Source organism: Terrilactibacillus laevilacticus, from assembly GCF_006517395.1.
GTDB lineage: Bacteria > Bacillota > Bacilli > Bacillales > Sporolactobacillaceae > Terrilactibacillus > Terrilactibacillus laevilacticus.
In genome coordinates, this window is record NZ_VDCY01000001.1 from 115,344 (window position 1) to 173,014 (window position 57,671).

The window sequence follows — 57,671 nt, forward strand, 5'->3', positions numbered from 1 at the left end:
TAGGCGAGTGTTTGATTAAGAAAATGGTCTTTGCGGGCTCGTCTGATTAATCCCGCATTAACGGCTAGTCTAGACCCCACCTCAAGGTAATAAATGTAAACGAGCATTCCTAGGTAGGGGATAACTGCCCGTAAAAGCCCGATTGGTTCTTGCTTACAATAGTGGGGGATGAAGCAGGCTAAAAACCAGGCGGACTGTCACAACGCCTGCACTAGCACTCCTGTGCGTCGAAAAGCCGCCACTGATTGAAGTTTCACTTTATACTAAGATCCGTTCAAGATAGGCGGCAATGCCATCGTCTTCGTTTGATAAAGTAACGTCATCCGCGATCGACTTAATTTTAACATTTGCATTCCCCATGGCAACCCCTCTTCCCGCATACTTAAGCATTTCAATGTCATTTTCTTCGTCACCAAAGGCAATAATGTCTTCCGGGGCGGCACCGACATCTTGTGCAATCATTTGGAGGCCATAAGCTTTATTTACAATAGGATTATAAACTTCAATAATATTCCATGGTTCTCCCCAGGTACAATGATGAATTTGATCAGAATGCGTATTAAACAAATCTTGAGTCAAAGAAACAATATCTTTCGGTCTTGGTTGAATTAAAAGGCACGTTGGATTAATGGTCAATTCTTCTTTTAAATTTTCATTTTTATAAATTTTGGGATCTCCAACATTAAAAAAAGAGACCGTGTCAGGTTCGTCGTTTCTGATATACACATCATCAAGATGTTCGGCAATAATATTTTGTAGATCATAAGCTGAACATGTTTGAAAAATGGTTTTAATTGTCTCGTTGTCAAGAGGAGTATGTTTCGCATCCCAATGAGGATTTAAAGGGTGATGTATAAAAGCACCATTATAATTTACTATTGGTGTATTTAAACCTAATTCATGATAATACATTTTACTAGCACGATAAGGTCTGCCAGTTGAAATAACAACAATGTGACCATCATTCAAGGCTTGTTGCAACACCGTCTTTGTTCTTTTTGAAATGGTTTTTTCTTCGGTCAAGAGTGTTCCATCTAAATCTACAGCTATCAAATATTTTCGCAACTAACATTCACTCCCCTTTAGGATGCAATGGGTAAGACTATATAGATTCTTTCTTATTGGATATAATAACATTATAACAAAACATCCCTATCTTAATATACTAGAGATAGGATCTATTATACTTGGACCTATATAGAACGGATTTCCGAAAGAAATCTCTCATCCATAAGGGATGTGAAGGCGCAGCCCAAGAAGTAAGTGGGAGATGAATCTCGAGTGACTGAAGGTCACAAATATATGAGGATAGGATACACGAGACTGTCACATTCATTGCATACATAGGTGGAAAAGTTGTACTATACTATTAGCAAAGGATAGAAAGGAGATGCTATATGTCTCAGAATTTAGAAGATAAAGTAATGGAAGCTTTGGAAGAAGTCATAGATCCAGAGTTAGGTATTGATATTGTTAATCTAGGTCTCGTTTATGGGGTTGATATACAAGACAACGGAGATACCGTTGTAACAATGACACTTACGGCCATGGGTTGCCCGCTTGCCGCAACGATTCAATATGAAGTGAAGCGAGCCCTTTCAGTCATTGAGGAAGTAAATGATGTAGAGGTCAATATTGTATGGAATCCGCCATGGACCAAGGATAGAATGTCACGTTATGCAAAAATTGCTTTAGGTATTTCATAATAGTGCGTGTTCAAAAAGGTGACAAATTAGAAGCAAGAAGATCAAGGCGGCGCAGTTTTGAGGACCGGCATTCCACAGGATGTGGTAGCTTCAGGCGCCCGCCACAGGACGTGAGCGGTTTTAGCCAGCGATCCTCTCGTATCCACTACATGAGGACCGGAAAAACAAGAGGGCGCCGAGATTCGCAGCTTATCATTTGGTGGCTTTTTGAACAACCTCTAATATTAAAAAAACGGTAAGCTGCCTTTAAATAGGGCAGCTTTTTCTATTACTTTTTATTCATTTAATCATAAGTAATTGCATACACTTCAAGATGAGTGTTTCTAGAAAGTAGGTGCAGGCGAGTGCTAAATGAAGAATACGAGGAATTAATCGCTTTATTAGAACAAGAATTGAGTAATTTGACTTCTTTAGGTTTAGAACGCCTATCTGAACTTCAAGACAAATATCAAAACTTTGACGAAAAATTGAATCATTAAAGATCGCTGGAGAAGGAACCTATTCATTTTGATCAGTATGAAAAGGGAGGGATGACGCATGACAAAAAATTGTTCAATTGTTTATGGTGGTTTAACTCCCTTAGGATTGAACCTATGTGAATCATTGTTAGAAGATGATATGTATATTCTTTCAGTTTCATCAGCCTCTACCGAAGAGGAACGCGAGCAAGAAGAAGAAAATGAATTGTTTATAGGAAGGCATGCTTTATTTAAACATGTTGATAAACTAGAAAAGGTTGATCAATCGATATCAACTGTTTTTTTATTAACACATCAAAATCTAAATAAAAAACAACACATCTATATAGATTCCATTTACAATAAAATTATCGAACAATCACAGCCTATTTTATTTATTGTAGTGTCCCTGTCTAATTCATCTGAGTTAGATGAGAACAATAGTCATCGTCCTGTTCAACTCAAAAATAAAGTAGAAAAACAGATGGTAACCAAGTTAAACCAAAATGATTTAATCAGACATCATGATAAAATGGCCATTATCAGATCAAATAACATAACAGAATCAATATTTGATGAACTTGTCCAAATCATAAAGACAACGGTTCATGCATCGATTCATCGTTTAGAAATTATCCAAACATCGTTGGACGACAGGGATTGTTCAAAAGTTAAAACATTGTTCTCATGCGATGATATGAAAGAAGTTCAACAAATAATAACAGTCGATATATCAGACTAGTAGATGCAGTTAAACGATATAAAAATAAGTAACAAGAAAAAGAGTCAATTAAATGGCTCTTTTCTTGTGGCTTGTTTTAAAATTCATTTCATAAGTGTTAGAACTTATTTATTTTTATTGAACATACTCAAAAATGGTGTAATTTGTTTAATCATTGGACCTGTTTTATCAATTACGTTAAATATTGTATCTGTTCCATGTTTGATTTTTTTAAAGTCGAATTGGCCTTCATCATTAAAGAAAATCTTCATAAATTGAGCCAGTTCTTTTGGTTGTTGTTGAACGTTATTTGGTGATTCTTGATTTGAATATGGACCATGATATGGTTGGCCAAACATCATTTGCGTGAAGGGATCAACTGGTCTATTTTGTGGATGGTGGTCTTGGTGTGGCATGGCTTATCTCCTCCTTTACGATGTGGTGTTCATGCATGCGTTATTCATCATGATAAACACCTTTTTGAATACAACATCTATAATACAAAATATGATTATAGGTTTAGTTGTGTTATAGGTATGCTTACCTTATTTATAGATCCAAAAAATGAATCCAAATAAAGAAAGGTAGCTTTGATAAAATCTAGAATCTATGTAGCTTAAAGAAATAATTATGTAATTCTTAAAGGGTGATAATTCTAAAAAAATAGTGTATGATTATTCTGAGTGAGTATTGGACAAATTTATAAATTCATATTAATATTAGTACCAAGTCATAATGTTTACTGTTAAGTTTGAGAGGAGCAAGATTAATGGGTGCTGGAATACTAGGAATTGGCAAATATATTCCTGAACGCGTATTAACTAATTTTGATTTAGAAAAAATGATGGATACATCTGACGAATGGATCAAAACTAGAACTGGTATAGAAGAACGGCGAATTGCTGATGATAACACAGATACATCAGATATGGCCTATTATGCGGCTAAAGAAGCCATTAAAAATGCCGGGATAACAGCAAAAGATATAGATTTAATTTTGGTTGCCACTGTGACACCGGATCAGCCATTTCCGTCTGTTTCATGTATGTTACAAGATAGACTAGGTGCAAACCACGTGCCAGCAATGGATATTAGTGCAGCTTGTTCTGGATTTATGTATGGTATGATTACTGCAAAACAGTTTATTGATACAAAAACATATACAAATATTCTCATTGTTGGTGTGGAGAAATTATCTAAAATTACGGACTGGAAAGATAGGAGTACTGCGGTTCTCTTTGGTGATGCAGCAGCAGCAGCTGTAATGGGGCCCGTCGGTGATGATAAAGGAATCCTTTCTTTTGAACTTGGTTCAGACGGAAGTGGAGGGAAGTATCTCTATCAAGAAGGATCGAAGCTTGTCATGAACGGAAGAGAAGTATTCAAATTCGCTGTAAGACAAATGGGAGAATCAGCGGTTCGAGTTGTTGAAAAAGCTGGATTAGAGAAGGAGGATATTGATTACTTAATTCCTCACCAAGCCAATATCCGAATTATGGAAGCCTCCAGACAACGATTGGATATTCCAGAAGAAAAATTAGTAAAAACAGTCCATAAATATGGAAACACATCTGCCTCATCAATTCCTTTAGCGTTAGCCGATAACGTAGAAAATGGAAAAATAAAAGATGGCGATGTACTTGTTTTAGTTGGCTTCGGCGGTGGACTCACCTGGGGAGCCGTAGCACTTCGATGGGGAAAATAAAAAAGGAGAGTTGAAACGCATGAATAGACGAGTCGTCGTGACAGGATTGGGTGCCGTTACGCCCCTCGGGAATGACGTGACGGAAACGTGGAAAAATGCCATTGAGGGTAAGAATGGTATTGGACTTGTAACAAGAATGAACATGGACGAATTCCAAACAAAAGTAGCAGGTGAAGTGAAAGAATTTGATCCACTTCTATATATGGATAAAAAAGATTCGAAACGCATGGATCGCTTTACACAATATGCTGTAGCTGCTTCAAAAATGGCGGTTAGAGATGCCAACCTAACCATTGATTCAGATAATACGGAACGTGTGGGTGTATGGATTGGTTCAGGTATTGGCGGTATGGAAACATATGAAAATGAATTAAAAAAAGGTCTTGAAAAAGGTTTTCGCCGTGTAAGCCCATTTTTTGTTCCTATGATGATTCCAGATATGGCGTCTGGACAAGTATCAATCCAACTTGGAACAAAAGGGATTAACTCTTGCACTGTAACAGCCTGTGCAACAGGCACAAATTCGATTGGTGATGCTTTTAAAGCTATCCAGCGTGGTGTCAACGACATTATTATCACTGGTGGAGCAGAAGCGCCATTAACGAATATGGCATTTGCAGGATTTGGATCAGCTAAAGCCTTATCAACAAATCCGGACCCAGAAAAAGCATGTCGTCCGTTTGATAAGAATAGAGATGGTTTTGTTATGGGTGAAGGAGCAGGTGTCGTTGTACTTGAATCTCTTGATTCAGCGCTTGCTCGTGGAGCCAAGATCTATGCTGAAATCGTGGGATACGGGTCAACAAGTGATGCCTACCATGTAACAGCCGTTGCACCAGGCGGGGCAGGTGCTGTTCGGTCCATGAAACAGGCTCTTGAAGACGCCAATTTAAGTACGGAAGCTGTTGATTACATTAATGCCCATGGAACAAGTACCGCTTTAAATGATTCTAACGAAACGGCTGCGGTTAAAACTCTTTTTGGAGATTATGCTTATAAACTAGCAATAAGCTCAACAAAATCTATGACAGGTCATCTTCTTGGGGCTTCTGGTGGGGTCGAAGCGATTCTATCCATCAAAGCAATCGAAAATGGTATAATTCCACCAACCATTAACTATGAAACTCCAGATGAGGAGTGCGACTTAGATTATGTACCAAATCAATCACGAAAGGCAGACGTTAATGTTGCAATGTCTAACTCTTTTGGGTTTGGTGGGCACAATGCTACACTTATCTTCAAAAAATACGAGGCATAATACAAAAATAAATAATTTAAGGAATGAGCGCTGACATGAAACTCAGCGCTTTTTTTGTGCTCTATGTGGATATGTTCGACCCCGCCTATATGTCAATGCCAACGCACGACTGACGAGCATGCGTTAAGTAGTTTCTTTAGACAAATGAACCTAAAACCAACAAAGTTATTTAAATATAAAGGATATTGGACGATCAAAACTCAAACTTTAACCGTTGTTTTGGTTCGATGTTTAAGTGCGTGTTCAAAAAGGTGACAAATTAGAAGCAAGAAGATCAAGGCGGCGCTGTTTTGAGGACCGGAATGTAGTTTTTTGCTACATGAGGACCGGAAAAACAAGCGGGCGCCGAGATTCGTAGCTTATCATTTGTTGATTTTTGAACAACCTCTTTAAGTCATTAAGAGATTTAACAAGGCATATGTTAATAGAGACAAGCTGCAATCAAGATATGAAAATGGTGATTGACATGTTAATACGACTTTTCTTTCTCATGATTGGATTTGGTCTCGCCGTTTCTGGTGGAGTGACCATCATTATTTTTATGAATATGCTGGAAACTGGGCATAATATCGTTCACTATACACAATATATTTTCACTGAAGGATCCTTTTACCTTTTCATCATAGGTATAACATCCATTTGGTTAAGTATTTATTTTCCTACTCATAAAAGAAAATAAGAGCGTCGGCACGATTAATTGGAATAATTTTTCTATAGACTGTCCATACTGTTTTCAAATAGTTAAAAGTGAGGGACGATAATCATGGAGCTAATCGGAGATGTTTGGGTTAATTGGTTTGAAGGTGAAGAGAATGGATATAACGTATGCGAATTCCATGAATGGCGTAGACATGATTTTATCGAACTTTTAGATCAAGTACCTTTAGTTAAAGTAGACACGACTTTTTTTCATTACATTGAAAATGATTTACGAGATCTTCCACATGAATTGTTAGATACTATCCGGAACAAAAGCTACATAAGAAAAAACAATCAAAGAGAAGTGATCGAGTATTGCTTTCTAGTCACCGATGGAGAACAGCATCTCGTTGTTGACACTTTAGGTTACACGATTCCTATTCGGAAAAGTCGGCTAGTGCCTAGACAGGAACAAATGGTAATTGATAAAGCTAAAAAATGTGAAACCATGCGTTACCCTCTTCCAAAAAATTATAGAGGGAGAGAATATCATATTTTGTCTCCAAATCCTGAGGTGATGTTTGGTTTAACACGAAAAGAACGCCAACTTAAACAATTATTATTTATGTCACTTGACCAACTACATACCACAGGTCATATCGAAGAGATTCGATATTGGTACACGGAATGGTTTCCTAAACAGTACCAAGAAAGCCGTCATTTAACCAAAGATGAGGCATGGAGCCACCTTTATGATGCCATCAAAGTTGGTTGGTCAGAAAAACATCTCAATATTTGTGAACGGCTGATCAAAGGTCAAACGTATTTTGAAAAAATATGGGAACTTGAACACGGAACAACCGTTAATTAATTCTTATAGTGAGTGTTCAAACTTTTTGAACAACCTTTTAAAGGGCATCCCTCAAGAGATGCCCGTTTGTATCCACTCATTAATATAAGTAAGTATAATAATAAGCATAAGGCAGATCGTGATCCCTGCCTTATGCTCTTTTTTTAGGGCTATGATTCGTTATATAAGATATTAAGAATGTCTTCCTAATCCGATTGCTTTTTCAACCCGTGCTAAGGTTTTCACTGCGACGGATTGAGCTTTACTTGCGCCATCATCTAGAATTTCATCTAATTGATTTGTTTCAATAAGATTGTAATATTTTTCTTGAATGGGTTTTAGTGTATTTACAACAGCCTCTGCGACATCTGTTTTGAAGGATCCATATCCCTGATCACGGTACTCATTTTCAAGATCTTTAATAGATTTTCCAGAGCATAATGAATAAATATCCAGTAAATTCGAGATGCCAGGTTTTTGTTCTTTATCATAATAGATGGATTGATCAGAATCAGTGGTTGCACTTTTGATTTTCTTTGTTATATCTTTTTCGGAATCTAAAATAAAAATTGTTGCTTTTTGATTATCATCAGATTTACTCATTTTCTTAGTAGGTTCAACAAGAGACATAATACGGGCACCTACAGGTGGAATAAAAACTTCAGGAACCGTAAAAAGTTCACCATATTTATTATTTAGACGCTCAGCAACGTTGCGTGTTAATTCTAGGTGTTGTTTTTGATCTGCACCTACAGGAACAAGATTCGTATTATAAAGGAGAATATCGGCTGCCATAAGAGGCGGATATGTCAATAATCCGGTGGATACCGCGTCTTTTCCCTTTGATTTATCCTTAAACTGTGTCATCCGTTCAAGTTCTCCAATATAACAATAACATTGCAAAATCCACCCAAGCTGAGCATGTGCAGGAACTTCAGATTGAATAAATAGCGTGGATTGATTCGGGTCAATACCAACCGCAAGATAGATGGCAGCAAGTTTTCTGATTCGTTCGTGAAGCAGTTGACTGTCTTGTGGAACTGTAATGGCATGCTGATCGACGATACAGTAATAACATTCGTTTCCTTCTTGAAGTTCTGGAAAGTTACGAATCGCACCAAGATAATTTCCCAGCGTTGGAGTAGATGTAGGCTGAACTCCAGAAAAAATAATAGACATATTAAGTCACCAACCTTAATTTTTATTTATTAAATTAAAAAAGGTCTAACCACCCAAAAAGGGACGATTAGACCGCGGTACCACCCTAATAATTCTTATAGTAAGAATCACTTAAGTCTAGTTATTAAATAACTAGAGCCAATATAACGTATGGCTTACGTCTTTCCCTAATAATGTAAAACATGTTCAGGGAGATGCTCGAAAGCCCATTCAACAACGATCCACTACCCAATTCACACCATCCACGGGTTCTCTTCAAGTTTCTCATTTGTTTACTCTTCTTTCTCATTGCATTGTCACTATATGATTGTGGTATAGTATAGCGAATTAAATTCCAATTTGCAACCTTTTTAGCAGAAATCAATAGGGTAAAAGGAAAAAATATCATTAAAATTCCACAACATTGAAATAATGGTATATAAAACTGGAAAATTATTCTGAACATTTATATAATGGGGAATAGTTATTAAATAATATAATTACATCAGGGGGAAATATTATGAAAAAAGTTTACAGTCTGTTTATTTTTGGACTAGTATTGATTCTAATCCTTTCAGGTTGCTCTTCAGGAAAGAAGAACAGTAGTCAAACGGATTCCAATTCACTTGCATCTAAACAAATTTTAAATCAATCCCAAACTGCTGATATTCCTACTCTTGATTCTACTCAAGCTACAGACACACTTTCCAATAATGTATTAGAAATGGTGAATGCAGGTTTAACACGAATGCATAAAGGTAAAGTGGAGTGGGATCTAGCAGCTGGTGCTCCCCAGATTAGTAGTGATAAGAAAACCTATACATTTACACTCCGGAAAGGAATAAAGTGGTCTGACGGTAAGCCAATTACTGCTCAAAATTTTGTATATGGATGGCAACATGAAAATGATCCTGCAGCAAAACCGCAATATAATTTCCTATATACTTCTGCTTATATCAAAAATGCCTCTAAAATTCAGAATCCGAAAGATCCCATGTTTGGTAAATATCAGAATCTTGGAATAAAGGCGATTGGCGATGATAAGGTTCAAATCTTTTTTGACAAAGCTGCTCCACCATTTTTTTATAGCCTAATTTCTCAACCTTTGTTTTTCCCTCAAAGAGAGGATATTATTAAAAAAGCAGGTAAAAATTATGGACAGGAGGCATCTACTATTCTAAGCAATGGTCCATTTAAATTAAAGAGTTGGGATCATGGCAAAGGATGGATCTATGTTAAAAATACGGGATATTGGAATGCTAAAAATATACACCTGAAAACAATAAATGTGAAAGTCGTTAAAGAAGAGGGCACCCGAATTAATCTATATAAAACGAATAAAACCGATACAGTTGGTTTAACGGGTGACTATATAGATCAAATGAAGCAAAGTAATCCAAAAGAAATTCATAAAGGGTTAACTTCGACAACGCGTTTTCTCTTTTTAAATGAAAAGAATAAATACTTAAAAAATATAAATCTAAGAAAAGCTATTAACTATTCATTTGATCGTAATGATTTTGTGAATATTCTTATGAAAGATGGGTCCCTGGGTTCTCATTTTGTCGTACCAAAAGATTTTGTTATGGGACCTGATGGGAAAGACTTCCGATCAGTAGCACCAGATGGTTACCTCATCGGAGGAAAAGCTGAGGCACAAAAATACTGGAACAAAGCAAAAAAAGAATTAGGTGTCACATCACTTAATTTAACCTTATTGACTCAAGACGGGGATCAGTTAAAAAAATGGGATGAATACCTTGCAAATCAAATAGAAACAAATTTAAAAGGGATTAAAATTACGATAAATCAGCAACCATTTGGAAACTTCTTAAAGCTTCAAACTGATTTTAAATTTGATATTTCGTATGGCGGCTGGGCTCCAGATTATCGCGATCCAATGACATACCTTGATATGTTTACGACAGGCCATCCACAAAATTCTTCGGCATGGAGCAATAAAACATTTGATCAGTTAATCATGTCTGCCCAAAATGAAGTGGATCAAACCAAACGCTGGAACGATTTACAACAAGCTGAAAAGATATTAATGAATGATGCTGCCATTGCACCTTTGGATCAAGATGGACAAACTTGGGCAAGTAAACAGTATGTAAAAGGTTTAGACTATCCCTTATATGGACCTGAAATAGACTATACAGGGGCGTATATCACTAAACATTAACTATTAATAAAGGGAACAACATGATTGGATTATACCCACTAATCACAGTAGAAAAAGCAGAGACAAAAAAGCAGAGACAATTAAAAATTGTCCTGCTTTTTTGATATATAGGGAACATATTTTCCTTGGTTTTATTGAGATTAAAAAAATACTACTGATAGTATGAGAGAGATTAGAAAGAGGAGAAGACTAATAAGGATTAAAGGTAGAGTTATACCTTTTGATCCTTTTTTTTGAAGACGAGGAGTAAAATTATCAGGACCATCATCTTCATAATCAATTAATTGTTTTTTTCTATTTGCTCTAAAGAAACGTTTAAAACTATAGACAATAGCATCAAAAAAACCAGATTGTACAATAAAAATGATTAGACCTAAGGCTAAAAAAGTAAGACCTGTCATCGATAATGCATTTAGTAGATAAAGAAATGTGTAATGGTGATATACATACTTAAGTCCAACTAGGCAGGCTATACTCTCAATTAAAAAAATGACACCAAATGTTATAAGTATCTTCATATGATTTGACATAAACAAATTTATCCTCCAAACTTTATCATAGCGAAAATATAACCTATATTCAATGTCTAGGAAAAGTAGTTAAGACTATTTTACATAATTCCTTATAAAATTGCTTTTTTCGTCAAATGATGTTAAATAAATCAAATAAATGTAAAAAAAAAGATGCAAATGTTATTTATTAATTGTATAATAGTTTTTGTGGATGGCTTCTATTTAAATAATCAGAAAATACAAAACATCCATTCAAAGTCTATTTTTTAAAATTAAAGGGAGGTCATTACTTCATGAGAAGTAAAGCAAAGTGGTCACTATTGCTCTCAATCGTGTTAGTGCTGAGTTTAGTTCTTTCTGCTTGTTCAGGAAGCAAAAATAGTGACAGTAAAAAAAGTGGAGATAGTAACGCATTAGCTAAAGATCAAGTACTTAACGCAGCAATTGGACAAGACATACCTACATTAGACCCAACACAACAAACGGATACAACATCTGGTAACGTTTTGCAAATGGTTAATGCAGGATTAACTCGCATGCATAATGACAAATATGAATTTGACATGGCTGCAGGCGAACCAAAAGCTAACGCGGACAAAACAGAATTTACTTTTACTCTTCGTGATGGTATCAAATGGTCTGACGGTAAACCTGTTACTGCACAGGATTTTGTTTACGGTTGGCAACATGAAAATGATCCAGCTTCAAAACCGGCATATAACTTCCTTTATGCTTCTGTAGGAATTAAAAATGCATCAAAAATTCAAAATCCTAAAGATCCAATGTACGGAAAAGTTCAAAATCTTGGTATTAAAGCAACTGATGACAAAACTGTAGTTGTCACTTTAGATAAACCAGCTCCACCATTTTTCTTGAGTATTCTTTCTCAACCGCAATTCTATCCATTAAGAGAAGACTTTATTAAAGCTCAAGGTAAAAACTATGCCCAGGATGCTGATAAAGTACTTTACAATGGCCCATTTGTATTACAATCTTGGGATCATGGTAAAGGTTGGACTTATGCAAAAAACAAAAATTACTGGAATGCTAAAAACATTAAATTATCGAAAATCAACGTCAAAGTTGTAAAAGAACTTGCCACTCGCGTAAACCTTTATAAAACAGGTAAAATCGATACAGTTTTCTTAAGTGGTGATTTCATTGATTCGATGAAAGCAAGTAATCCTAAAGAGTTCCATACTGGTATGACTTCAGGAACGTTCTTCTTGTATATCAACCAAAAAACGAACAAAAATTTCAAAAACTTGAACTTGCGTAAAGCTGTGAACTTAGCAATCAATAAAAAAGACTTTGTTGATGTTCTTATGAAAGACGGTTCAAATGCTTCAAATTATGTGGTTCCTAAAGGCTTTGTGAAAGGTCCAGACGGACAAGATTTCCGTGCTACAGCTGACAATGACGAACTTAAAGGTTCAGCTACCGATGCTAAAGCTTATTGGGAAAAAGCTAAAAAAGAACTTGGCATTAAAACACTTAACATTAATTTCCTAACGCCTGATGGAGATAGCTACAAAAAATGGGATGAGTACATTGCCGATCAACTTCAAACTAATCTTAAAGGCGTTAAAGTTACAATTAACCAACAACCTTGGGGTAACTACCTCAAACTAAATCAAGATTTTAAATTCGATCTTGCCTTTAGCGGATGGTTCCCAGATTATCAAGATCCTATGACATATCTTGATATGTGGACAACTGATCAACCACAAAATACTACAGGCTGGTCTAACAAGAAATTTGATTCACTTATCAAATCTGCATATAACGAAAAAGACCCAGCAAAACGTTGGAAATATTTACAAGATGCTGAATCAGTTATGTTGAAAGATGCACCAATCGTTCCAATGATTCAAGGTGGAGAAGCTTGGGTTCAAAAAACATATGTTAAAGGTATTGACTATCCATTATATGGACCTCAAGTTGACTACACTGGCGTAACTATTACAAAACATTAATTGTACAATAAAATGTTTGTAAAAGGCTTAAAGAACAGGGGAGTATATGTTGTCCTGGCATATACTCTCTTTTTCAATGTAAAGAATTGGCATCAAATGACTTGACTTAAATCACTCAACGTATGAAAATAAAATAGTATGTTGAAATTTGTAGAAATATAGGAGGTGCTGGACAATGGTTCGATATGTTTTGAAACGTATAGGATACATGATCATTACTTTTTTTGTTATTGTCACTCTTACCTTCATTGCGATGAAGTTATTGCCTGGTACACCATTTAAGACACAAAGTAGACTATCACCTGAACAATTGGCACAATTAAGACATTATTATGGTTTGGATCAGCCAATACCCGTTCAGTATGTTCAATATTTATGGCACGCTTTGCATGGTGACTTAGGCGGATCATTTCAATATGGTATGCGCCCAATCACGACTATGCTTGCTGAAAAATTCCCTGTATCACTTGACTTAGGTTTAGAAGCAATCATATTAGGAGCCATTATAGGTATTCTATTAGGTATTGTTGCTGGGATAAAACGAGGAACATTTATTGATTATGGTTCGATGATTATTTCAGTATTAGGAATTTCAATTCCATCATTTATATTTGCAGTATTCTTGCAGTATTATTTTGCTGTTAAAAATCAATGGTTACCAGTAGCTGAATGGAATGGCGGTATTAGTTATCACATACTACCTGTTGTTGCCTTATCAGTTGCAGTAATTGCCAATGTTGCTCGTTTTATGCGGACCGAAATGGTAGAAGTTTTGGGTCAAGATTATATAATTACGGCTAAGGCTAAAGGAATTAGTTCAACTGCTGTTGTATTTAAACATGCTGTTAGAAACGCCATGATTCCTGTTATTACCATTCTTGGACCTCTAACAGCAGCTATTATCACTGGGTCACTCGTAATAGAAAATATTTTTGCAATACCTGGAATTGGTAACCAGTTTGTAGAATCTATACTTACAAATGATTACCCGATGATTATGGGTACAACGGAATTGTACGCAGCTCTATTTATCATAACCGTATTTATTGTAGATATCTTGTACGTTATTATTGATCCGAGAATTCGTTTGACTGGAGGAGATGCATGATGAAAATGCCGAATAATGACATTACAAACGATATGTTTCTTCCTGCAGACATTGACACAACTCAATCAGAGAAGATATCAAGACAAAGTTTGAGTTTCTGGAAAGATGCACGAAAACGATTGGCTAAAAATAAAGGTGCGATGATATCTCTTGTCATCATTATCTTTATTGTTATTATCTCTTTGATTGGTCCACATATGAATAATTATGGAGCATATAAACAGAATCTTCATCTCGTAAATTTGCCAGCTAAAATCCCAGTTCTAGAAAAAATCTCATTCCTACCTTTTAATGGCACTGAACATGGCGTGGATATTTATGAACAGAGGCATATTAAACAAAATTTTTGGTTTGGTACTGATGATTTAGGTAGAGATTTATGGACAAGAACGTGGAAAGGTACTCAAATCTCTCTTCTTATTGCGGTCATAGCCGCACTAGCAGACCTTGTCATTGGTGTTGCATACGGCGGGATTTCTGCTTACTACGGAAAACATGTCGATAATGTTATGCAAAGAATAGTTGAAGTATTATCTGGTATTCCTAACTTAGTTCTAATTATTCTATTGATATTAGTTCTACAGCCGGGACTATTGACCATTACTATAGCGATCGTGTCAACTGGTTGGATATCCATGTCTCGAATTGTTCGTGGACAAATGCTTAGATTAAAATCAGAAGAATATGTATACGCCTCACAAACACTAGGAGCAAGTAATAGTAGAATTATATTTAAACACTTAGTACCGAATACATCAGGTCAAATCATTATTAATACGATGTTCTCTGTACCTTCTGCTATTTTCTTTGAAGCGTTCTTGAGTTTCATCGGATTAGGAATTAGAGATCCACAAGCATCTCTTGGATCATTAATTAACCGAGCTTACGGTGTTTTTCAAATTCACCCATCACAAGTATTATTCCCATCAATAGTCATTTGTTTACTATTAATTTGCTTTAATATTTTGGGAGATGGATTACGTGATGCATTTGATCCCAAATTAAGAAAATAGGAGGTGCCCAAGTTGGATAACATTTTAGAATTAAAAGATCTTCATGTATCATTTGATACATTTAGTGGCGAAGTTCAAGCTGTTCGTGGAGTAAATTTAGAATTAAAAAAAGGTGAAACGCTTGCGATCGTCGGTGAATCGGGTTCAGGAAAATCTGTTACTTCGAAAACCATTATGGGTCTTATTCCAAAACCTCCAGGTAAAATTAAAAATGGAGAAATTTTATTTGAAGGCAAAGATCTATTAAAGTTTTCAAATAAAGAAATGCAACGTGTGAGAGGTAAAGAAATATCCATGATTTTTCAAGATCCGATGACGGCTTTGAACCCAACAATGAAAGTTGGGAAGCAAATCATGGAAGGGCTCATCAAACATCAAAATATGAGCAAATCGGATGCAAAGAAAAGAGCCATTGAATTACTCGAATTGGTAGGTATTCCTAACCCCGATGCGCGAGTGGATCAATATCCTCATGAATTTTCAGGTGGGATGAGACAGAGGGTAGTCATTGCTATCGCTTTAGCCTGTAATCCAAAAGTATTAATTGCTGATGAGCCGACTACAGCCCTTGATGTCACGATCCAAGCACAAATTCTTGACTTAATGAAAGATTTACAAGATAAGACAGGTACTGCGATTGTTTTGATTACTCATGATCTTGGTGTTGTTGCCAACTTAGCCCAAAAAGTTGCAGTTATGTATGGCGGGAAAGTTGTTGAAACTGGAACAGTAGATGAGATTTTCTATAATCCGAAACATCCATATACATGGGGATTACTCTCTTCGATGCCTAAATTACATGATCATTCAAATAAATTACTTGCGATTCCTGGATCGCCTCCGGATCTTTCGGATCCACCAAAAGGCTGTCCATTTGCAGCTAGGTGTCCACATGCTATGAAAGTATGTGTCGATCATATGCCAGGTTATTTTGAATTATCTGAAACACAGAAATCGGCATGTTGGTTAGTTGATGAACGTGCACCAAAAGTGAATCCACCCGAAACAATAGGGGTAAGGGGGGAATAAGATGTCAAATAAAGAAAAATTATTAGAGGTAAAAAATCTTAAAAAACATTTTCCGGTTGGTCGTAATCTTTCATTAAAAGCCGTTGATGGAGTTGACTTTGACATTTATAAAGGGGAAATTCTAGGACTCGTTGGTGAATCAGGCTGTGGAAAATCAACGACTGGGCGTACCATTATTCGTTTGTATAATGCTACTGATGGTTCGGTTAAATTCGCCAATAAAGAAATTACAGGTAAAAAATCCAAAAAAGAGTTAAAAGAGCTTAATCGCCGCATGCAAATGATTTTTCAAGACCCTTATGCTTCCTTAAATCCACGTATGACGGTTAAAGATATTATTGCTGAAGGTATAGACATTCACGGTTTAGCCAAAAGCTCCAAGGAACGAAATGAACGTGTCTATGAGTTGCTTGAAACAGTTGGATTAAACCGGGAACATGCAAACCGTTATCCACATGAGTTTAGCGGAGGTCAGCGTCAGAGGATTGGTATCGCTAGGGCTCTAGCAGTAGAACCTGATTTTATTATAGCGGATGAGCCAATCTCAGCACTTGACGTATCTATTCAGGCTCAAGTGGTGAATTTGCTTCAAGAACTTCAACAAGAACATGGCTTAACCTATTTATTTATCGCCCATGACTTGTCCATGGTCAAACACATTAGTGACCGTGTTGGCGTAATGTATTTAGGTAATATGGCAGAACTTGCACCAAGTGATGAATTATATGATAATCCACTTCATCCATATACTCAAGCCTTATTATCCGCGATACCTGTTCCTGATCCTGAGATTGAACGTACTCGTGAACGAATTATTCTAGAAGGCGACGTGCCAAGTCCAATTGATCCACCTTCAGGCTGTCGTTTTCGTACACGTTGTCCCATGGCGATGGAAATATGCGCAATAGTACGACCAAAGTGGCATGAAGCAAGAGAAGGTCACTGGGTGGCTTGTCACCTTCATAATGAAGAAGCTAATGAAACAAAAGAAGATTAATTTTTTTAAAAAAAGATGTCGAATTTTATTTCGACATCTTTTTTAAATATGTATTTTTTGAGGATTTAATTGGTTAGTTCCTTTGTTTGTTTTTCTTTTGTATAAGATAAACAATATAAAGAATAATGGTGATGATTAATGAACTTTTTAAGAAAATTGGAAATTCCAAATTAAAAAAGTATTGAAGAAAGATCAATAGAATCAATAATACGACAGAAAATATGAGAAATAATCTAATCAATAATGCACATCCTTTCTGTTCTATAAGCATAGACATTTTTTTAGCATAAATCAACAATAAATACATAAAATAAAACAGGAAACCAATATAAGGAGCTCATAGGGAGCAAAGGAATGAAGATCAAAAAAATAGCCATTAGATCAATTATATTTTTGTTTGTCATGATTATTGGTTTCTATACCATCTCTGAATCAAAAAGTGAACTAAATGGACAAGTTGTGGACGCGACATCGATTGTTCATCATTCATTTAAAGATGCAAAACCATTTTCATTGAAAGATCGGTATGGGAATACGGTCCGTTTAAGTGATTTTAGAGGAAGAACAGTGTTGATGACAGTATGGACAACGTGGTGTGGGGAGTGTAGAGAGGAATTAGAAACCCTCCATCATATTCAACATCATTATCCAGAAAATAAGTTAAAGGTACTGGCTGTTAATTTAACAACCGAAGAGACATCTTTAGAGGATGTGAAACATTTTTTAGGAAGTGAGCCCTTGAAAGCCACTGTTCTCTTTGATACAAAAGGGATCGTAAAAAAAAGATATGGAATTTATGGTATACCCATATCTTTTCTAATTGACCCATATGGAAAAATTATTCGCACATTTCCTGGTGTTATCAACCAGAAAGATCTTGACCAATGGTTACCAAATTAAGTGCCCTCATTTAGCACATCAAATGTTTAACTGCGTAATTTATTATGGAGAGGCTTAATAAAAAATTTAAGCTTATTGAGAATAGGTTTATCTTTTTGAAAGTGATGAGGATATGGGGTTGACAGGCTCCGTTAAAAGGGTTGACAATAGAATTAAAGAGAAAAGGCTATTTCGTCCGAAAAGGAGGCGAATCCAAATGAAACATAAAACAGCTATTCGTAAAAGAAAAAACGCATTAAAAAAATGGCTTAGAGAGCAATTAGGGCATTGGCAACCAAAAACTAAAGAAACACCTGCATCTAGCAGTAAATTACCCGCTTAAGAGACTGATAAGGTCTTTTTTTTTATCTTTAATATTTTTTTTGCTTAAAATTTCCGATTTTATATTTAAAATTCCTTACTAAAGAGCTTTTATAATAGCCATATTTATATTTATTTAAACATTTAACGATTTATTCAGAAAAAAAGTATATTAAGAGTTTATTCTTAAGGAAGAAGGGGTATTAGTTAATCAATTATAACAAGGTCACATAAAAAATAAATTTTTAAGAAAAATATAGACTAGCCAAATTAGAAATATTATAATATAATAATATTAAAAGGTAGTCTAGAGAGTAAGTGATAAATCCTTTAAGGAGGGTGAACAATGGTCACTTTATATACGTCACCAAGTTGCACGTCTTGTAGAAAGGCTAAAGCATGGCTCAAGGAACACAACATCTCTTTTCAAGAAAGAAATATCTTTTCGGAACCTTTATCAATCGAAGAAATAAAAGAAATCCTTCGTATGACAGAAGATGGAACAGATGAAATTATTTCAACACGTTCGAAAGCATTTCAAGAATTAAATATACAATTAGATGCCATGTCAATTCAAGATTTATATGAATTGATAAGCGAAAATCCTGGTTTGCTTAGAAGACCGATCATGCTTGATGATAAACGACTTCAAGTGGGCTATAATGATGATGAGATTCGTCGTTTCTTACCAAGAAAAGTTCGTACATTCCAGTTAATGGAAGCACAACGTCTTGTCAATTAATTAAAAAATAGCAGGCATTCTCAAATGAATGTCCTGCTATTTTAGTATATATATGAGTAACTGAACTATTATGTGTGCCCTTCTTGTCCTCTATTTTTTATAGTATTTACAGTCCAACCGAAGATCAAAATGCTAACAATAATGCTAATCATGATTATATGTTGTAAGTGCGGATTATTTTCAAAAATAAACTGGATTTTTGGTTCTTCAGTAATCATCTCAGAAGCTGTATATCCAAGAACACCTCCTCCTATATAGATTAATCCCGGAACTTTTTCCATGGAGAGAAGAATTAATTTACTTCCCCATACAATGATAGGAACAGAGAAGACTAGACCGATCGCAACCAAACCGATGTGGCCTTTGGAAGCTCCAGCAATAGCCAAAATATTATCAAGTCCCATGACAAGATCTGCAAATACAATAGTTCGCACTGCACTAAATAGAGATTGACCTGCGCGTACATTTACACCTTCGTCATGATTAATTAATAACTTTATTGCAATAATAATTAACAAGATGCCTCCAATAAACAAAAGAAACGGGACATTTAGCAATGAAACTAACACAGCTGTAAGGAGGATTCTTAAAATAACAGCAAGACCTGTGCCTAAAATGATGGCTTTATTTCGTTTAGTTTCAGGTAATCGTCGACAAGCTAAAGCAATGACGACTGCATTGTCACCGCCAAGGATAATATCTATAAATATTATATTTAAAATGGAGAGGAGATCGACAGACATATCATAAAGCTCCTTTCTTATGTATGTTTTAGCATATGCTGACTTGTCCTTATTCATGTCAATGATTATTAGGATTACCTTCGCATTATTATAAATAAGATATTTTTAATTATTCAGGATGATACATGCATAATCCCAGTATTGGATAAGTACTATGAAGAAAGGTGCTTTATCCCTATATATTACAAGTGGTGTAAACGAAAAAAAAGGCGGTGAAAATAGCGTAGGTGATAGAAACACAACTTTTCATTTGGCCTCCACTACGTAATAAGGGGCAAACGCGGATTATCAGAAATTACAATCTTTTTTATTTCATTTGGGGAAGATTTATCATACAATAGAAGTACAAGATGACGATGTTGTCCCTTTATGGAATCGTTGCTCCCCACAATACATTGAAGAAGGGAGAGTTATTATGAAAATTGAAAGAATTAATGAGAATACATTGAAATTTTATATTAGTTATCTAGATATAGAGACAAGAGGGTTTGACAGAGAAGAAATCTGGTACAACCGAGAAAGAAGCGAAGAATTATTTTGGCAAATGATGGATGAAGCGCATAATCAAGAATCGTTTCCTCTTGAGGGTCCATTATGGATTCAAGTTCAAGCCTTAGAGAAGGGTATGGAGATCATTGTTACAAGAGCCAAGGTATCCCAAGATGGTACTAACCTTGAATTGCCTATCTCTCCTGAAAAACATCTGGATATACCTGTTAAAGATGGGCTTGAACAATTGATTAATGAACAATTAACAATAGATAGCAAAGATGAACAAGAAGATTCTGCAAATGAAGCTGAATCATTATCGTTCATGATCTGTTTTAAAAATTTCGAAGACCTGATTTCTTTAAGTCAAATTTTCGTAGAGAATAACTTATTTAACACGTCACTCTATGCATTTGACAATCAATACTTCTTAAACGTTGAATTTAATGACTTCTTAGAAGAAATCGATCAAGATAATTGTTTAAGTATTATTTTAGAATATGGTTTTGAATCAAATCGTACATTAGCATATTTGCAAGAATACGGGAAACCCGTCTTTGAAAAAGAAGTTTTATCAAACATCAGAAAAAAGTTTACAAAATGATCATAACAGAATTTGTATTTAATCATGGTGGCCTAAACTTTATCGTTAAGGTCGCCTATTTTTTATAGCAAAAGTTCTGATGTTAACGCCTACATCTTTGATAATGCAATCAGATTTCCTTCTAAGATTTATTAGGGTACAATATGTTATGTATGCAGAGTCTTGTTATTGAGTAGAAGGAGATCCACCATGAAGCGTAAATTACAATTATTAGCTTTAGTTATCGTTATTTTTATTTTTTTACTTTTCGTCCAAGATTGGCAAAGATGGTTATTAGAATCTTTAAATATTGGGATTACATTAACTGTTTATTTCATTGCTATTGTGATCTTCTTAGAAAATAGACAGCCCTCACGAACGATTACTTGGCTTCTTGTCTTAGTTGTTTTCCCTGTTATTGGCTTTATTTTTTATATAGTCTTTGGGCAGAGTGCAAGGAAGAAACGTTTGTTTCAAAAGCACGCTTTTATAGAGGATATTGAACAATTCCACGAAGAGCCCTCGATGACTGTTGAGAGAAGTAAACTTGATAATTTTGACTATCATCATCGGGCATTAATGAATCTTGCTCAAAAACTTGGAGCGTATCCGGTTTCATTTGCGACAGATACCAAAATATTAACGAATGGAGAGCAAACTTTTTCAGCCATATTGAAAGCCATAAGGAATGCTAAACATCATATTCATATTGAATATTACATCGTGAGAAACGACCATATTGGTAATAGGATTAAAAATGCATTGATCGATAAGGCACAGGAAGGCGTCATGGTTCGCTTTATGTTTGATGCTGTTGGCAGCTGGCGTTTATCTAAAAGTTTTATTCGTGAGTTAACCGATGCTGGCGTTGACATTATTCCTTTTTTTCCTGTAAAACTTCCTGTATTAAATAATAAAATTAATTTTAGAAATCATAGGAAAATCATAGTCATTGATAATGAGATTGGTTTTATTGGGGGATTGAACATAGGGGATGAGTACCTAGGAAGAAATAAAGCGTATGGTTTTTGGCGAGATACCCACTTGAAAGTAAAAGGAGAAGGGGTACAAAGTCTTCAATTGGTTTTCTTGCAAGATTGGTATTACATGACTGGTCATGCCATCGTTGATGATGTTTATCTAAAACCCAAACGGACAGGTTCAATTCACCGAGGGGCTGTCCAGATGATCGCTTCATCACCATATGCTCGTTGGGAAGAAATCAAAAATATCTTCTTCTCAATGATTACCTCGGCTAAACAATCCATTTGGATAGCTTCTCCCTATTTAATTCCAGATGAAGATATCCTAAGTGCATTAAAGGTGGCAGCTCTTTCAGATATTGATGTACGTATTCTCGTACCAGGGCATCCAGATAAGAAAATCGTTTATTATGCCAGTAGATCCTATTTTCCTGATTTATTAGAAGCGGGTGTTCGAATTTTTGCTTATAAAGAAGGTTTTATGCATAGTAAATTAATCGTTGTAGATCATGAATTAGCTTCCATTGGAACAGCAAATATGGACATGAGAAGTTTTCATTTGAATTTTGAAGTGAATGCCTTTCTTTATAAAACAGAGAGCATTTTAGACATTGTGACTGATTTCATTGATGACTTCGAGAATTCAAATGAAATAGTTCAAGAAGATTTTAATAAGCGCTCCATACTTTTCAGAGTGATAGAATCGACTTCTAGATTACTCTCTCCATTGCTTTAAGTGCGTGTTCAAAAAGGCGATAAATTAGAAGCAAGAAGATCAAGGCGGCGCTGTTTTGAGGACCGGAATGTAGGTTTTTACTACATGAGGACCGGAAAAACGAGCGGGCGCCAAGATTCGTAGCTTATCATTTGGTGACTTTTTGAACAACCTCTTTAAGTCTTTTTTGACAAAAACCCTAATTTTAAAACTAGGGTTTTTTTAGATTTAGCTATGTCCGTTATCGCACCTTTATCGAAATATAGATTTAATTTCTTACTCCATAGCCATTAACTAAAATATTCATCAATATGTCAAGTAATTAATAAAAAAATCGATCATATTTAGCAGGGGTTCAGCTTTTTTTGAAGAATATAAGAATATAATGTAGGTAAGATATTTAATCTTTTCCTCGAATAACTACATTATACCTCTGTTAGGATGTGATCAGATGCTCGTTGCCCTAACGAGTAAGGGTCAAGTTATTTCATTAGTCATGCCGTTATATACTCCTGAATTTCTCCACTCCCTAAGAAAATTGACCGAGTTCTATTGTCCAGTCTGTAAACAAAAAGTCATTCTCAAATTAGGACAAAAAAAGATTTGGCATTTTGCCCATCATTATCATTTTCCATGTACTTTGACTCAATATGAGGCAGAATCAGAGAGGCATCTCAAAGGAAAAAAAGAACTTTTTACTTGGTTTGAGACTTATCATCAAGCTCCCATTTTGGAGCATTATTTACCTGAGTTACATCAAAGGCCAGATCTTTATTTACCTCAGAAACGTGTAGCGATTGAATATCAATGTAGTAATATGCCTTTGGAGGTCATAAAGAGAAGAATAAGAGGTTATCATCAAGAAAAACTAGCCAATGTTTGGATACTTGGGGAGAACCGACTAAAGCGGAAAGGATTAAAAACGAAGTTATCACAGATGGATCTGATGATGATGCATGACCAATCAATTTTTCGAAACTTGAATCAATCTCCATTTGTTTCACCTTATAAGCTCCTATTTTTCAATCCTTCGTCAAAAATCTTCACCTATATCCATCATATTATCCCTTTGACGCCAACACAATTTATTTCAGAACGTAAAGACATTAAGATGAGTCATATTAATCCAAACCATCTTTTTACAATGCCTTTGAGCCATTCACCAAAACCGCTAGCGAACGAATGGAACAAACACAAACAGCGTGAACGTCTCATTCCCCATAAATATACAAGCCAGACTGAACATTATCTCCGTACCCTCTGTTATAAGAAGAACAGGGTATATTACCAATTTCCAAGTTTCATCGGCTTACCGCATTATTCGTATATTCGTTTAGAAACATCCCCCGTACATTGGCAATATTGGATATTTCTCCGTTATATCAACAATGCGAAACCCTACGCACGCCTATCAATAAAAAGAATGATTAAAGAAATAAAATACTATATTCAAAAAGGGATCCTTCGGGAACGTAAAAATATCTTTGCCCCGAGTCTCGAGTTCGCCATAAAGATATATTTAAATCAACTCTGTTATTTGAGAGTTTTATACAAAATCGACAAGGATTTTTTTATTCATCCGGATTGGCTCAATTATGACGGGTCATCAATTGAAACTCTCATACAAAAAGATCATGAAATCCTTCATAAACTTCATACTATTTATAAACACAAATAACATTAATTCTTTGTGTATATAATAAAAATGAAGTAGTATAAAAATAAGGAATATTTTAGTTCATTTTTATGTATGTGGTACAAGTCCATGTATATTCCTAATTGTTGTGGAGGTGCTTTTATGAGCGAGGAATCTAAAAAATCATTACCAACAAGAGATCAAATACCTGAAAATGAAAAATGGGATTTGGAAGCGATCTATCCATCAGTCGATGAATGGGAAAGTGATTTTGAGAAAGTGAAGTCACTTATTCCGGAGCTTGAATCTTTCAAAGGAAAACTTGGAGAAAGCTCGAATACACTTTTTAGCATGTTAAAAAAACAAGATGAACTTGATCTTATTCTTAACAAGCTATTTGCGTATTCGCACATGAAAGCAGATGGTGACACTGCAAATTCAACCTATCAAGCATTGAATGATCGCGTCAGAAATTTGGCGACGATGGTGGGAAGTAAATTAGCCTACGTTGTTCCTGAAATCCTTGATATTGATGAAAAAAAATTAGCTGGATTTTTAGATGAAAATAAAGATTTGCAATTATATCGACATGGATTAGATGATATCACAAGGATGCGACCTCATGTATTAGACGAAGAAAAAGAGGCCCTACTTGCTCAAGTAAGTGAAGTGACAAGTAATCCGTCAAATACTTTTGGTATGCTGAACAATGCGGATCTAAAATTTCCTGAAATTAAAGATGAAAACGGTGAAGAAATAGAAGTTACTCATGGCCGGTATTCAAAATTCATGGAAAGTGAAGATCGTAGAGTCCGAAAAGATGCGTTCGACGCAGTATATTCCACTTATGGTTCTTTTAAAAACACGTTTGCAAGCACGCTAAGTGGTCAAGTTAAACGCAATAACTTTTATGCTAATGTACGAAATCATCCATCAGCTCGTGCCGCAGCTCTTTCAGGAAATAATATCCCTGAATCTGTTTATGAAAATCTTGTAAAAACAGTCAACGATAATTTACATTTGCTACATCGCTATGTTAGTTTGCGTAAAAGAGCATTAGAGCTGGATGAACTTCACATCTATGACTTATATGCGCCATTAGTTAAAAATGTAAAAATGGAAATACCTTATAAAGAAGCAAAAGAAATGGTATTAAAAGGTCTCGCCCCTCTAGGTGAGGATTACACGAATATCATTAAAAAGGGTTATGAAAGTCGTTGGATTGATGTAAGAGAAACAAAAAATAAGCGAAGTGGTGCATATTCTTCTGGTACATATGGTACAATGCCATATATCTTGTTGAATTGGCAAGATAACGTCAACAATGTATTTACACTAGCCCATGAGCTTGGACATTCCATGCATAGTTACTATACAAGAGAAAATCAACCATATCCGTATGCAAATTACTCGATTTTTGTAGCTGAAGTGGCATCAACGTGTAATGAAGCCCTACTTAATCATTACTTATTAAATGAAACAGATGACAAAAAGAAAAAATTATATTTACTTAATAATCAGCTTGAAGGTTTTAAAGGTACGGTCTTCCGTCAAACGATGTTCGCCGAGTTTGAACAGTCAATTCATGAAAAAGCGGCTGCTGGAGAAGCTTTAACGCCAGAACTATTAACATCCGTTTATTATGAACTTAATGAACGTTATTTTGGAAAAGATATTGTTGTGGATAAAGAAATTGGACTTGAGTGGTCAAGAATTCCGCATTTCTACTACAATTTTTATGTTTATCAATATGCTACAGGTTACAGTGCCGCTGCAGCGCTATCAAAACAAATCTTAGAAGAAGGTGCACCTGCTGTTGAACGCTATAAAAACTATCTGAAAGCCGGTAGTTCAGATTATCCAATTGAAGTGTTAAAAGGGGCAGGAGTGGATATGACAACTTCTAAACCAATCGAAGAAGCTATGCAAGTCTTCGAATCAGTCCTAGATGAAACGGAAAAATTATTATTTGGTTAAAAATAAAGTTAAAGGACACCCATGCTTGAATAATGGGTGTCCTTTTTTATAACCTCGTAAATAAATATAAGAATTTTAATGAACTTTTCTCTTTATCAATCTAATATTGACTCAAATATGAAGACGATCAATCACGATTGTTTTTCATGCCATGTTACTTTTTGTTAAATTTTATGACCGATTAGTATGTTTTATCGGAAGGTTTAATGAGTTTGTCATTAGTGTATTTAGGGTGATGTGTCCAAAGATAAATAGTGATTAATAATGAAGTGAAAAAGAGAAGCCCAACAAAGAAAAGAGGTTTTAAATGCATTAAGCCTAAAAAATAGAACCCAAATGTTAATAATGTTAAAAAAGTAAAGAGAAGTTGAAGCAGTCGTCTCACGTTATATCACATCACTTTTCCTCTATGTTTTTTAGAATCAGAAACAAGCAAGGCGAATAGCCTAACAATATTTCTATATTTCTGTATGCCCAAATTTATGCAAAGAGATTAGTTAATATAACGCCAAAAACTTCCGAATTTTAAAGGGACCTCTTCAACAATCTGTTTTAACTTTAGTTTTTTCATTTTACAGCGAATACTTTGCTCACTCAGATTATAAATAGTAGCCAATTCTTTTGTAGCAACAAATGGATGTTTTTTCAAATATTTTTCAAGAGAAGGAGGAGATTGTGGTATAGGAGTTTCACCTAGCATCTCCGTTAACACTTGTACATAAATATCGTAATTATATCGGCCAGGTATTTTGATTCCTTCTTCATCTGTGTCTGTATTAAAAAATACTAAAGTAGGAAAATCATCAATTTCCATTTCATATGAAAAACGTTTATCGCAAAGAAGGGCTTTTTCAGGTCGTTTTGAAATCATATCACTAACAAATTCTTCAATATTTAACTTAGCCATCTTGGCAACATCAATAAATTCGTCATAACGATGGAAACTTTTCTTGCATACAAAGATTTGTTCACGTATCCGTCTTAGAAAGCGAAATCCAGCAGCTCGGCCTTGAAATTCTGCTGCTTTAATAGCTAAAGCAATATTTGAAGCACATGGAGGACTTTCGAACCATATATTACTATCTGAAAACATCCCCGTTAATTGAGCAATCTTATTCCAATGCTCGGCCATTTTATATAATTGCTTTGGGTTGTCTAAATCACGTTTCTTTAAAGTTATTAAATATCTAAAGGTAAAATATTGTCCATATTCTATCTGCAGTCTTTTTATGATGGGTTCAAGACCCCAACAATCAGCACAAAGAGGATCAATAAAGGCATATATTTCAACACGTTTATGTTGACTCGATTTCATTGTTGTTGAACAGGTGAAATTTCCAGGAGTGCCCTCACATACCGAACCTATATAAGTATTATTCATGTGAACTCACCTCTTAGATGTCGTCTTTCAATGCAGGTTGATTTATCATGTGATGTGCAGTTAGCGTAAAACGTTCAAGTAATCTTTCGCGCCATTCAGAGTCAATAATAACATCATCCAATGCTTTTGACATGCAATCTAACCAAGCATTCGCCTGAATTTGACTTATCGGAAATCTTAAATGTCTAGCTCGAAGTCTAGGATGACCATGTTCATGAGAGTAAAGAGAAGGTCCTCCGAGAAATTGTGTCAAAAACTGAGTCTGTTTTCTCATTGTTTCAGTCAAATCATCTGGAAAAAGTGGTGCAAGATCTGGATGAACACGAACACGCGAATAAAACGTCTTAACCAAACGCTCCACAACCTTCCCCCCACCAATCGCCTCAAAAGGAGATTGCATTTCTCTATTCATTATATATCTATCCCCAATATCATATCTTTTAACTACATTTTATCAAGCTAACCCCACAAGAGCAAACAATCTACTCGAAACCCCATCTCCTTTCCATCTTAGATACAAACCCTAAAAAGACCGAGCCATGCTTGCATGGCGAATCGTTTAGGGTTTGTATCTAGAACTTGCGAAGCAAGTGCGAACAAAGTGAGCAGATGGAAAGGAGATGCCGCCCCGCATCGAAGAGCCGTTTGCGCCCCCCCACCAACCTTGCCTCGAAACCGAAGGTGCAGAGGCAAGCGTAAGTTGAAAGCGAATCGTTTAGATTTTTTACCTGGTACACCGTGAATCGTTCATTGTTTAACCTATATACAGACTATTGGCTTTATTGAGTTTTCTAATTAAGTAAAGTCTGAAAGACTCCTCATCTCAACATTTCTAAGACTTATGTACAAGACTTTATTACAATTAAAACAAGTTAAGCGAGAAATAAATGAGAGCAGCAAGGATGCCTTTATTGAATCACTGAAACGGAAGAATAAGAAATTAGAAGATGATAACAAACAACTTAGAGAGCATTTGAAATTCTCTTATAGAGGTTGTTCAAAAAGTCACCAAATGATAAGCTACGAATCCTCGACGCCCGCTTGTTTTTCCGGTCCTCATGTAGCAAAAACCTACATTTCGGTCCTCAAAACAGCGCCGCCTTGATCTTCTTGCTTCTAATTTGTCACCTTTTTGAAAACGCACTTATACAGAAGTATATAAAATAGGTTAAGATTATTATTATGTGAACGGTGCTCACCGTCCCTGCCTGTTTAACAAGCGAGGCTAGATTGGTAGGAATCTTGTATAATAAACTCAAGCTTTTTTAACTTAAGATAAGAGGGTATAAAAATGGATAATGAAACAGCCAAAAATATTAGAGAAAGCTTAATAGCTGATTGTACGCAGTGCTTTGGACTCTGCTGTACAGCGCTTAATATTGTAGCATCAAGTGACTTTGCAATAAATAAAACTGCTGGAACACCTTGTCCTAATTTACAAAGGGATTTCCGGTGTAAAATTCATAATAATCTAAGAGAAAAAGGATTTAAGGGATGTACAGTGTTTGATTGTCTTGGTGCAGGCCAAAAAGTTTCTCAAGTCACTTTCAATGGACAAAGTTGGCAAGAACATCCTGAGATTGCCGAAAAGATGTTTAGAGTATTTCCTGTCATGGAACAATTATACGAAATGATTGCGTTTATAGCTGAAGCATTAACTTATGAGATTTCAGATTCATTGCAAATTAAGTTAAATAAACAATTAGAAAAGTTACAAATCTTGACGGAAAGAGATGCTGATAGCTTATTGTCATTAGATATCATGGAGTGTCGACAACCTGTAAACGAATTACTGCTAGAAACAAGTGAATATATTCGAAGCGAGCTAAGCTCGAAAGTTTTTGCTATTAAAAAAGGAAAAAATCACAGGGGGGTTGATTGGGTTGGTAAGAAATTAACAGGTAAAGATTTAAGAACGACTGATTTACGAGGGGCTTATTTAATTGCTGCGGATTTACGAAATACAGATTTAAGAGGCGTTGATTTTATTGGAGCTGATTTACGTGATGCAAATTTAAATGGGGCAGATCTTTCTACAAGTATGTTTTTAACTCAAATGCAAATTAATTCAGCTAAAGGTAACCATAAAACTATATTACCTTCTCACATACAACCACCATATCATTGGACTAGCTGATTTTCTTTTTTGAGTACTGAAGTTGATTTTTTAAGACTGGGTTTACTATCAGTCTTATTCAAGAACTCCGATTGTTAAACAAAAAGTAAAAGGGCGATACATATTATACATGACTAATTTGTATTACCCTTTATTTTTTATGACTTTTTATGATTTAGGTCTTGATAATTTCAAAAAGCTTGATCAAAATAGATTGATCAAACTTTACCTCTGATAATGTTCAAAAATAAAAGAACGAAAAGCTTTTACTGCAGGTGACATGTAATGATTTTCTCCCCAGGCGAGACCAATTTGCCTCTCACAGATAGGCCAGCGAACGCGCAATTTGGCTAGTGGAATACTATCAATTTCCCTAGAATCAGGAATAAGGGTCACGCCAAGACCAGCAGCAACAAGTCCCGCTATGGTTGTGATCTCTTCCCCTTCAAAGGTCATGTTTGGAACAAAACCAGCTTCATCACAAAGTTTATTTGTGATAGAGCGAAGGGCGATACCTTCTTTTAAAGAGATAAAAGGTTCATCCTTAATTTCTTCAAATGTTATTGTATCGTATTTGGCTAAACGATGATTTTTAGGAACCATAACAAACAGCTCTTCATTCCATAAATTTTCCCAATGAACATCCAATTTCTCATCCACAGGGTTAACGAGGCATAGATCAATTTCACCTAATACTACATCATGTAATAAAGATGAACTATCATTTTGATGTAATTTAATTTTGGTCTTAGGATAATATTCACGAAACGTTCTAACCATGTCAGGAATAATGTTGATCCCTAATGTATGTAAAAACCCAAGAGAAATTTCTCCGAATTCAGGGTCTAAAAGATCTTGAATTTCTTGTTTTCCTTCTTCAAATTCTCGCAATATTCTTTCGGCGCGATTTAAGAAGATCTTTCCATAACGATTTAAAATAATATTTCTACCTTGTCTTTGAAACAATGGAACACCAAGTTCATCTTCCAACCGCGAGATAGACCTGCTTAATGCCGGTTGAGAAATGGATAGCTCTTCTGCGGCATGGGTCATATGCTGGCTTTTTGCTACTGTATAAAAATATTCAATCTGCTGCCACTCCATAAATTTGTTCACTCCATTCAATTTAAGTTTAATACATCTTATATAAAACGACCAAATTCGTTTGCAAATTTATTGTGACTCCCTGAATAATAAAATGGGAAAAAATACATATGTATAAAATGCATCAATCACATGCAAAGAACATATTAGACATTATCAATTAAAAAACATACCATAGGTAGTAAGAATTCACAAGAACGAAAGGGATTGAAAAAAAATGGACTACATAAAACCAGTGGACAAAGCCTACAAAAAAACAATTATAGCTTTGTTTCTGGGGAGTTTTGTAACCTTTGCAGATTTATATAGTACTCAACCTGTTATTCCTCTAATTGCAGAGCAATTTCAGGTAACGCCGACAATAGCAAGTTTATCGCTATCCTTTTGTACTGGAGCACTAGCCTTATTTTTACTTGTTCTTTCGTTTATTTCTAATTCATTTGATCGAAAAAAATTAATGACCGTTTCGCTTGTTCTTTCAGCTATTTTATCGATATGTGTAGGGTTAACAGGCAATTTATATTTACTTATTGCCATTCGTTTTCTACAAGGGGCCGTGCTGGCAGGTTTTCCATCTATTGCTATGGCTTATATCAATGAAGAATTTGACAAAAAAACGATGGGGCTTGTGATTGGAATATATGTCAGTGGTAATAGTGTAGGTGGACTTTCGGGCCGATTAATCGTAGGTATCTTAACTGATCTGGCTAATTGGAAAATGGCCATCTTAATACTCGGTATCATTAGTCTCATAATTGGGATATTCTTTAAAATGATGTTACCTGAATCACACCATTTTACACATAAGAAATGTACATTTAAAACCAATCTTAGAACTTTTGTTCAAACATTAAAACAACCAAGTTTATTACTCTTGTTTGGTATAGGTTTTATTCTTATGGGAGGGTTTGTAACGCTCTTTAACTACATTGGAATTCTGCTTACATCAGAGCCATATAACTTGAGTCAAACTCTGGTCGGTTTTATCTTTATTATATATTTAGTAGGAACCTTTAGTTCGACTTATATGGGTAGAATGGCCGACCACCATGAGAGACCAAATGTCATCATCTTCAGTATTATGTTGATGGTCTTAGGTGCTATTTTGACATTATCTAGCCCACTTGTCTTAAAAATTATTGGTCTTGGCTTCTTTACCTTTGGTTTCTTCGGCGGACACTCGGTTGCTAGTAGTTGGGTTGGAATAATAGCCGGAAAAAGCCAAAAAGCTCAGGCATCTTCTCTATATCTCTTATTCTATTATGCTGGTTCAAGTTTTGTTGGAGCAACGGGAGGAGTTTTTCTTGGCCAATTTGGTTGGATTGGCGTCATCGCTTTAATTGTGGTCCTTCTCGTCATTGCTATACTATTTTCTGTCTCAACGTCTTATATTCAGCGTCATAAGTCGGTCTTACAAGTGAAAAAGGGAATCGTTCGAAATTAAGGAATGGAATTTTACTCACCAAGATCCTCGAGGTTTATTTTGGACTCCGGGGATCTTTTAAAATGGAAAAAATGAATTAAATTCAAATAGCGGCCTCATTGATCAACTCTAACATCTACAATCCTTAATGACTTGGTTAGTTTATGTGATAATTAATAAATTGGTGCTTGGCTGATCGTTTACTTATTCCCAAAAGTAGGGTAATACATAAAAAGATCGTTCGAAAAAAATTCAAACGATCTTTTTACTTTGTTTTTGGATATAAAGTTTAACTATAATATGTATCTAGAACGCTTCGTACATATCTTTGTGTTTCCGAGAACGGAGGGACACCATGATATTTGGCAACATTTCCAGAACCAGCATTATAGGCTGCGAGTGCAAGTTCCTTATTTCCATTATATTTCTTTAGAAACTCTGCTATGTACTTTGTGCCCCCTTCAATATTTTGCTTAGGATCGAAGACATTCGTTATGCCAAGAGATGCAGCTGTAGCAGGCATCAGCTGCATCAAGCCTTTTGCACCTGCTGGACTTATTGCGTTGGGGTTCCCACCTGATTCATGTTGAATGATCGATTGAATGAGTTTTGGATCAACTTGATTTTTTATTGCACTTTGATGAATGAGAGTGTCTATGGTATTAGTATTAGATTGGTTAGTAGATGCAGCCGATTTATTTGTTTCAGGTAAAAGATAATTCCCATAATAATTTGAATTAATTTGATTAGTGAGAAAATCTGAACTTGATGAGTCTAAGGATGAAAGCTCTTTTTGTTCCAAAGCATCTAAGATCAAACTGAAAAGCGATGAAAAAGATGATGAATGACTCATACCTTCAAGAGGAGACGAATCGATTTTGTTATTGTTCACCGGAGTTAACGCATTGTTCAAGCTTTGATACAAGTTGGTTTGCATAATTTGAGGAAACAATGAACTAGACATTTAAGATAAGTCTCCCTTTTTATAGTTGTAAAACCTTAATATTTTATTCAATGTCGGTCTTTCTGAAATGTCAAATTGATTCAATAACTGCGTAAAGGTCTTTTTTCCTTCTAGACGTTCTTTTGCTTCATATTCAAGTTCAAAATCTTCAATTCCAAGGTAACGGCTATGGTCAAGGAACAGTTCACCATTTAAATAGGGAAATTGAGCTCTAAATGTCAAAAGGGCTCCAAGTGATTTTAGCGGCTGAGTTATAAGATTGTTTTTAGTTAACAAAAAAGAAATGTCACCTGCTGGAAGTTGTCCACTTTCAAGCATATGTTTAGCCTCTTTCTCCGTCAGAGTTTGATGGGTCTCTAATATTCCATTGTGATGAGGCTGTTTTAATGTCAGCACAAAGTGTCCGTTTTTTTCTCTAATTCTAAGGGCTGTCTGTTTATTCCGTAGCTCAAATGATTCAGTATCAAAATAATAATTAGTCTGTTTTTTAAAATCTGCAGTTGTGATATGAAATGCCTCACAAAGATGATGGAATTCACTTTTGTGAAGCATATTTTTAAATTCAATTTCGATCTCTTGCTTCATGTCAAACGCCCCTTATAATCTCGTATCAATAAGGAATTATTTTTTCTTCACTTTTTTATGAATAATAATTTGGAATGATTACTGTAATTATGCCATAATGAAGGGGTAGAAACAATGTCAAAGGAGATTTTATATAGATGTTTTATAATCTCATTTTAATTAAATAAGCCCATCTAATTATACTTTCTCCTGAAATTGATCAAGAAAAGTTTGAGGTGATGTACGTATGAAATGGGATGAGTTTCTTGCCCCTTATACACAAGCTGTGAATGAATTAAAAATAAAATTACGCGGTTATCGTGATTTGTATGAAGTAGCATCCCAGCATTCACCCATTGAATTTGTCACAGGACGAGTTAAGCCAGTTGCAAGTATTCAACATAAAGCCAGGGAAAAGGGGATACCTATTCATAAAATTCAAAGTGGGATCCAAGACATTGCCGGAGTACGGGTCATGTGTCAATTTGTTGATGATATTAACACCGTTATTAAAATGATTCGAAGTCGTACAGATTTTAAAGTTGTAGAGGAAAAAAATTACATAGATGAGCAGAAGAAAAGTGGTTACCGTTCTTTTCATTTTATTATTGAATACCCTGTTCAAACGATTAATGGAGAGCACAAAATTTTAGCGGAAATACAAATTAGGACACTTGCCATGAACTTTTGGGCTACAATAGAACATTCCTTAAATTATAAATATGAGGGACGAATACCTGAAGAAATTCAAGCACGACTTTTACGTGCAGCAGAAGCAGCCTTCAGATTAGATGAGGAAATGTCAAATATTCGAGAAGAAATCCAGATAGCACAACAGCATTTTAAAGCAAAAGAACGAGAAGAAGACACTAAAATAAAGAGACCGTATGAAATTTAGTCGATAAAGAGTAGGGGTGAAATGAATGAAATATGCAATCCAATCAAAGGGTGATGATCGATCCAATGAAACAAGAGATAAAATTATTCGTTGTTTCGAAGAATACCAAATCGAATATGATGATGAGAATCCAGACATTGTCATTACAGTTGGAGGAGATGGAACGTTATTACACGCTTTTCATCAATATGTAAATACACTCGATAAAATTGCTTTTGTCGGTGTTCACACAGGTCATCTTGGCTTTTACGCTGATTGGAGAACAACTGAAATAGAAGAATTGGTTCATAAAATCGTTCATGATCCATTAAGAATTGTAAAATATCCATTGCTGGAAGTGATCATTAAGTACAATAATGGGAAACCTGATGAACGATATCTAGCCTTGAATGAATGCACAGTGAAGAGTGAAGTTGGTTCGGTTGTTATGGATATAAGAATAAAAGATGATTTGTTTGAAACTTTTCGTGGAGATGGATTATGTATTTCAACACCTTCTGGGTCAACAGCTTATAATAAGTCCTTATCAGGAGCTATTATCCATCCATCAATTGAAGCCATACAATTAGCTGAAATGGCGTCTATTAATAATCGCGTTTATCGTACTATTGGTTCACCACTTGTCATGCCGAAAGAACATGTCTGTAAATTGTACCCATTGAAGAATTCAAAATATCATATATCAATTGATCATATTTTTCTTATACATAATGACGTCAAATCCATCCATTGCCGGGTTGCACCTGAAAAAATTCAGTTTGCTCGTATTCGTTCTTTCCCTTTTTGGAACAGGGTGAGAGACTCATTTATAGGTAGAAAAAGAGACATTTAAAGGTTTTGAAAGGATCTCAAAAATGAAACAACCTTATCGAATTGAAACCATCGTTAGTCCTAAATATAATGGTTTGCTTCTAAAAAGTTATCTGTTGCAAGAGCAAAAAATATCGAAAGCAGCCCTTAAATCAATTAAATTTAATGGGGGGGATCTTTTAGTCAATGGCATGCATCAGACAGTTAGATACGTTCTCTCAGAAGGAGACAAGGTAACCATTCTGTTCCCTCCTGAAGAGAAGAGTACCTCATTAGTCGCTACACCTTTTCCACTAGATATCGTGTTTGAAGATGATCATCTTCTTGTAATTAACAAACCAAGTCAAATGCCTGTCATTCCATCCTATCGATATCCTACTCATAGTCTTGCTAATGGTGTATTAGCTCATTTGGAAAAACAAAATTTAGCTTATACCGTACATACGGTTACACGGCTGGATCGAGATACATCTGGACTTATTCTTATTGCAAAGCATCGGCATGCTCATGATGCTTTCTTTAAGATGCAGCTTGACCATCTGGTGCATCGGCGTTATATCGCTGTTGTAGAAGGATCGCTGGATGAAAAACAGGGAGTGATTGACGCACCGATTGGCCGAAAAGAAGGAAGTATTATCGAACGATCAGTTGTCGAAAAAGGCGGAAAAACGGCTATTACTCATTATAAGGTTATTAAAGAAGACCAAAATCATAGTACAGCTGTTGTACAGTTAAAAACAGGCCGGACACACCAGATCAGAGTTCATTTTTCCTATTTGGGTCATCCACTTGCTGGTGATGATCTCTATGGTGGTACATTAACTTATATTGATCGACAAGCTCTTCATAGTTTTGAGCTAAGCTTCGTGCATCCCTTTACTCATAAATCAATGTCATTTCGAGCTCAATATCCCGAAGACATGCGTTTCTTAATTAGAGAAGACATCAATCTGGAAATGATCTGAATTTTTCTATTAAGAGTGGTTGCTCAGATTGGACAAAGACAGTTTCACGTTCAGGATAGCGTAAAGCGGTTAATTTTCCGCCAAAAACACACCCTGTATCAATATTTACTGTATTATTTTTCCACCTAGGTTCAAAAATGGGTGTATGACCATACACAATTAATGATTTCCCTGTATAGGACTTAGCCCAATCACGCCGTTCAGGTAATCCGTTGATATCCTTTTGTCCTGTTGTATCGCCATAAAGAACAAAGGATTCAACTTTTTTATTTGTTTTACCAATCATATCTTGTCTAATTCCTGCATGGCAAACGACCAGATTTTGTTCATCTAGTACGGTGTAGAGTGGGGCATTTTCATATAGCATGCGAAAAGAATGAGAGACTTTTTTTCTTTCACGTGGGTGAAGATTTTCAAGTTCAGCCACGGTCGTTTCTAGACCATGTTTTATTTGGACATTTCGTCCAATTAAATAACGATACAATTTATTGCAATGATTACCGGGTACATAAAGAGCCTTTTCAGCTTGGACTAATTCGTAGACAAGATGAATACATTTAAGTGAAGCTGGCCCTCGATCTGTTATATCTCCAACAAAGACCACTTTTCGATGATCTGGGTGCACAAATAATTTACCCTCTCTTAAATAACCTAATTTTTTTAGCAAATAGATTAATTCATTATAGCATCCATGAATATCTCCTATAATATCGAATTTCAAAGGCATTCGCTCCTTCAAAAATATTTCTTTCAATGCGTGTTTAAAAAGGTGACAAATGAAAAAGGCTTACTGGCTAAGTACGCTGGCATCCTGCCATAACGACAGTACTAGCCCGTCCTGGGCGCGTCGGAGGCTAAGAGCGGCGCAAGAACCTCTTATACCTAACTATATCATGAATCAAAATATAGACATTTATAATAAAAGAATAAATTGGATTAAAAAAAGAACATCGCTATCGATGTTCTTTTTAAAAAGTTTTGTTAATGTATCAATTTATTGCTAATGGGTGGAAGTTTCACTTTATTAACAGTTTATGAAAACATATAGGTCCTTTTTCTAGCTTGAATACTAAGGATAAGTCCAATTGACATCAGACTGGTTAATAATGAACTACCTCCATAACTTAGAAAAGGAAGCGTGATCCCGGTAATCGGCATGACTTGTATGGTCATACCGATATTTTCAAATACTTGAAAGGTAAACATGCCGATGAATCCAGTAATCATATAGCTGCCAAGTGGATCATGAGTTAAAGAAGCGGCTCTAACCATGCGATAAATGAGGATAAAATATAAGCCGATGACTATGGATGCGCCAATGAATCCAAAACTCCCCGCGATCACAGAAAAGATAAAGTCAGTATGAGCCTCTGGAAAGAATACCGTTGGATCAAGCCCTTTATTAAACAACTGTCCTGTCCCTACGGCATTAAGTGAAGTAATGAGTTGGTAACCTTGGTCATTCGTATATTTATAAGGATCAAGCCAACCATAAAATCGTGCACTTTGGTGTTGTTTTAAAATTAAACCAATCAACGAAGGGAACTTAAACCAAGCAATAAAAAAAGCCGTTACTCCGACAACTAATGCGAGGATCATCGATAAAATGAACTGCCATCTAATCCCTGAGATAATAAAAATACAAAAGATAATGGAAAACATAACCAGTGCTGTTCCCAAATCTGGCTGAGTGAGAACAAGTAAAAATGGGGGTCCAGCAACAAGCGCTAATTTCCCAAGTAATAAAAAATCTTCATGAACCGTTTTTACGGCGTACGTCTCGTTATGATTAAAAATAACAGCACTCATCGAAATAATCATAAATAGTTTCATAAATTCAGACGGTTGGATTTGACCAATTCCCGGGAATTGGTACCAACTCCATGCCCCTTTGATTGGGTGAACAAAGGGCACGGGTACATGTAGAAATTGAGCGACTGAAATCCCAAATAGAAGAAAAAGGCCAAACCCATAAAAAAACCAGTGTAATTGCCTGAGACGGTCATAATCGAATAAAATAATAAGAAAAGCCATAATTCCACTGATGACATACCACTGAATCTGTTTATTAACAAAGTTGATATGACGAAGATTATAGTCTAAAGGGGCCTGATGAATAGCAATAAGACTTGTACAAAAAAGTAAGAAAACGGTAAAAATGAGTGTGTAATCTAGTTTTGAGAAAATATTATCCTTATTCATAAGCGAACTTCCTTTTTCTAAGTTGTAAAATTTTCTTTATTTTGATTGATATTTACAAATCACCACCACTTTAAAAGTAGCAATATAAAACATTCGTTTGCTGCGTTCGTTTTTTTGACCTTACTCGTTAAAATTCACTTATTTTAAATTGTTTTCGGAAATATGGTTGGTATCAATTTATCTTGATGTAAAAAAATCTCTAAAGTTGTTTACCACCGGAGAAAGTCTAACATTTACTCATTCATTTAGTCGTTATCTCCCACTTAAATGTTATAAGATGAGATTTTAAATGGGTATCTCTATTTTTTAAGATAAAAAACTTCCATAGGTATAAAATGGGAGTTTTCTGAACCTCTCATGATTAAAGTCAAAAGTGTTCTCGGCTATTACATAAAGTACAGCTAAATTATACTAGATACTTGAGTTCACGTGAAATAAAAAATTAAACGAGCCACGAGAAGACCATTACTTGAGTCGTTCTTAATCAAACATGTATGTTCTTTTTCGAGATTGAATGCTGAGGATAATCCCAATTGCCATCATACTGGTGATAATTGAACTCCCTCCATAACTTAAAAACGGGAGGGTGATCCCAGTAATTGGCATTACCTGTATGGTCATTCCAATGTTCTCGAAAACTTGGAACATGAACATGCCGATAAATCCAGTAATGATATAACTTCCAAAAGGATCATGACTCGTCATTGCTGCATGGACCATGCGATAAATTAAAATAAAATAAAGTCCAATAACAATGGAGGCACCGATAAATCCAAAACTACCTGCAATAACAGCAAAGATAAAGTCAGTATGACCCTCAGACATATTAACAGCTGATTTATCTAGACCGAAGTTTAACATTTCTCCTGGCCCAATGGTGTGTAAGGATTGAATTAATTGAAACCCTTGCTCATTTGAGTATTTAACAGGATCTAACCAGCCATAAAAACGGGCTTTTTGGTGAGATTCTAAAACAAGATCAATTAGTGAAGGGAATTTAAACCATGATACAAAAAATAAAATGACTCCTGCCACGATAGTTGATACCATCGCTAAGATGATTTGCCAACGTACGCCAGAAACTAAAACAATGCAAAAAATAATTGAAAACATAACAAGAGCTGTTCCAAGGTCAGGTTGTGCGAGAACTAGGAAAAAAGGCGGTCCTGAAACAAGAGCCAGTTTTCCGAGCAGGATAAGATCATCATGAACAGTTTTAATAGCATCATTTTCATTGTGTTTAGAAATAATAGTACTCATCGAAACAGTCATAAAGATTTTCATAAATTCAGATGGCTGCAAAGAGCCAATACCAGGTATTGCATACCAACTCAGAGCACCCATGGTATCTTCCGGGTCTGCAACAAAAGGCACGGGTATATTAAGAAATTGTTTCAATGATAAACCAAGAAGTAATAGCATACAAAAACCATATAAGATCCAATGAATTTGTTTGAGATAGTCATAATCGATTAACAAAAAAATCACAAAAACGATTAATCCAAAAAAATACCATCTGATTTGAGGGATAATAAAATTTTTTCCGCCGTCTGGTGCATAATATAGAGCCACTAGACTAATACAAAAAAACAGAAAAATAATAAAGATAATTGTATAATCAAGTTTTGAAAAAATGGATTGATTTTTGTTCATAAGACTGTTCCTTTTTACAAATAATAACTGGGTTCCATTTCATCATACCTTATGTTGAGTCAGTATGAAACGGAAATGTTTTAAAATAAGGGTCTTTTTAAATTTTGTTGCTTGTTATTAGATTGCCAAAACCAAATTATTATAGTCGCGGAATTACATAACAATAGAATATAATCGTCTTGTGGAACGTATACCTTAAATTTCTGTATCTAACTAAGTCGGATGAGTGGACATTTTGTATTGGTTGAAAGATAATAAGAATTTCATTAGAATAGTAAAAAACATTTAGGAGGAAGGTATGCATTCAACAGTTACTTCATTAGTCGTTGTATTACTCGCAGCGTTAGTTACCCCAATTTTATTAACAAAATTCAAGCTAAATATTATTCCAGTTGTTGTGGCAGAAATTATGGCAGGTTTAATTATAGGTGAAAGTGGATTTAATCTGGTTGACCATGGGGCTTGGATAGATACGCTATCCACTTTAGGATTTATATTCCTCATGTTTTTAAGTGGAGTGGAAATTGACTTTTCAGTCTTCACCTCTAGTGGGAATAAAAAGAAAGGGAAAGATGGAAAATCTACACCTAATGGATTAGTTATATCTAGTCTTGTTTTCCTAGCTATTCTGATCATTTCATTTATTATTTCTGTTATATTAACGCTATGTAATTTAACAAGCAATTATTTCTTCATGACACTTGTTATATCGACCATCTCATTAGGCGTTGTTATGCCTACTCTAAAAGAAGCCAAATTGATGAAAACGTCAATTGGGCAAATCATCCTTTTAATTACGGTCATTGCAGATCTCGTAACGATGGTTCTCTTATCCGTCTTTGTCTCATTCTATGATAAAAGCTCTGGCGGAATGGGTCTCCTATTGATACTCTTTGTCGTCGGTGTCGTTATTTACTTCATCGCTAAGACGCTACGCCATAGAACTTTTTTTGAATCTTTATCAAAAGGAACTGTGCAAATAGGAATGCGTGCCATATTTGCTCTCATTATATTGCTTGTCGGTCTTTCCGAGACTGTCGGTGCTGAAAATATATTAGGCGCATTTCTAGCGGGAGTACTTGTATCTCTATTGTCCCCAAACAGAGAAATGGTTCAACAACTTGACTCATTTGGCTATGGATTTCTTATTCCGATTTTCTTCGTCATGATCGGAGTCGATTTAGATATTTGGAAATTATTTAGCGATTTCACGGTTCTCCTTATAATTCCTATTTTATTTGTAGGTCTATTAGTGTCTAAATTGATTCCTACTTTAATTCTAAAGAAATGGTATGATTGGCGTACCGTCATTGGATCAGGATTTTTACTGACATCCACCTTGTCTCTTGTCGTTGCTGCAGCTAAAGTCGGGGAACGTATTCACGTGATCGATAATAAGATGTCATCGGCATTAATTCTACTTGCTGTTATTTCATGTATTATTACGCCTGTCGTATTTCGTAAGGTCTTTCCAAAAACAGCTGCAGATGAAAAACAACGGATTGTCTTTATTGGTGCTAACCGAATAACGTTGCCGTTGTCTTTAGAAATGAATGAAGGTTCATTCGAAACAAAAATATACCATACTAAATTACAAAAGTTAGAATCAAATGAGGCTGATACCTCATTTGATGTCATCGAATTAGATAATTACGATGAAACAACATTAGAAAAAGCAGGCTGTTTCACAGCTGATATTCTTGTCGCTTCGACAGGGGTAGATGATACCAATGCCAAAATATGCAAAATGGCGAAGGATCGTGGCATTAATCGCATTGTTTCACGAATTGAAAGTCCTGAACTTATGAAAGAATTGCAAGACGAAGGCATTGATACTTTTTCGACTTATTTCTCTATAAAATCTGTTTTAAAAGCGATTATTCATTCTCCTGATTTAGTCAAACTTCTAAACGAAAAAGACAATGGTCTCTATTCCATTAATGTAAATAATAGAGAAATCGTGGGGCCGACGTTACGTCGTCTACCATTCTTAGGAGATATTATTGTTGTAAGAATCTATAGAGGCAGAGATTCTATTCTTCCTCAGGGTGATACTCAAATAAGAGTCGGTGACCGATTAGTTGTTACTGGAAGTAAAGAACATGTCGATAAGCTTAGAGAACGGTTAGAATAAAACTCGGATAGGTAAATCACGTATCAGAAAACGATATCGTGATTTACCTTTTTTCTTTGAGAGACGAAAAAACTACATGGATAGCTAACATAGCCTATTAAATGCATATATGACGTTGGCAAATATCCAGACATTCATGATATAATTGATTTCAGATGATAGATTTTATGAAAGATTTCGGGAGGTAAACAAATGAATTTGTCTTTAGAAGGACGTACCATCGTCGTTATGGGGGTTGCCAATAAAAGAAGTATTGCATGGGGCATTGCACAAGCTCTTGACAAAGCTGGCGCAAGGCTCATTTTTACATACGCAACTGAACGATTTAAGGCAGGAATTGAAAAATTAGCAGAAACGCTAGAAAATAAAGATAGCTTATTCTATCCTTGTGATGTTACAAACGATGAAGAAATCAAATCCACTTTTACAGCCATTAAAGAAGATGTAGGAACGATCCATGGTTTAGCCCATTGTATCGCTTTTGCGAATAAAGAAGAGTTAGAAGGCGATTATTTAAATACGACACGCGATGGTTTCCTTTTAGCTCAAAATATTAGTTCTTATTCATTAACAGCTGTGGCCAAAGAAGCAAAAGAGTTGATGACTGAGGGCGGTAGTATTGTGACTATGACGTACCTTGGTGGAGAACGTGTTGTTCAAAACTACAACGTGATGGGAGTGGCTAAAGCCAGTTTGGATGCAAGTGTTCGCTACCTTGCTAGTGATCTTGGCAAACAAAATATTCGTGTGAATGCGATATCTGCAGGTCCAATCCGTACATTATCAGCAAAAGGAATCTCTGACTTCAATAGTGTTGTTAAGGTTATTGAAGAACGTTCACCACTTCGTCGTACGATTACAACTGAAGATGTTGGAAACACTGCTCTATTTTTAATGAGTCAACTTGCAAGTGGCATTACTGGAGAAATTATTCACGTGGATAGTGGGTATCACGTTATAGGTATCTAATATAAAAATAATGAGCTGGCCAAATTGAAGGCCGGCTCTTTTTTATGCTTTGTACACCTATATTCAACATTGTTGGACCAAAGGCCTGAAATGACCGAAACTAGGATCAACTTAAACCCCTTGCAAGTTTTCTTTACACTTTAAGAAAGTGCAAAAATTTAAGGTATCGAGGCCTCTGTCTGCGCATTATAGGCCCTGCATTCGGTAAGTTTTCTTTATTTTGGTCTCCAAGTGACTTTACCACAGGACCGACAACCTGAAATTTCTGGTTTATCAAAGAGAGACTTTTTCGTGGATTCCATTTTTTCCTTATAATTTTTGCGTTTGGCTTTCCGATATAGTTTTTTAACCTCTTGTTTGTTCACTTTAAAATAAACCTCACTTTTTAAGATGTTTTATTCATATTTAGTATATTCATAGTAGATGCTCTTCGTTTTAATCATCGTTCTTTTTTTGTGAGAAAGGATTAATTTGTACTTTTTTTGGATGTTCTTTTTTGAAAGGATTAAACGTGTTAGTTGTGATGGGTTCATGGTTCAAAGCTTGAAAAGAGTCAGAATTTAAATGATTGAAACGTTTTTTCTTAGGTTTCAGGGTTTGTTTAGCAGGAAAAATTGGCCACGAAAATTCAGGTTGTGTTTTATTGGGCTTTTGGTAGGCAGCCAATGAAGGATTTATTTTATTTAGTACGTGATCAACAAGAAAGGCATAGGAGTCTTGTTTGATATAGCGAAGGAAAGGTAAATGTTTCGATTGATGAAGTAAAATTAAATAGGATAACCACTCGCTAGCCAAATAAATAGACGGACAATGGAATGTAATATAAGGCATTTTACTTTGTTTAGGTATCCAAATTCCTTTATAAATAAAGCGGGATTGATTCACGTTAAGTTCATTAGAGGGTATGAGACAATATTTTCGATTAGAATCCTTAATGGTCATGAACGGCTCTGATGAGTCATGCTCATAGGATACAATAAAATCTATTTGGTGGTCTTTCGCATGATAAAGATCAATAGAGGTATGTTTTAAGAGGTGGCTCGCCTGTTGGATTAATTCTTGCTGATGAGTTTGAATGAAGAGACGTTTCCCCTTTAAAGCTCCTATTATTTTATTGTTATCGGTTAATTGAAGACCCCAATAGGGAAGAAGTTTAACTAATTGATCAAAGGCGGTCCTATGTAAAACTAACGGTTGGTCATGAATATAAATCGTAGGCATTTTTTCACCACTTTCATATTTTAATCTAGACATCATTTATTTTATATAAAAGGATTAAGGTATTACCGGGTAAATAAAGGTAAAACAAAACCTCTTATAATGGGCACTAGGGCAAATGATTAAAAATTGGGCTATCAGAAGTGTGCCAATATCTTGGTTATACCCATAGTATGTAAGGAACCAACCAACAATGATAGTTGTTGATTAGAAAGGAAGGTATGAAATGGGTAACAAACATAAACCAAGGCACCCTAAGGCTTCTGGCCTTCAAGATGAATGTATTCGTGTACCCAAAGTTTATGACTGGGTAACGGATAGTTTAACAGTGAAAAAGGAACTTAGATTTACAGATGAGCAATTAGAAGACATTAAATGTGCATTAGATGACCCTTCTCGCCGTCCGTTGCGTATCGTTGTTACAACTCCAACGGTACCTCCTTTATTTCCTATAAGTGGTAGTGATTCATCATCTTTAAAAGATAAACATTTTTTCTGCGAACAAGTCGGAGATAAACGAGATGTAACGGTACCGATTAGTGGTGAATTTGTTGATGCTGAACTGGTTGACTTACTATTCACGGCAAATGTGATCATTAAAGTTGTAGACCGCCATGGCGAGGTAGTCACTAAGATTAAAACTGATGTGACCGCTCTTGAGTCTTTTGTTCTTTGCTATCCTGATGGTACTGATTTATTCTGCCGTGTATCAAAAATCTTTTCAAAACTTTCCAGTGGATCACTCATATTGAATGCTCCTGGACCAAGTCGTGTGAAATTTGAAGTTACTTTCTGCGTAGATGTACAGGTCGAAGCTGAAGTGAAGTTAGAAGTTCTTGCGAAATTCTGTGCACCTCGTGGAAATGATATTGAGCCAATTGAAAATCCAGATGGAAATTGCCCACCAATTGAATTTCCAAAACAATGTCCAGATATTTTTCCTGGTAAACATTGTGAGGCAAAGGCGAAAGGTGAGGCAAGTGGTGAAACAGAATCAGATGCAACTGAAGAAGGCGTAGCAGGTATTCTCTTCGATATTTGTCCAGGAGGAAATCTCTCCAACAGTAAATTTGAATTTACATTTGATGATCGATCCCGCGAGGATGGACTAAAAAGTTTTAACTTCGTAGCGACCGAATTTGATCCCGATACTTTAGAATTGGTTGAAGTAAAAGGTGGGGTTAAACTTCTTGTTAGCGGTGAAGGAAAAACGGATCATGGCGATGAACTAGATTTCAATCTTGCTCTTCTTCAAAGTAAATACGGAGATAAATTCCAAGTACAACTTATAAAAGAAAATTCTGGACGCAAAGTGTTTGATACAGGAGTTGTTGACGTAACAGAGGGAGCTATTGTCATTGATGATAGTGAAACTGCAGATTTGTCTTTCTAATATTATTTACCGAGTGAGCCAATTATGAAGGCTCACTCTTCAGGTTAAATCTTAAGTTTCGGTGCTGACTTTATACCTTTTAACTTTAAGAGGTTTTAGTCAGCATCTTTCATTTTTTCCCGCATCAACAGATATTCCGCTTGTAACTAGAGGAAAAATCAAGATACTTAAACGATCACTTTTAATGACGCTTTCCCATGAGTGATTGTTCTCTATTTATTTGACTCTTTATCTAAAAATCTAAATGATTCATTATGATATGATCGTCGGTCATCTTGAAAGGGAATTAAGCATGTTTGGAGTAAATAGATCATATACTGTTCAAAGACCATGTTTGAGGGGGAAACGTCTTGGATGAAAAAGAGGTCCTTAGCTATGCACGATTGGTTAATCGGCATAAATATTACATGGAAAAGTCATTAAAATTAGAAAAGGAATTTATATTTGTTAATGAAAAGCTCCATCAATTAGAAGAAAAACTAAAGGAATCTCAAATTGAATCAGAGAAAGTTTCATCATTAAATCAAGAGCTCCAGAATAAATATCAAACTCTATTAAACTCTTATCATACATTAAAAGAACAATATGCAAAAGAACGTGAAGAACAATTGAAGCAAATTGATGAACTTCAAAAAAATCAAAAAACCGAAGATGACCGACTGCAAGATGATTTATATCATCGAATTGAGGGATATGAAGCTTTATTAGTCGAGGTACAAGAGGAAATGAATGCAAAAGAGAAAGAGATAGATAGATACAAAAGACGGATAGCGATTATGGAAAAAAGATTAAAAGCGAATGGAGACAGTGTAGTAAAAGAAAGACCACCAGAAATAATCGAAACATCAAAACACTCAAAAGTTAGAGCCATGGTTTACACGGACTATGCCATTATTTTTAGTGAGAAAAAAACAATTATCCGAGGAGACCTTATTATTGAAAATATAGGACTAGAATCACTTAATAACCCGATTACTTGTTTTCGATTTTATCCTGGTGATGCAGCCGTATTGAAAGGCCATATTAATCATGCTAGCGACATGGATGTCAATGATTTGGACCAGGATCAAGTACAGTGGGTTTTTCTTGAAAATGAATGGTCAGACGAAGCAAGAGAAAGAGGTGAAATATGGATTCACCCGTTAAAACCTCTTCCACTCGCTCCAGGAGAAACATTAAAAGTCTCTGATTTTCAAATCCCAATAGAAAATGAGTACAACGATCATGTATCGATCGAGTGTTTTGTTTTTTTTCAAGATAATAATTATAAAGTGAAAAGTGCAAATCAAATTCTTATAAATGTCTAACTAGATGTATGACGTATGCCTATATCAAATCAGATTGAGTTGCATATAGTGAAAGTGACCCAGTGAAAGGAGGCACCTGACATGTCAGAAGAAAAGAATAAACCTAAAACGATCCATGTTGATACTCTTCGCGTTATTGCTGATAAAGTGATCATTGAGCCTAAATCTGATCACCCTCATCATGAACCCCGGATAGATGACACAGAGCCTATTATGAGGGATTTTTGGGGATTCCCGATTCCACGCCATGAAATACCTCATGAATCTGATACAACAAGTGAATCGTCATCTGAAAAGAAATAGGTATTTTTGTTAACAGAGCAATCGATCGTGATTGCTCTGTTATTTCTCACTCGATCTATAGGCGACCGCTTTTATCCGTTTATAGATACCGTTTAGGAAGTAAATCAAATTAAAATTCATTATCAAATAGATTTGGGACTAGAAGTTTGTATAAAAAGGCCATCTTCAAGTCGCCATTCAGCAAAAAAAACATTCTGAGTATCTTGAATGCCTCGATGACGAAGTTCATCTCTTAACCAAGAACTTGTTTTTCCTATTTTTTCGATGTTGTTGTGTAGAACTTTTCCATCGCTTATTAATGTGACGGGTAATGAAACAGAGTTAATTGATGAAGTCATTTCTAGTTTTGTTGGTGGTTCATATATAGGCTTTTTAATGACTGATATTTTTCCGTTTGGCTCGAGAATGGCAAAAGCAACTTCGCGTATTGAGAAGACATCTTTGTCCCGAAGCATCATTTGAAGCTTAATTTATGTCTAGTTTATTCCTTTTCATTTCTTTTTTATCAAGAACACCATTATCGATAATAAGAGACGGAGTGCTTTCGAAAATGTTACGGGTTTTACTGAATTTTAATGTAATAAAATCTATCAAGATAATGAGTAGTCCCCACAGAAAAATGGCATACAGAATAAAAAAAACTTTAACTTCTTTATTATATATCGCTTCACCGACAAAATCCCCAACGATAAGAACAGAAACAAAATCAAAAGGTGTTGCTTCTGAAATCGATGCTCTACCCATTAATCTGGTGAGTATAAGCAAACCAAACAGTCCAATAATGAGTTCTACAGTTAATGATATATATGCATGCATAAAATTCCCCCTATCAACATTAACTTGAAAAGGTATCTTTACACTAAGATTGACCGTATATGAGATTTTTATGTATAAATCCACTAATGACTCGATTATAGAAAAAAACGTATGAATAGGGTAAGTCAAGAAAGAGATAGAAAAAGGAGTTTTTATCAATGAAAGAGAAATTTGTTCCGAGTCGGGTTATCTATGAAAAAACAAAACAATTGCTGCTTGAACGAGGAGTCCAAATTATTGATATAGCTAAGATTGTTTATTTAATGCAAGCTCCGTATCAAAAAAATTTAACGATAGATTCATGTATAGAAAGTGTTGAAGCAGTTTTAGAAAAAAGAGAATTGCAACACGCTATTTTAGTTGGCGTTGAGTTGGATAAGTTAGCGGAAGAAGGTAAATTATCTGAGCCACTGCAAACGATAATAAGACAGGATGAAGGATTGTTTGGCGTAGATGAGACGATTGCTATCGGCGCTGTCTTAAGTTATGGCAGCATAGCAGCAACAACTTTTGGTCACTTGGATAAAGCTAAGATAGGGATAATCAAACATTTGGATAATGGTGAAGGCGGCCATGTTAATACATTCTTAGATGATCTTGTCGCCAGTATTGCAGCAAATGCATCTAGTCGTTTAGCACACCGAATTCGTGATCTAGAAGAATTAAATGATAATTAAATTATTTTTTTGAACTGTATCGGCCAATTCGTGCCAAAGGTGCTTATAACCGTGTAAAAAGGTGACAAATGAAAGGGTACTAGCTAAGTACGCTGGCATCCTGCAAGAAACGCCAGTACTAGCCTGTCCTGAGCGTCGGAGGCAAAGAGCGGCGAGTTTTCATTGGACCGGCATTCCTCGCGTTGTGGTAGCTTCAGGCGCCAGCGTGAACGTTTTAACCAGAGATCCTCCTATATCCACTACATGAGGACCGGAAAAACGAGCGAGCGCCGAGGATTCGCAAATTATCATTTGGTGACTTTTTGAACAACCTCAAAAATGAAATAAACGCGACCCCTCGATCTGAATCGAGAAACCGCGTTGTTAATAAGTATATGTATGGTGACCCGTACTGGGTTCGAACCAGTGACCTCTACCCTGTCAAGGTAGCGCTCTCCCAACTGAGCTAACGGATCATTTTTGGAACATTTATAAATATAAATGAAAATTAATAGATTGTCAACGACAAATTTAGACATTTTTTTGATTAAATATGATCATAAAAAAGAGCCAATAAAAAATTGACTCTTTTCTTTATGAATTTTTACTGATTACTTTGTAGTACTCTTGTTCAAGTTGCTGAAGTGATAGTTCATATAACTGTCTATTTTCCGTTTTATACACACCTAAATTTAACAGTCCTTCTATATATCTATTTTTCTTATTTTCGTTATCCTTGTGGAGGTACGACTTCATTTTGAAAATCCCCCTTTAATCTTTTTCTTATGTTATCTAAAAAAATACTCGTTAGCCTGGCGATATTTAACCAACAAAATCTTCCACTACCTATACATATACCCAATTATTTAAACAAAAAAACATTTGAAAAGAAACATCATTTAAAATGTAAGGAATGCTTACAACAATGAGAGTGAGATTTTATTAATGTTAGAATTCCTTACAAATAAGTTTGATTATTTTAAGATTTATCGTATAATTAAGAAAAAGACCTAGGAGGATGCCCAATGTCTTCAAAGGCGGAATCATATATTTATAAAAAAGTAATCTCCATAGGTACTGTATGTGAACTAACAGGATTAAGTGAACGGCAAATTCGCTATTATGAAAAAAGAAAACTTATTTTCCCGGAAAGATCTGAACGTGGTAATCGAAAGTATTCTTTTTCAGATGTAGAAGCACTGATGGAAATTGCAAATAAAATAGAAGAAGGTATGCAAACATCTGAATTAAGAAAAGAACTTAATATGAAGCAATCTACTAGTTATGAACATGCCGTTAAGGAAACCATGATAAGAGGTCAATTAAATGCATATTTCAACAAGAGACAATAAAAGAAACTTTCTGGTTCTATAGATTGGATGGATAACGGGTGTCTTAAGATGATGAGATGATCATCGTTATCAAGTTTAAAGTATTAGACCAGTTTCTAATCTAATATGCGATCTCAGTCAACTTCATAACCACGTCACTATTAAAAAATTCACCTAAATGGGTGGATTTTTTTTTGTCAAAAACCCATGAATCGAAGATAATATGGATTGAACGATATCATGAATGGTGTCGTAAATGAATCAAAGTGAAATATGTCGATCAACCGGGATCATATTAATTTCAATGATCAATATCACAATTCAGATAGGGTTTTTAAAATTCAATCTATCTATAAGGATCGTCTTATAAAAGGATATTATATAAGACAATGGATTAATGTCTTAAAAGTTTAAATTCGTTAACGTTTACATATCAAAAATACACAAATCAAGGGTTTGGAATTGGTATATAAGTGGGTTTCAGTATAAGAAGTCACAGTAGAAAGAAATGTCACAAGTTATTCGAAAAGCTTACGTATAAAATACAAGTTACCAATATCGAAACATTTTTGTGACTCTAAAAGGTTTAAAAAAGGGATTGTTGGACCAACTTTTTCTAATTTTAACTTGTGTTCAAAGAAAAGACAAAGTTTAGTCACAAAAATGACACGATAATAGCTCTTAAGAGGTATGTTGAGGACAGGTATTCAGTAGTACCCTAATGTTGAGGCCGATCGATGTTAACAAGCAATATTTATTCTTTCATTTTCATTCTTAATGGATGAAAAGTGAGTTAAATTATTAATTATTATAGACCCTTAACTTATATGAAGGCCTTAATAAAAACTAAAGAGGGGAAGTCAATGGATACTTTATTATTATCGAGGATTCAATTTGCCTCGACCACACTCTTTCATTTTATTTTCGTTCCACTTTCCATTGGACTAGTTTTTTTAATTGCAATTATGGAAACGATGTATGTTGTAAAAAAGAAAGATGTATACAAAGAGATGGCAAAGTTTTGGGGACACTTATTCTTAATAAACTTTGCAGTTGGAGTTGTAACTGGGATTCTACAAGAATTCCAATTTGGCATGAACTGGTCAAATTATTCTCGTTTTGTAGGGGACGTGTTTGGCGCACCACTTGCCATTGAGGCTTTACTTGCGTTTTTCATGGAGTCTACTTTTATTGGTCTTTGGATATTTGGCTGGGATCGTCTGTCAAAACCCATTCATTTATTAAGTATTTGGTTAGTTTCGATAGGTACGATGATTTCTGCTTTTTGGATTTTAGCTGCTAACTCTTTCATGCAACATCCAGTTGGTATGGTTATTCGTAATGGTAGAGCAGAAATGAACGATTTTTTTGCTTTAATAAAAAATGGTCAACTTTGGGTAGAATTTCCACACACTATTTTAGGATCCTTCGCAACGGGTGCTTTTTTCATTGCTGGCGTTAGTGCGTTTAACTTATTAAAGAAAAGAAATCTCGATTTCTTTAAGAGATCTTTTAATATCGCCATTACGATTGGTGTGATTACCGGTATAGGTCTTGCTCTAGTTGGACATGAACAGGCCCAATATTTAGTTAAAACACAACCTATGAAAATGGCTGCTAGTGAAGGACTATGGCAAGACGCCGGAGAACGCGGGGATTGGACAGTTACGGCATCTATCGATGAAAAAAATCATAAAAATACCGGGGAAATCAAAATTCCTTATCTATTAAATTTTCTTTCATATGGGAAATTTACTGGAAACGTTAAAGGAATGGAAAATATTCAAAAACAATACGTTGAAAAATACGGAGAGGGCAACTATATTCCACCAGTAAAAACAACCTTCTGGAGCTTTAGAATTATGACGATTGCTGGAGGCATAATGTGTCTATTAGGCCTTTATGGTGCTTATTTAGTCTGGCGCAAAAAAGTATTGGTGAAAACATGGTTCTTGCGTCTCATGATTCCAGCTATATTCTTACCATTTATCGGAAGTTCAACTGGTTGGATTATGACAGAAATTGGTCGTCAACCATGGACTGTTTTTGGGTATATGCAAACGGCTGATGGGGTTTCACCTAACGTCTCTGCTGGTTCAATGTTATTTGCACTACTTTCATTCTCGTTTATGTATGCCATTCTTGCAGGAGTCATGGTCTACTTATTCGTTAGAGTGATAAAAAAAGGTCCTGCAAAACCTACCGTTGAAGAATTAAATTCTAATGATCCATTTGATGGGGAGGATTTTCATGCTTTCGCTGAATGAGTTATGGTTTATACTAGTCGCTATTTTGTTTATTGGTTTTTTCTTCCTAGAAGGATTTGATTTTGGAGTAGGAATGGCACTTCGCCTTTTAGGTCATAATGATCTTGAAAGAAGACTTTTAATTAATACGATAGGACCTTTTTGGGATGCGAATGAGGTCTGGTTATTAACTGCAGGAGGAGCAACTTTTGCCGCATTTCCAAACTGGTATGCTACGATGTTTAGCGGGTTCTTTATTCCACTTGCTGTCATGCTTCTTGCATTAATTGGACGCGGGGTTGCTTTTGAATTTAGAGGAAAAGTAAGTCATTCAAACTGGAAAAATCTTTGGGATTGGGTCATTTTCTTTGGTAGTTTGCTACCACCTTTACTTTGGGGCGTAGCTTTTTCAGCAATTCTAAGAGGAATGCCTATTGATAAATCCATGAATATTCATGGTTCATTTACAGATTATATTAACGTCTATACATTAATTGGTGGTATAGCAGTTACGGTACTCTGTTTATTGCATGGACTCATTTTTATCACTCTCAGAACCACTGGAGATGTTCAAACTAGAGCACGGAATTTTGCTAGAAAACTAATCTATTTTGTTGGATTATTTCTCGTTGCTTTTGTTGTTGGTACGTATTTATCAACCGATATTTTTGCAAGAAGAGGCCTTCTTTTAACAGTCATCTATGCAGCCGTTGTTATTGCCCTTGTTTTAGCAGGACTATTTATGAATAAAAAGAGAGATGGTCTTGCATTTACTATGACAGGTATTGTTATTGCTCTTGCTGTTGGATCCTTGTTCATCGGACTATTTCCAAGGGTTATGATAAGCAGTATAAGCGGGGCTAACGATTTAACGATTCATAATGCTGCGTCTGGACCTTATTCTTTAAAAGTCATGACGATCGTTTCACTTACATTATTACCCTTTGTTTTAGGATACCAAATTTGGAGTTATTATATTTTCCGTAAAAGGGTGACTGAGGAGCATTTAGAGTACTAATGAATCGCGAATTAATGTCATATAAAGGTATAAAATTAATTCTAGCTTTGATTAGTGTGATGACCATTATTCAGAGCGTCTGTATCATATACCAAGCAAAATGGTTGGCTGATATTATATCCAGTTTATTTGCAGGTCATCGGCTTTCCAGCGTTTCAAACCAGATCATATATTTTGCATTTGCGTTTACTGGGCGGTATGCTCTGTCCCTTCTTATTAAAAGAGGGGCCTATCTTTTTGCTCAAAAAACGGGAACGAGACTTAGAGAACAAGTGTTGGCCAAGCTGTTTCAGCTTGGCCCTGCATTTGTTAGAAGAGAAGGAACAGGAAACCTTGTGACCCTAGTATTGGAAGGCATAAGTCAAGTAAGAACATTCATTGGACTTATTTTGCCAAGAATGTCAAGTATGGGAATAACTCCAGTGATGATCCTTATGATCGTTTTTATTGAAAATAAAACATCTGGGGTTATATTGCTTGTTACGATGCCTGTATTAATTGTTTTTATGATTTTATTAGGATTGGCTGCGCAAAAGAAAATGGATATGCAGTGGTCAGCTTATCGAACATTATCAAATCATTTTGTTGATTCCTTAAGAGGAATTGAAACACTAAAATTCTTAGGATTAAGTAAGAAACATGGAACGTCGATCAAACGTGTCAGTGATAAGTATCGAACGATGACGATGAGGACATTGCGTCTTGCTTTTCTTTCGTCTTTTGCTCTTGACTTCTTTACGATGTTATCCGTTGCTACCGTTGCTGTGATGCTAGGTTTACAGCTAATTAAAGGGGAAATCCTTTTAAATTCAGCTCTTATGATATTAATTCTAGCACCAGAATATTTTCTTCCTGTTCGCGAACTAGGTGCTGATTACCATGCGACATTAAATGGAAAAGAAGCGGCTAGTGCGATTCAATCCATTATGGATGTTCCGAATGAACAAAAAATAGAGGATCATTTAGATTTGAGTCCATGGAATGAAAACAGTGAAATGACATTAAATAAAGTATCCATGTATCGAAATGAAGAAGGAAAAATGTCATTAAACTGTATCAATTTGAACGTCAAAGGATTTAAAAAAATCGGTATAATAGGCGAGAGTGGAGCTGGCAAATCAACATTAATTGATATCTTAAGTGGATTCATAACACCAACTGAGGGCGAGATTCACTTATCAGGAAATGAACATCCTCTTAGTTCTTTAACACATGAGGAGTGGCGGCAGCAGATCACATATATTCCTCAGACACCTTATATCTTTAGTCAAAGTGTTTTAGATAATGTGCGTTTCTATAAACCCAGCGCTAGTGATGCGGAGGTCAAACAAGCGCTCGAACAAGCGGGCTTAGCCGATTTAGTGAGTCAATTTCCAGATGGGATAAATGAGCAAATTGGCAATGGCGGAAGAATGATGAGTGGGGGACAAGAACAACGAATAGCTCTCGCACGCGCTTTTCTTTGTGAGCGACCAATTATTTTATTAGATGAACCAACAGCTCATCTAGATATTGAAACGGAATATGCATTAAAGGAAACCATGTTGCCCTTGTTTAAGCAAAAACTTGTTTTCTTTGCGACACACCGTTTACATTGGATGAAGCAAATGGATTATATTATTGTTTTAAATCAGGGAAAGATAATTGAAGAAGGAACATTAGATGAATTACTTAATAAAAAAGGTGAATTTCATAAGTTGATTCAATCCCAACTGGAGGGATTAGAATGAAGGAATGGTTTATAGACTATATCAAACGTTATTGGAGAAGATTTATCGTCATCGTTATCGTGAGTATCCTTGCCGTTTTATGTGGAGCAGCTCTAATGTTTACATCTGGTTATTTAATTTCAAAAGCGGCACTAAGACCTGAAAATGTTCTGATGATTTATGTTCCTATTGTTGCTGTTCGAACATTTGGGATTGGACGCGCCGCGATTCAATACATTGCGAGATTAACTAGTCATGACGCTACCCTCCGAATTTTGTCTGAAATGAGGATTCAACTTTACAAAATACTTGAACCTAGGGCATTATTTATTCGTTCCAAAGTTCGCACAGGGAACATACTAGGATTATTATCGGATGATATAGAACATTTACAGGATATTTACCTTCGAACTATTTTTCCAAGTATCGTTGCATTAAGTGTTTACTTTATCGTGATTTTTTCCCTTGGTTGGTTCAGCATTCCATTTGCCCTCATCATGGCAATCTATTTATTTATATTGATTGTTTTCTTTCCTCTGGTTTCTCTGTGGATAACAAAAAGGAAGAGTCAGGAAATAAATCATCAAAGAAATCATTTGTATCAAAGTTTGACCGATGCAGTTCTTGGTGTTAGTGATTTGATGATCTCAGGAAGATCGAAAGCATTCATTCGAAATCATGAAATGGATGAAACTGAAATTACAAAAATAGAATCATCACTACATTCCATGAGTCAGGTCCGTGAATTTATAAGTCAAGGAATCATAGGTTTAATCGTCATTTCAATGATTGTTTGGTCCAGTGGGATGGCCAATACACACCAGATTCCTGGAACTTTAATTGCTGCCTTTGTTTTAGTTGTTTTTACATTGGGTGAAATTTTCATTCCGATTTCTGAGTCCACCGAAAAGATATCTCAATATCAAACATCACTTGACCGACTCCAAGAAACGAGTCATTTTGAAACAGAAGATAGTAAAAATGAAATAGAAAATGTTTCTCTTCATCAAAAGGTGACAATATGTTTGGATCATGTGCATTTTCGTCACGATAATGAGAGTGACTGGGCGATAAATGATTTAAGTTTAACGATAAAACAAGGGGAGAAAATAGCCATCATTGGTAGAAGTGGTGCCGGAAAGTCAAGTTTAATTAAGTTAATTTATGGTGCCCTGCAACCTGAAAGAGGAACAATCACGTTAAATGGTATCCCCGCCAATCATTTTGGTGACAAAATGAGTAAGATGATTTCAGTTTTAAATCAAACGCCGTACTTATTTGATACAACCATACGGAATAATATTCGATTGGGTCATCAACAAGCTTCAGACGAGGATATTAAACGAGCAGCCAAACAAGCCAAGTTAGATGAGTATATTGAATCATTACCTTTAGGTTATCAATCTGCGGTGGACGAAATGGGCGAAAATTTTTCTGGTGGACAACGTCAACGACTGGCTTTAGCACGTGTCTTGTTACAGAATACGCCGATTGTCTTAATGGATGAACCAACTGTTGGTTTAGATCCATCAACGGAAAAAGAACTACTTGAAACAATTTTTGAAGCTATGAAGGGAAAAACATTAATTTGGGTCACTCACCATCTCGTTGGTGCTGACAAAATGGATAAAGTCATTTTTATGGAACAAGGAAAAATTGAAATGCAAGGACATCACAGGGAGTTAATGAACCAATTTGAACGTTACCGTCGATTATATCAATTAGATGTTCCCTATCAATTGTGATGATTCTTATTTATCCCGCATTAACGGGTATATTAAGACCCCCACCTCAAAGTAAACAGTGTAAATGAGCATCTCTAGGTGGGGATAATTGCCCGTAAAAGCCCGATTGGTTGAGGCTAACAATCAGTGGGGATGGAGAAAACCCCTACTGATTGAGGTTTTATTTTAGGGCTCTTTCTTCAAAATTGTCATTTTTATGAAATAGCCGAGAACACTCGTGACTTTAGTCATGAGAGGTTCAGATTCACATCATTTTGGTTCGCAACTTAGAAGGAGTTGATAAAAATGCCTTCACAAATTCAAGTTGTATTGTTTGGAAATGAAGATGGAAGTAGAAGAGGTATAAGACAGATTATCTCACAA

The 57,671-nt window shown here is 35.5% G+C and carries 54 protein-coding genes, 1 tRNA gene, 1 pseudogene and 1 other annotated feature (1 of these 57 only partly in view); of the genes and pseudogenes, 38 read left to right on the forward strand and 18 right to left on the reverse strand.

Annotation, left to right across the window (positions count from 1 at the left end; all coding sequences use genetic code 11):
* Positions 1–258: 258 nt before the first annotated feature.
* Positions 259–1,065, reverse strand: coding sequence for a Cof-type HAD-IIB family hydrolase (locus FG390_RS00485; protein WP_141189063.1), 807 nt, complete (start codon positions 1,063–1,065; stop codon positions 259–261).
* Between the two features lie 332 nt (positions 1,066–1,397).
* Here FG390_RS00485 and FG390_RS00490 point away from each other — a divergent pair, with 332 nt between their 5' ends.
* The 3 genes from FG390_RS00490 to FG390_RS00495 all read left to right on the forward strand — a co-directional run bounded on the left by FG390_RS00490 (position 1,398) and on the right by FG390_RS00495 (position 2,906).
* Positions 1,398–1,706, forward strand: coding sequence for a metal-sulfur cluster assembly factor (locus FG390_RS00490; RefSeq protein WP_141189064.1), 309 nt, complete (start codon positions 1,398–1,400; stop codon positions 1,704–1,706).
* Between the two features lie 344 nt (positions 1,707–2,050).
* Positions 2,051–2,185: a hypothetical protein gene (locus FG390_RS15950; RefSeq protein WP_258311525.1), complete on the forward strand. Its 135-nt coding sequence runs from the start codon at positions 2,051–2,053 to the stop codon at positions 2,183–2,185.
* 58 nt (positions 2,186–2,243) lie between these two features.
* The gene (locus FG390_RS00495) at positions 2,244–2,906 is read left to right on the forward strand and encodes a hypothetical protein (protein ID WP_141189065.1); all 663 of its coding nucleotides are present in this window, start codon (positions 2,244–2,246) and stop codon (positions 2,904–2,906) included.
* A gap of 104 nt (positions 2,907–3,010) precedes the next feature.
* Here the strand turns inward: FG390_RS00495 and FG390_RS00500 are convergent, their stop codons facing one another.
* Positions 3,011–3,301, reverse strand: a complete 291-nt coding sequence (locus FG390_RS00500; protein WP_141189066.1) for a YppG family protein — start codon at positions 3,299–3,301, stop codon at positions 3,011–3,013.
* Between the two features lie 353 nt (positions 3,302–3,654).
* On the opposite strand from FG390_RS00500, the gene FG390_RS00505 reads away from it, so the two are divergent.
* From FG390_RS00505 to FG390_RS00520, 4 genes are all read left to right on the forward strand, one after another.
* Complete coding sequence (locus FG390_RS00505) at positions 3,655–4,590, forward strand: beta-ketoacyl-ACP synthase III (RefSeq protein WP_141189067.1); 936 nt, start codon at positions 3,655–3,657, stop codon at positions 4,588–4,590.
* Positions 4,591–4,609: 19 nt separating this feature from the next.
* The gene (gene fabF, locus FG390_RS00510; RefSeq protein WP_141189068.1) at positions 4,610–5,848 is read left to right on the forward strand and encodes a beta-ketoacyl-ACP synthase II; all 1,239 of its coding nucleotides are present in this window, start codon (positions 4,610–4,612) and stop codon (positions 5,846–5,848) included.
* Positions 5,849–6,266: 418 nt separating this feature from the next.
* Positions 6,267–6,527 carry a YuzI family membrane protein gene (locus FG390_RS00515; protein ID WP_246092661.1) on the forward strand — a complete coding sequence of 87 codons (261 nt, stop codon included), beginning with the start codon at positions 6,267–6,269 and terminating at the stop codon, positions 6,525–6,527.
* A gap of 84 nt (positions 6,528–6,611) precedes the next feature.
* On the forward strand, positions 6,612–7,358 hold the full coding sequence (locus FG390_RS00520; protein WP_141189069.1) for a DUF3603 family protein: 747 nt from the start codon (positions 6,612–6,614) through the stop codon (positions 7,356–7,358).
* Between the two features lie 171 nt (positions 7,359–7,529).
* Here FG390_RS00520 and trpS read toward each other — a convergent pair whose 3' ends face one another.
* The gene (trpS, locus tag FG390_RS00525; RefSeq protein WP_141189070.1) at positions 7,530–8,516 is read right to left on the reverse strand and encodes a tryptophan--tRNA ligase; all 987 of its coding nucleotides are present in this window, start codon (positions 8,514–8,516) and stop codon (positions 7,530–7,532) included.
* A gap of 56 nt (positions 8,517–8,572) precedes the next feature.
* Positions 8,573–8,814 (reverse strand) — a binding site (T-box leader).
* A gap of 201 nt (positions 8,815–9,015) precedes the next feature.
* On the opposite strand from trpS, the gene FG390_RS00530 reads away from it, so the two are divergent.
* A complete protein-coding gene (locus tag FG390_RS00530) occupies positions 9,016–10,680 on the forward strand; it encodes a peptide ABC transporter substrate-binding protein (RefSeq protein ID WP_181406311.1) in 1,665 nt (554 codons plus the stop codon).
* A gap of 140 nt (positions 10,681–10,820) precedes the next feature.
* On the opposite strand, the gene FG390_RS00535 is transcribed toward FG390_RS00530, so the two are convergent.
* Positions 10,821–11,210 carry a DUF3899 domain-containing protein gene (locus FG390_RS00535; RefSeq protein WP_141189072.1) on the reverse strand — a complete coding sequence of 130 codons (390 nt, stop codon included), beginning with the start codon at positions 11,208–11,210 and terminating at the stop codon, positions 10,821–10,823.
* Between the two features lie 275 nt (positions 11,211–11,485).
* Between FG390_RS00535 and FG390_RS00540 the strand changes: the two genes are divergently transcribed.
* From FG390_RS00540 to spxA, 8 genes are all read left to right on the forward strand, one after another.
* Positions 11,486–13,168, forward strand: coding sequence for a peptide ABC transporter substrate-binding protein (locus FG390_RS00540; RefSeq protein WP_141189073.1), 1,683 nt, complete (start codon positions 11,486–11,488; stop codon positions 13,166–13,168).
* A gap of 175 nt (positions 13,169–13,343) precedes the next feature.
* Entirely contained in the window at positions 13,344–14,276 is a 933-nt protein-coding gene (locus FG390_RS00545) for an ABC transporter permease (protein WP_141189074.1), read from the forward strand.
* Entirely contained in the window at positions 14,276–15,289 is a 1,014-nt protein-coding gene (opp3C, locus tag FG390_RS00550) for an oligopeptide ABC transporter permease (protein ID WP_373681518.1), read from the forward strand. The genes FG390_RS00545 and opp3C overlap by 1 nt, the downstream gene beginning before the upstream one ends.
* Positions 15,290–15,301: 12 nt before the next feature.
* On the forward strand, positions 15,302–16,318 hold the full coding sequence (locus tag FG390_RS00555) for an ABC transporter ATP-binding protein (RefSeq protein ID WP_141189076.1): 1,017 nt from the start codon (positions 15,302–15,304) through the stop codon (positions 16,316–16,318).
* A 1-nt stretch (position 16,319) separates the two neighbouring features.
* Positions 16,320–17,315 carry an ABC transporter ATP-binding protein gene (locus FG390_RS00560; RefSeq protein ID WP_141189077.1) on the forward strand — a complete coding sequence of 332 codons (996 nt, stop codon included), beginning with the start codon at positions 16,320–16,322 and terminating at the stop codon, positions 17,313–17,315.
* Positions 17,316–17,669: 354 nt separating this feature from the next.
* Complete coding sequence (locus FG390_RS00565) at positions 17,670–18,215, forward strand: TlpA disulfide reductase family protein (RefSeq protein ID WP_141189078.1); 546 nt, start codon at positions 17,670–17,672, stop codon at positions 18,213–18,215.
* A gap of 196 nt (positions 18,216–18,411) precedes the next feature.
* Positions 18,412–18,537: a hypothetical protein gene (locus FG390_RS15955; RefSeq protein WP_258311526.1), complete on the forward strand. Its 126-nt coding sequence runs from the start codon at positions 18,412–18,414 to the stop codon at positions 18,535–18,537.
* Positions 18,538–18,861: 324 nt separating this feature from the next.
* Positions 18,862–19,257, forward strand: coding sequence for a transcriptional regulator SpxA (spxA, locus tag FG390_RS00570; RefSeq protein WP_141189079.1), 396 nt, complete (start codon positions 18,862–18,864; stop codon positions 19,255–19,257).
* Positions 19,258–19,325: 68 nt separating this feature from the next.
* Here the strand turns inward: spxA and FG390_RS00575 are convergent, their stop codons facing one another.
* Positions 19,326–20,000 carry a TerC family protein gene (locus FG390_RS00575; RefSeq protein ID WP_141189080.1) on the reverse strand — a complete coding sequence of 225 codons (675 nt, stop codon included), beginning with the start codon at positions 19,998–20,000 and terminating at the stop codon, positions 19,326–19,328.
* A 415-nt stretch (positions 20,001–20,415) separates the two neighbouring features.
* Between FG390_RS00575 and mecA the strand changes: the two genes are divergently transcribed.
* The 4 genes from mecA (at position 20,416) to pepF (ending at position 26,383) form a co-directional block, all read left to right on the forward strand.
* A complete protein-coding gene (gene mecA, locus FG390_RS00580) occupies positions 20,416–21,093 on the forward strand; it encodes an adaptor protein MecA (protein WP_141189081.1) in 678 nt (225 codons plus the stop codon).
* Between the two features lie 189 nt (positions 21,094–21,282).
* Positions 21,283–22,791, forward strand: a complete 1,509-nt coding sequence (gene cls, locus FG390_RS00585; RefSeq protein WP_141189082.1) for a cardiolipin synthase — start codon at positions 21,283–21,285, stop codon at positions 22,789–22,791.
* 430 nt (positions 22,792–23,221) lie between these two features.
* Positions 23,222–24,448: a competence protein CoiA gene (locus FG390_RS00590; RefSeq protein WP_141189083.1), complete on the forward strand. Its 1,227-nt coding sequence runs from the start codon at positions 23,222–23,224 to the stop codon at positions 24,446–24,448.
* 120 nt (positions 24,449–24,568) lie between these two features.
* Positions 24,569–26,383 carry an oligoendopeptidase F gene (gene pepF, locus FG390_RS00595; RefSeq protein ID WP_141189084.1) on the forward strand — a complete coding sequence of 605 codons (1,815 nt, stop codon included), beginning with the start codon at positions 24,569–24,571 and terminating at the stop codon, positions 26,381–26,383.
* A gap of 493 nt (positions 26,384–26,876) precedes the next feature.
* On the opposite strand, the gene FG390_RS00600 is transcribed toward pepF, so the two are convergent.
* Both FG390_RS00600 and FG390_RS00605 read right to left on the reverse strand, forming a co-directional pair.
* Positions 26,877–27,764, reverse strand: a complete 888-nt coding sequence (locus tag FG390_RS00600; RefSeq protein ID WP_141189085.1) for a DsbA family protein — start codon at positions 27,762–27,764, stop codon at positions 26,877–26,879.
* Positions 27,765–27,777: 13 nt separating this feature from the next.
* Entirely contained in the window at positions 27,778–28,176 is a 399-nt protein-coding gene (locus tag FG390_RS00605; protein WP_141189086.1) for a globin domain-containing protein, read from the reverse strand.
* Positions 28,177–28,629: 453 nt separating this feature from the next.
* Here FG390_RS00605 and FG390_RS15960 point away from each other — a divergent pair.
* Positions 28,630–28,752: pseudogene (locus FG390_RS15960) on the forward strand (DUF6262 family protein); the annotation flags it as partial.
* 303 nt (positions 28,753–29,055) lie between these two features.
* Positions 29,056–29,901 (forward strand): pentapeptide repeat-containing protein, encoded by an 846-nt coding sequence (locus FG390_RS00615; protein ID WP_141189087.1) that lies wholly within the window; start codon positions 29,056–29,058, stop codon positions 29,899–29,901.
* Positions 29,902–30,105: 204 nt separating this feature from the next.
* Here the strand turns inward: FG390_RS00615 and FG390_RS00620 are convergent, their stop codons facing one another.
* On the reverse strand, positions 30,106–30,984 hold the full coding sequence (locus tag FG390_RS00620; RefSeq protein WP_141189088.1) for a LysR family transcriptional regulator: 879 nt from the start codon (positions 30,982–30,984) through the stop codon (positions 30,106–30,108).
* A 217-nt stretch (positions 30,985–31,201) separates the two neighbouring features.
* Here FG390_RS00620 and FG390_RS00625 point away from each other — a divergent pair, with 217 nt between their 5' ends.
* Complete coding sequence (locus FG390_RS00625; protein ID WP_141189089.1) at positions 31,202–32,428, forward strand: MFS transporter; 1,227 nt, start codon at positions 31,202–31,204, stop codon at positions 32,426–32,428.
* A gap of 268 nt (positions 32,429–32,696) precedes the next feature.
* Here the strand turns inward: FG390_RS00625 and FG390_RS00630 are convergent, their stop codons facing one another.
* Positions 32,697–33,371 (reverse strand): lytic transglycosylase domain-containing protein, encoded by a 675-nt coding sequence (locus FG390_RS00630; RefSeq protein WP_246092662.1) that lies wholly within the window; start codon positions 33,369–33,371, stop codon positions 32,697–32,699.
* Positions 33,372–33,956, reverse strand: a complete 585-nt coding sequence (locus tag FG390_RS00635; protein WP_141189090.1) for a CYTH domain-containing protein — start codon at positions 33,954–33,956, stop codon at positions 33,372–33,374. It lies immediately after the preceding gene.
* Positions 33,957–34,182: 226 nt separating this feature from the next.
* On the opposite strand from FG390_RS00635, the gene yjbM reads away from it, so the two are divergent.
* From yjbM to FG390_RS00650, 3 genes are read left to right on the forward strand one after another with little or no spacing between them, the layout of a single operon-like run.
* Positions 34,183–34,833 carry a GTP diphosphokinase gene (gene yjbM / locus FG390_RS00640; protein WP_141189091.1) on the forward strand — a complete coding sequence of 217 codons (651 nt, stop codon included), beginning with the start codon at positions 34,183–34,185 and terminating at the stop codon, positions 34,831–34,833.
* A gap of 25 nt (positions 34,834–34,858) precedes the next feature.
* Positions 34,859–35,665 carry an NAD kinase gene (locus FG390_RS00645; RefSeq protein ID WP_141189092.1) on the forward strand — a complete coding sequence of 269 codons (807 nt, stop codon included), beginning with the start codon at positions 34,859–34,861 and terminating at the stop codon, positions 35,663–35,665.
* A gap of 22 nt (positions 35,666–35,687) precedes the next feature.
* The gene (locus FG390_RS00650; protein ID WP_141189093.1) at positions 35,688–36,608 is read left to right on the forward strand and encodes an RluA family pseudouridine synthase; all 921 of its coding nucleotides are present in this window, start codon (positions 35,688–35,690) and stop codon (positions 36,606–36,608) included.
* On the opposite strand, the gene prpE is transcribed toward FG390_RS00650, so the two are convergent.
* The 3 genes from prpE to FG390_RS00665 form a co-directional block, all read right to left on the reverse strand.
* Positions 36,589–37,329 carry a bis(5'-nucleosyl)-tetraphosphatase PrpE gene (gene prpE, locus FG390_RS00655; RefSeq protein ID WP_141189094.1) on the reverse strand — a complete coding sequence of 247 codons (741 nt, stop codon included), beginning with the start codon at positions 37,327–37,329 and terminating at the stop codon, positions 36,589–36,591. The genes FG390_RS00650 and prpE overlap by 20 nt on opposite strands.
* Before the next feature lie 311 nt (positions 37,330–37,640).
* Complete coding sequence (locus tag FG390_RS00660; protein ID WP_141189095.1) at positions 37,641–38,810, reverse strand: FtsW/RodA/SpoVE family cell cycle protein; 1,170 nt, start codon at positions 38,808–38,810, stop codon at positions 37,641–37,643.
* 480 nt (positions 38,811–39,290) lie between these two features.
* Positions 39,291–40,463, reverse strand: coding sequence for an FtsW/RodA/SpoVE family cell cycle protein (locus tag FG390_RS00665; protein WP_141189096.1), 1,173 nt, complete (start codon positions 40,461–40,463; stop codon positions 39,291–39,293).
* 298 nt (positions 40,464–40,761) lie between these two features.
* Here FG390_RS00665 and FG390_RS00670 point away from each other — a divergent pair, with 298 nt between their 5' ends.
* Positions 40,762–42,597 carry a monovalent cation:proton antiporter family protein gene (locus FG390_RS00670; RefSeq protein ID WP_141189097.1) on the forward strand — a complete coding sequence of 612 codons (1,836 nt, stop codon included), beginning with the start codon at positions 40,762–40,764 and terminating at the stop codon, positions 42,595–42,597.
* Between the two features lie 192 nt (positions 42,598–42,789).
* Positions 42,790–43,566 carry an enoyl-ACP reductase FabI gene (gene fabI, locus FG390_RS00675; RefSeq protein ID WP_141189098.1) on the forward strand — a complete coding sequence of 259 codons (777 nt, stop codon included), beginning with the start codon at positions 42,790–42,792 and terminating at the stop codon, positions 43,564–43,566.
* A gap of 435 nt (positions 43,567–44,001) precedes the next feature.
* Here fabI and FG390_RS00680 read toward each other — a convergent pair whose 3' ends face one another.
* Entirely contained in the window at positions 44,002–44,787 is a 786-nt protein-coding gene (locus tag FG390_RS00680; protein WP_141189099.1) for a hypothetical protein, read from the reverse strand.
* A gap of 223 nt (positions 44,788–45,010) precedes the next feature.
* Between FG390_RS00680 and FG390_RS00685 the strand changes: the two genes are divergently transcribed.
* The 3 genes from FG390_RS00685 to FG390_RS00695 all read left to right on the forward strand — a co-directional run bounded on the left by FG390_RS00685 (position 45,011) and on the right by FG390_RS00695 (position 47,787).
* Positions 45,011–46,177: a BMQ_0737 family morphogenetic spore coat protein gene (locus FG390_RS00685; protein WP_141189100.1), complete on the forward strand. Its 1,167-nt coding sequence runs from the start codon at positions 45,011–45,013 to the stop codon at positions 46,175–46,177.
* 350 nt (positions 46,178–46,527) lie between these two features.
* A complete protein-coding gene (locus FG390_RS00690; protein WP_141189101.1) occupies positions 46,528–47,484 on the forward strand; it encodes a coiled-coil domain-containing protein in 957 nt (318 codons plus the stop codon).
* 81 nt (positions 47,485–47,565) lie between these two features.
* Positions 47,566–47,787, forward strand: coding sequence for a hypothetical protein (locus FG390_RS00695; RefSeq protein WP_141189102.1), 222 nt, complete (start codon positions 47,566–47,568; stop codon positions 47,785–47,787).
* Positions 47,788–47,909: 122 nt separating this feature from the next.
* Here the strand turns inward: FG390_RS00695 and FG390_RS00700 are convergent, their stop codons facing one another.
* Both FG390_RS00700 and FG390_RS00705 read right to left on the reverse strand, forming a co-directional pair.
* Complete coding sequence (locus FG390_RS00700) at positions 47,910–48,245, reverse strand: DUF421 domain-containing protein (RefSeq protein ID WP_141189103.1); 336 nt, start codon at positions 48,243–48,245, stop codon at positions 47,910–47,912.
* 7 nt (positions 48,246–48,252) lie between these two features.
* Positions 48,253–48,603, reverse strand: coding sequence for a DUF421 domain-containing protein (locus FG390_RS00705; protein ID WP_141189104.1), 351 nt, complete (start codon positions 48,601–48,603; stop codon positions 48,253–48,255).
* A 158-nt stretch (positions 48,604–48,761) separates the two neighbouring features.
* Here FG390_RS00705 and FG390_RS00710 point away from each other — a divergent pair, with 158 nt between their 5' ends.
* The gene (locus FG390_RS00710; protein ID WP_141189105.1) at positions 48,762–49,280 is read left to right on the forward strand and encodes a phosphatidylglycerophosphatase A family protein; all 519 of its coding nucleotides are present in this window, start codon (positions 48,762–48,764) and stop codon (positions 49,278–49,280) included.
* 379 nt (positions 49,281–49,659) lie between these two features.
* Here the strand turns inward: FG390_RS00710 and FG390_RS00715 are convergent.
* Both FG390_RS00715 and FG390_RS00720 read right to left on the reverse strand, forming a co-directional pair.
* Positions 49,660–49,735: transfer RNA gene (locus FG390_RS00715), tRNA-Val, on the reverse strand.
* Between the two features lie 118 nt (positions 49,736–49,853).
* Positions 49,854–50,015, reverse strand: a complete 162-nt coding sequence (locus FG390_RS00720) for a Fur-regulated basic protein FbpA (RefSeq protein ID WP_141189106.1) — start codon at positions 50,013–50,015, stop codon at positions 49,854–49,856.
* Positions 50,016–50,284: 269 nt separating this feature from the next.
* On the opposite strand from FG390_RS00720, the gene FG390_RS00725 reads away from it, so the two are divergent.
* The 6 genes from FG390_RS00725 to FG390_RS00750 all read left to right on the forward strand — a co-directional run.
* The gene (locus FG390_RS00725) at positions 50,285–50,611 is read left to right on the forward strand and encodes a MerR family transcriptional regulator (RefSeq protein WP_141189107.1); all 327 of its coding nucleotides are present in this window, start codon (positions 50,285–50,287) and stop codon (positions 50,609–50,611) included.
* Positions 50,612–51,453: 842 nt separating this feature from the next.
* A complete protein-coding gene (locus tag FG390_RS00730; RefSeq protein ID WP_141189108.1) occupies positions 51,454–52,857 on the forward strand; it encodes a cytochrome ubiquinol oxidase subunit I in 1,404 nt (467 codons plus the stop codon).
* The gene (cydB, locus tag FG390_RS00735; RefSeq protein WP_141189109.1) at positions 52,841–53,854 is read left to right on the forward strand and encodes a cytochrome d ubiquinol oxidase subunit II; all 1,014 of its coding nucleotides are present in this window, start codon (positions 52,841–52,843) and stop codon (positions 53,852–53,854) included. The genes FG390_RS00730 and cydB overlap by 17 nt, the downstream gene beginning before the upstream one ends.
* The gene (cydD, locus tag FG390_RS00740; RefSeq protein WP_141189110.1) at positions 53,854–55,584 is read left to right on the forward strand and encodes a thiol reductant ABC exporter subunit CydD; all 1,731 of its coding nucleotides are present in this window, start codon (positions 53,854–53,856) and stop codon (positions 55,582–55,584) included. Before cydB ends, cydD begins: the two co-directional genes overlap by 1 nt.
* Positions 55,581–57,308, forward strand: a complete 1,728-nt coding sequence (gene cydC / locus FG390_RS00745) for a thiol reductant ABC exporter subunit CydC (RefSeq protein ID WP_141189111.1) — start codon at positions 55,581–55,583, stop codon at positions 57,306–57,308. Before cydD ends, cydC begins: the two co-directional genes overlap by 4 nt.
* Before the next feature lie 285 nt (positions 57,309–57,593).
* Positions 57,594–57,671, forward strand: partial view of a response regulator transcription factor gene (locus FG390_RS00750; RefSeq protein WP_141189112.1) — the beginning only. 561 nt of this gene lie beyond the right edge of the window; the window shows 78 of its 639 coding nt (coding positions 1–78); its start codon is at positions 57,594–57,596; its stop codon lies off the right edge, out of view.

Bases quoted from the DNA above. Each gene is read 5' to 3' on its own strand.
- FG390_RS00490 (WP_141189064.1), top strand. From the start codon at position 1,398: ATGTCTCAGAATTTAGAAGATAAAGTAATGGAAGCTTTGGAAGAAGTC.
- FG390_RS00495 (WP_141189065.1), top strand. From the start codon at position 2,244: ATGACAAAAAATTGTTCAATTGTTTATGGTGGTTTAACTCCCTTAGGA.
- FG390_RS00500 (WP_141189066.1), bottom strand. From the start codon at position 3,301: ATGCCACACCAAGACCACCATCCACAAAATAGACCAGTTGATCCCTTC.
- FG390_RS00505 (WP_141189067.1), top strand. From the start codon at position 3,655: ATGGGTGCTGGAATACTAGGAATTGGCAAATATATTCCTGAACGCGTA.
- fabF (WP_141189068.1), top strand. From the start codon at position 4,610: ATGAATAGACGAGTCGTCGTGACAGGATTGGGTGCCGTTACGCCCCTC.
- FG390_RS00515 (WP_246092661.1), top strand. From the start codon at position 6,267: ATGTTAATAGAGACAAGCTGCAATCAAGATATGAAAATGGTGATTGAC.
- FG390_RS00520 (WP_141189069.1), top strand. From the start codon at position 6,612: ATGGAGCTAATCGGAGATGTTTGGGTTAATTGGTTTGAAGGTGAAGAG.
- trpS (WP_141189070.1), bottom strand. From the start codon at position 8,516: ATGTCTATTATTTTTTCTGGAGTTCAGCCTACATCTACTCCAACGCTG.
- FG390_RS00530 (WP_181406311.1), top strand. From the start codon at position 9,016: ATGAAAAAAGTTTACAGTCTGTTTATTTTTGGACTAGTATTGATTCTA.
- FG390_RS00535 (WP_141189072.1), bottom strand. From the start codon at position 11,210: ATGTCAAATCATATGAAGATACTTATAACATTTGGTGTCATTTTTTTA.
- FG390_RS00540 (WP_141189073.1), top strand. From the start codon at position 11,486: ATGAGAAGTAAAGCAAAGTGGTCACTATTGCTCTCAATCGTGTTAGTG.
- FG390_RS00545 (WP_141189074.1), top strand. From the start codon at position 13,344: ATGGTTCGATATGTTTTGAAACGTATAGGATACATGATCATTACTTTT.
- opp3C (WP_373681518.1), top strand. From the start codon at position 14,276: ATGAAAATGCCGAATAATGACATTACAAACGATATGTTTCTTCCTGCA.
- FG390_RS00560 (WP_141189077.1), top strand. From the start codon at position 16,320: ATGTCAAATAAAGAAAAATTATTAGAGGTAAAAAATCTTAAAAAACAT.
- FG390_RS00565 (WP_141189078.1), top strand. From the start codon at position 17,670: ATGAAGATCAAAAAAATAGCCATTAGATCAATTATATTTTTGTTTGTC.
- FG390_RS15955 (WP_258311526.1), top strand. From the start codon at position 18,412: ATGAAACATAAAACAGCTATTCGTAAAAGAAAAAACGCATTAAAAAAA.
- spxA (WP_141189079.1), top strand. From the start codon at position 18,862: ATGGTCACTTTATATACGTCACCAAGTTGCACGTCTTGTAGAAAGGCT.
- FG390_RS00575 (WP_141189080.1), bottom strand. From the start codon at position 20,000: ATGTCTGTCGATCTCCTCTCCATTTTAAATATAATATTTATAGATATT.
- mecA (WP_141189081.1), top strand. From the start codon at position 20,416: ATGAAAATTGAAAGAATTAATGAGAATACATTGAAATTTTATATTAGT.
- cls (WP_141189082.1), top strand. From the start codon at position 21,283: ATGAAGCGTAAATTACAATTATTAGCTTTAGTTATCGTTATTTTTATT.
- FG390_RS00590 (WP_141189083.1), top strand. From the start codon at position 23,222: ATGCTCGTTGCCCTAACGAGTAAGGGTCAAGTTATTTCATTAGTCATG.
- pepF (WP_141189084.1), top strand. From the start codon at position 24,569: ATGAGCGAGGAATCTAAAAAATCATTACCAACAAGAGATCAAATACCT.
- FG390_RS00600 (WP_141189085.1), bottom strand. From the start codon at position 27,764: ATGAATAATACTTATATAGGTTCGGTATGTGAGGGCACTCCTGGAAAT.
- FG390_RS00605 (WP_141189086.1), bottom strand. From the start codon at position 28,176: ATGAATAGAGAAATGCAATCTCCTTTTGAGGCGATTGGTGGGGGGAAG.
- FG390_RS00615 (WP_141189087.1), top strand. From the start codon at position 29,056: ATGGATAATGAAACAGCCAAAAATATTAGAGAAAGCTTAATAGCTGAT.
- FG390_RS00620 (WP_141189088.1), bottom strand. From the start codon at position 30,984: ATGGAGTGGCAGCAGATTGAATATTTTTATACAGTAGCAAAAAGCCAG.
- FG390_RS00625 (WP_141189089.1), top strand. From the start codon at position 31,202: ATGGACTACATAAAACCAGTGGACAAAGCCTACAAAAAAACAATTATA.
- FG390_RS00630 (WP_246092662.1), bottom strand. From the start codon at position 33,371: ATGTCTAGTTCATTGTTTCCTCAAATTATGCAAACCAACTTGTATCAA.
- FG390_RS00635 (WP_141189090.1), bottom strand. From the start codon at position 33,956: ATGAAGCAAGAGATCGAAATTGAATTTAAAAATATGCTTCACAAAAGT.
- yjbM (WP_141189091.1), top strand. From the start codon at position 34,183: ATGAAATGGGATGAGTTTCTTGCCCCTTATACACAAGCTGTGAATGAA.
- FG390_RS00645 (WP_141189092.1), top strand. From the start codon at position 34,859: ATGAAATATGCAATCCAATCAAAGGGTGATGATCGATCCAATGAAACA.
- FG390_RS00650 (WP_141189093.1), top strand. From the start codon at position 35,688: ATGAAACAACCTTATCGAATTGAAACCATCGTTAGTCCTAAATATAAT.
- FG390_RS00660 (WP_141189095.1), bottom strand. From the start codon at position 38,810: ATGAATAAGGATAATATTTTCTCAAAACTAGATTACACACTCATTTTT.
- FG390_RS00665 (WP_141189096.1), bottom strand. From the start codon at position 40,463: ATGAACAAAAATCAATCCATTTTTTCAAAACTTGATTATACAATTATC.
- FG390_RS00670 (WP_141189097.1), top strand. From the start codon at position 40,762: ATGCATTCAACAGTTACTTCATTAGTCGTTGTATTACTCGCAGCGTTA.
- fabI (WP_141189098.1), top strand. From the start codon at position 42,790: ATGAATTTGTCTTTAGAAGGACGTACCATCGTCGTTATGGGGGTTGCC.
- FG390_RS00680 (WP_141189099.1), bottom strand. From the start codon at position 44,787: ATGCCTACGATTTATATTCATGACCAACCGTTAGTTTTACATAGGACC.
- FG390_RS00685 (WP_141189100.1), top strand. From the start codon at position 45,011: ATGGGTAACAAACATAAACCAAGGCACCCTAAGGCTTCTGGCCTTCAA.
- FG390_RS00695 (WP_141189102.1), top strand. From the start codon at position 47,566: ATGTCAGAAGAAAAGAATAAACCTAAAACGATCCATGTTGATACTCTT.
- FG390_RS00700 (WP_141189103.1), bottom strand. From the start codon at position 48,245: ATGATGCTTCGGGACAAAGATGTCTTCTCAATACGCGAAGTTGCTTTT.
- FG390_RS00705 (WP_141189104.1), bottom strand. From the start codon at position 48,603: ATGCATGCATATATATCATTAACTGTAGAACTCATTATTGGACTGTTT.
- FG390_RS00710 (WP_141189105.1), top strand. From the start codon at position 48,762: ATGAAAGAGAAATTTGTTCCGAGTCGGGTTATCTATGAAAAAACAAAA.
- FG390_RS00720 (WP_141189106.1), bottom strand. From the start codon at position 50,015: ATGAAGTCGTACCTCCACAAGGATAACGAAAATAAGAAAAATAGATAT.
- FG390_RS00725 (WP_141189107.1), top strand. From the start codon at position 50,285: ATGTCTTCAAAGGCGGAATCATATATTTATAAAAAAGTAATCTCCATA.
- FG390_RS00730 (WP_141189108.1), top strand. From the start codon at position 51,454: ATGGATACTTTATTATTATCGAGGATTCAATTTGCCTCGACCACACTC.
- cydB (WP_141189109.1), top strand. From the start codon at position 52,841: ATGCTTTCGCTGAATGAGTTATGGTTTATACTAGTCGCTATTTTGTTT.
- cydD (WP_141189110.1), top strand. From the start codon at position 53,854: ATGAATCGCGAATTAATGTCATATAAAGGTATAAAATTAATTCTAGCT.
- cydC (WP_141189111.1), top strand. From the start codon at position 55,581: ATGAAGGAATGGTTTATAGACTATATCAAACGTTATTGGAGAAGATTT.